This is a genomic window from Rhizobium sp. MHM7A (assembly GCF_005862215.1).
Classification (GTDB): Bacteria; Pseudomonadota; Alphaproteobacteria; order Rhizobiales; family Rhizobiaceae; genus Rhizobium; species Rhizobium bangladeshense.
The window spans coordinates 339,579-385,160 of sequence record NZ_VCHT01000006.1; the positions used below are offsets into that span (position 1 = coordinate 339,579).

At 60.0% G+C, this 45,582-nt stretch carries 35 protein-coding genes and 1 pseudogene (1 of these 36 cut by a window edge); 11 read left to right on the plus strand and 25 right to left on the minus strand.

Annotated features, from left to right (window positions below):
• From FFR93_RS21810 to FFR93_RS21845, 8 genes are all read right to left on the minus strand, one after another.
• A protein-coding gene (locus FFR93_RS21810) for a response regulator (protein ID WP_138394727.1) crosses the window boundary here: on the minus strand, positions 1 to 290 show its 5' portion. Its footprint begins 91 nt before the window's first position; the window shows 290 of its 381 coding nt (coding positions 1-290); its start codon is at positions 288 to 290; the stop codon falls past the left edge of the window.
• 65 nt (positions 291 to 355) lie between these two features.
• The gene (locus tag FFR93_RS21815) at positions 356 to 1,009 is read right to left on the minus strand and encodes a response regulator transcription factor (RefSeq protein WP_138394728.1); all 654 of its coding nucleotides are present in this window, start codon (positions 1,007 to 1,009) and stop codon (positions 356 to 358) included.
• Positions 1,002 to 2,582: an ATP-binding protein gene (locus tag FFR93_RS21820; RefSeq protein WP_138394729.1), complete on the minus strand. Its 1,581-nt coding sequence runs from the start codon at positions 2,580 to 2,582 to the stop codon at positions 1,002 to 1,004. Before FFR93_RS21820 ends, FFR93_RS21815 begins: the two co-directional genes overlap by 8 nt.
• 165 nt (positions 2,583 to 2,747) lie before the next feature.
• Positions 2,748 to 4,349, minus strand: coding sequence for an MFS transporter (locus tag FFR93_RS21825; protein WP_138394730.1), 1,602 nt, complete (start codon positions 4,347 to 4,349; stop codon positions 2,748 to 2,750).
• A complete protein-coding gene (locus FFR93_RS21830; protein WP_281407912.1) occupies positions 4,346 to 5,500 on the minus strand; it encodes an HlyD family secretion protein in 1,155 nt (384 codons plus the stop codon). Before FFR93_RS21830 ends, FFR93_RS21825 begins: the two co-directional genes overlap by 4 nt.
• Before the next feature lie 516 nt (positions 5,501 to 6,016).
• Entirely contained in the window at positions 6,017 to 8,317 is a 2,301-nt protein-coding gene (locus FFR93_RS21835) for an FdhF/YdeP family oxidoreductase (RefSeq protein ID WP_138394731.1), read from the minus strand.
• A gap of 324 nt (positions 8,318 to 8,641) precedes the next feature.
• Complete coding sequence (locus FFR93_RS21840; protein WP_138394732.1) at positions 8,642 to 9,538, minus strand: SDR family oxidoreductase; 897 nt, start codon at positions 9,536 to 9,538, stop codon at positions 8,642 to 8,644.
• Positions 9,539 to 9,582: 44 nt separating this feature from the next.
• Entirely contained in the window at positions 9,583 to 10,320 is a 738-nt protein-coding gene (locus tag FFR93_RS21845) for an SDR family oxidoreductase (protein WP_064708275.1), read from the minus strand.
• Positions 10,321 to 10,441: 121 nt separating this feature from the next.
• Here FFR93_RS21845 and FFR93_RS21850 point away from each other — a divergent pair, with 121 nt between their 5' ends.
• Positions 10,442 to 11,344: a LysR family transcriptional regulator gene (locus FFR93_RS21850; RefSeq protein WP_138394733.1), complete on the plus strand. Its 903-nt coding sequence runs from the start codon at positions 10,442 to 10,444 to the stop codon at positions 11,342 to 11,344.
• A 50-nt stretch (positions 11,345 to 11,394) separates the two neighbouring features.
• On the opposite strand, the gene FFR93_RS21855 is transcribed toward FFR93_RS21850, so the two are convergent.
• Positions 11,395 to 11,868, minus strand: a complete 474-nt coding sequence (locus FFR93_RS21855; RefSeq protein WP_246661357.1) for an alpha/beta hydrolase fold domain-containing protein — start codon at positions 11,866 to 11,868, stop codon at positions 11,395 to 11,397.
• On the opposite strand from FFR93_RS21855, the gene FFR93_RS41575 reads away from it, so the two are divergent.
• A complete protein-coding gene (locus FFR93_RS41575; protein WP_246661356.1) occupies positions 11,836 to 12,366 on the plus strand; it encodes a LuxR C-terminal-related transcriptional regulator in 531 nt (176 codons plus the stop codon). The genes FFR93_RS21855 and FFR93_RS41575 overlap by 33 nt on opposite strands.
• 136 nt (positions 12,367 to 12,502) lie before the next feature.
• Here the strand turns inward: FFR93_RS41575 and FFR93_RS21865 are convergent, their stop codons facing one another.
• From FFR93_RS21865 to FFR93_RS21900, 8 genes are all read right to left on the minus strand, one after another.
• Complete coding sequence (locus tag FFR93_RS21865; RefSeq protein ID WP_138394736.1) at positions 12,503 to 14,605, minus strand: alpha-amylase family protein; 2,103 nt, start codon at positions 14,603 to 14,605, stop codon at positions 12,503 to 12,505.
• A gap of 107 nt (positions 14,606 to 14,712) precedes the next feature.
• On the minus strand, positions 14,713 to 15,588 hold the full coding sequence (locus FFR93_RS21870; protein ID WP_138394737.1) for a 2-hydroxy-3-oxopropionate reductase: 876 nt from the start codon (positions 15,586 to 15,588) through the stop codon (positions 14,713 to 14,715).
• A 7-nt stretch (positions 15,589 to 15,595) separates the two neighbouring features.
• The gene (otnI, locus tag FFR93_RS21875) at positions 15,596 to 16,375 is read right to left on the minus strand and encodes a 2-oxo-tetronate isomerase (protein WP_138394738.1); all 780 of its coding nucleotides are present in this window, start codon (positions 16,373 to 16,375) and stop codon (positions 15,596 to 15,598) included.
• Positions 16,376 to 16,385: 10 nt separating this feature from the next.
• Entirely contained in the window at positions 16,386 to 18,095 is a 1,710-nt protein-coding gene (locus FFR93_RS21880) for an ABC transporter ATP-binding protein (RefSeq protein ID WP_138394739.1), read from the minus strand.
• A 10-nt stretch (positions 18,096 to 18,105) separates the two neighbouring features.
• The gene (locus FFR93_RS21885; RefSeq protein WP_064712406.1) at positions 18,106 to 19,293 is read right to left on the minus strand and encodes an ABC transporter permease; all 1,188 of its coding nucleotides are present in this window, start codon (positions 19,291 to 19,293) and stop codon (positions 18,106 to 18,108) included.
• A 10-nt stretch (positions 19,294 to 19,303) separates the two neighbouring features.
• Positions 19,304 to 20,290, minus strand: a complete 987-nt coding sequence (locus FFR93_RS21890) for an ABC transporter permease (protein WP_064708263.1) — start codon at positions 20,288 to 20,290, stop codon at positions 19,304 to 19,306.
• A 102-nt stretch (positions 20,291 to 20,392) separates the two neighbouring features.
• Complete coding sequence (locus FFR93_RS21895; RefSeq protein WP_138394740.1) at positions 20,393 to 22,501, minus strand: alpha-amylase family protein; 2,109 nt, start codon at positions 22,499 to 22,501, stop codon at positions 20,393 to 20,395.
• An 84-nt stretch (positions 22,502 to 22,585) separates the two neighbouring features.
• On the minus strand, positions 22,586 to 24,511 hold the full coding sequence (locus tag FFR93_RS21900; RefSeq protein ID WP_138394741.1) for an ABC transporter substrate-binding protein: 1,926 nt from the start codon (positions 24,509 to 24,511) through the stop codon (positions 22,586 to 22,588).
• A gap of 182 nt (positions 24,512 to 24,693) precedes the next feature.
• On the opposite strand from FFR93_RS21900, the gene FFR93_RS21905 reads away from it, so the two are divergent.
• Positions 24,694 to 25,722: a LacI family DNA-binding transcriptional regulator gene (locus tag FFR93_RS21905; protein WP_138394742.1), complete on the plus strand. Its 1,029-nt coding sequence runs from the start codon at positions 24,694 to 24,696 to the stop codon at positions 25,720 to 25,722.
• Between the two features lie 222 nt (positions 25,723 to 25,944).
• Here FFR93_RS21905 and FFR93_RS21910 read toward each other — a convergent pair whose 3' ends face one another.
• From FFR93_RS21910 to FFR93_RS21945, 8 genes are all read right to left on the minus strand, one after another.
• The gene (locus tag FFR93_RS21910) at positions 25,945 to 27,237 is read right to left on the minus strand and encodes a mechanosensitive ion channel domain-containing protein (RefSeq protein WP_138394743.1); all 1,293 of its coding nucleotides are present in this window, start codon (positions 27,235 to 27,237) and stop codon (positions 25,945 to 25,947) included.
• Positions 27,238 to 27,960: 723 nt separating this feature from the next.
• A complete protein-coding gene (locus tag FFR93_RS21915; RefSeq protein WP_138394744.1) occupies positions 27,961 to 29,685 on the minus strand; it encodes a glycerol-3-phosphate dehydrogenase/oxidase in 1,725 nt (574 codons plus the stop codon).
• 12 nt (positions 29,686 to 29,697) lie between these two features.
• Positions 29,698 to 31,233 carry an FGGY-family carbohydrate kinase gene (locus FFR93_RS21920; protein ID WP_138394745.1) on the minus strand — a complete coding sequence of 512 codons (1,536 nt, stop codon included), beginning with the start codon at positions 31,231 to 31,233 and terminating at the stop codon, positions 29,698 to 29,700.
• Between the two features lie 36 nt (positions 31,234 to 31,269).
• Entirely contained in the window at positions 31,270 to 32,112 is an 843-nt protein-coding gene (locus tag FFR93_RS21925) for a DeoR/GlpR family DNA-binding transcription regulator (RefSeq protein WP_064708257.1), read from the minus strand.
• A gap of 129 nt (positions 32,113 to 32,241) precedes the next feature.
• Entirely contained in the window at positions 32,242 to 33,189 is a 948-nt protein-coding gene (locus FFR93_RS21930; protein ID WP_138394746.1) for a D-ribose ABC transporter substrate-binding protein, read from the minus strand.
• A 105-nt stretch (positions 33,190 to 33,294) separates the two neighbouring features.
• Positions 33,295 to 34,347: an ABC transporter permease gene (locus tag FFR93_RS21935; protein WP_064708255.1), complete on the minus strand. Its 1,053-nt coding sequence runs from the start codon at positions 34,345 to 34,347 to the stop codon at positions 33,295 to 33,297.
• A 23-nt stretch (positions 34,348 to 34,370) separates the two neighbouring features.
• Positions 34,371 to 35,915: a sugar ABC transporter ATP-binding protein gene (locus tag FFR93_RS21940; RefSeq protein ID WP_138394747.1), complete on the minus strand. Its 1,545-nt coding sequence runs from the start codon at positions 35,913 to 35,915 to the stop codon at positions 34,371 to 34,373.
• Positions 35,912 to 36,568: a DUF2291 domain-containing protein gene (locus FFR93_RS21945; RefSeq protein ID WP_138394748.1), complete on the minus strand. Its 657-nt coding sequence runs from the start codon at positions 36,566 to 36,568 to the stop codon at positions 35,912 to 35,914. Before FFR93_RS21945 ends, FFR93_RS21940 begins: the two co-directional genes overlap by 4 nt.
• 790 nt (positions 36,569 to 37,358) lie before the next feature.
• On the opposite strand from FFR93_RS21945, the gene FFR93_RS21950 reads away from it, so the two are divergent.
• The 8 genes and pseudogenes from FFR93_RS21950 to FFR93_RS21985 all read left to right on the plus strand — a co-directional run bounded on the left by FFR93_RS21950 (position 37,359) and on the right by FFR93_RS21985 (position 45,028).
• Positions 37,359 to 38,930 carry an FGGY-family carbohydrate kinase gene (locus FFR93_RS21950; protein WP_138394749.1) on the plus strand — a complete coding sequence of 524 codons (1,572 nt, stop codon included), beginning with the start codon at positions 37,359 to 37,361 and terminating at the stop codon, positions 38,928 to 38,930.
• A 34-nt stretch (positions 38,931 to 38,964) separates the two neighbouring features.
• Positions 38,965 to 40,476, plus strand: a complete 1,512-nt coding sequence (locus tag FFR93_RS21955; protein WP_138394750.1) for a glycerol-3-phosphate dehydrogenase — start codon at positions 38,965 to 38,967, stop codon at positions 40,474 to 40,476.
• 10 nt (positions 40,477 to 40,486) lie between these two features.
• On the plus strand, positions 40,487 to 41,419 hold the full coding sequence (locus FFR93_RS21960) for a TIM barrel protein (RefSeq protein ID WP_138394751.1): 933 nt from the start codon (positions 40,487 to 40,489) through the stop codon (positions 41,417 to 41,419).
• A gap of 64 nt (positions 41,420 to 41,483) precedes the next feature.
• Positions 41,484 to 42,419: a sugar-binding transcriptional regulator gene (locus FFR93_RS21965; protein WP_138394752.1), complete on the plus strand. Its 936-nt coding sequence runs from the start codon at positions 41,484 to 41,486 to the stop codon at positions 42,417 to 42,419.
• Positions 42,420 to 42,453: 34 nt separating this feature from the next.
• Positions 42,454 to 42,552, plus strand: a pseudogene (locus FFR93_RS42075) (DeoR family transcriptional regulator); the annotation flags it as partial.
• Complete coding sequence (locus FFR93_RS21975) at positions 42,549 to 43,325, plus strand: triose-phosphate isomerase (RefSeq protein WP_138394753.1); 777 nt, start codon at positions 42,549 to 42,551, stop codon at positions 43,323 to 43,325. The pseudogene FFR93_RS42075 and the gene FFR93_RS21975, both read left to right, overlap by 4 nt.
• 17 nt (positions 43,326 to 43,342) lie before the next feature.
• A complete protein-coding gene (locus FFR93_RS21980) occupies positions 43,343 to 43,798 on the plus strand; it encodes an RpiB/LacA/LacB family sugar-phosphate isomerase (protein ID WP_138394754.1) in 456 nt (151 codons plus the stop codon).
• Positions 43,799 to 44,086: 288 nt separating this feature from the next.
• The gene (locus FFR93_RS21985; protein ID WP_138394755.1) at positions 44,087 to 45,028 is read left to right on the plus strand and encodes a fructose bisphosphate aldolase; all 942 of its coding nucleotides are present in this window, start codon (positions 44,087 to 44,089) and stop codon (positions 45,026 to 45,028) included.
• The last annotated feature ends 554 nt before the right edge of the window (positions 45,029 to 45,582 follow it).

Below are 45,582 nucleotides of genomic sequence, written 5' to 3' on the forward strand. Positions count from 1 at the left end.
CCGCTTAGCGCCGCTTTTCGCGTTCGCTCATCATCGTAAGACGTCACGAAGATCATCGGGGGACGATCTCCTTGGCGGTTGAGCTCGGCCAGGAGCTCGGTACCGGTTAGGCCGGGCATTTTGACGTCCACGAGCATGCAATCGATCTCCGATCGCGGCTCGAAATCGAGAAACTCCTCCGCAGAAGAGAATAGGCAGCTATTGTAGCCGAAGTTCTTGATAAGATCATCCATGGCTTCACGGATGGCCTGGTCATCGTCAACGACGGCAATGGTGGGGACAAAGGGCAATGAAGCGGCCTTTTGGTTGTTCTATGCGGCCTTTATGCGCCCATGCCCGCTTGAAAGATACCATACTAAGATACAGTTGGCCTCTCGCGTGCACCCAGCACTTCCGCTTTTCTCACCAGATCGGCAACCGATCGGACTTCCATCTTGCGCATGACGTTGCCGCGATGCAGTTTCACCGTTACCTCGCTTATGCCGAGTTCGAAGGCGATCTGCTTGTTCATCAGCCCCCTGACAACAGCATTCATGACCTCGCGTTCGCGTGGGGTTAGGGTTTCGGCAAGCGAGACGACAGCCGCGCTCTGCGCATTCTGTCGACGCCGCTGCGCGTCGCGTTCCATGGCGGTCGACACGGCGTCCAGAATGTCCTGCTCCTTGAACGGCTTGGTGAGGAAGTCGACGGCGCCTGCCTTCATCGCCCGAACGCTCATCGGAATGTCGCCGAAGCCCGTCATGAAGACGATAGGCATCTTGCTGCCGATGCTCTCGAGCTGCACCTGGAAATCGAGGCCGCTGACTCCAGGCAGCCGAACGTCGAGGAGGATACAGCCGGGCCGGCTCAGATCGGCTTTCTCCAGAAAGGTGGCCGTGCTCTCGAAAGCCTCGATATCGAATTTCATAGAGCGGAACAGATCGGTCAGCGCCTCTCTCATCGACACATCGTCATCAACGATGAAAACCACGGGAGCGGAAGGTTCCTTGGCTTTGCGCATGTCAGGCATATTCCATCTCCGGTCTGATCGGCAGCGACATTTCAAAGACCGCTCCACCATCCGGATGGTTGCCGCCATCAAGCCTTCCGCCGCGAGCCTCAAGGGTCGTGCGGCAGATGGAGAGCCCCATTCCCATGCCTGCCGCCTTCGTCGTGAAGAACGGTGCAAACAGTTTATCCTTTGCATCCGCTGCTATGCCAGGCCCACTGTCGCGCACGGTCACGCGGATATGCTCCCTATCCTGTAGCTCTATGCGCACAGTGATGAAGCGCTCCCGAATGCCAGCGCTGTCCATCGCCTGGATCGCATTGGTGATGAGATTGATCAACACCTGCTGTAGCTCGATCTTCACAGCTCTTAAAGGAGGCGTGTCCTCTCTTTCGACCCGAACTGTCGTGCCGCTTCGTTGAAGTTCGTGCTCCATGAGGATCAGCGTCTCGTCGACGAGGTCGTCAAGCCCAATCGTCTCGACCCGGCCTTTGGATTGGGCCAGCAGGCTTCTCGTATTCTGGATGATGTCGCTGGCACGTTGGCTGTCTCGGATCATCCTTTCGGCGGAGCGGCGTGCAGCCGGAAGGTCGGGGGGCTCCCGGCTAAGCCAGCGAAGCAGTGTCTGCGCATTGACGATGATCGCGCCGAGCGGCTGGTTCAATTCGTGGGCGAGCGAGGCGGACATGGCGCCGACGGCGGCGGCTTTCGACGCTCTCGTCAGTTCTGCCTGCGCATCCGCGAGCGCTTTCGCGGCGAGTTCGCGCTGGGTGACGTCGACCATGCTCACGATGACCCTGTTGAAGGCGGCTGGTTCCTTTGGAAAGCTGATGCTCAGCAGGGCAAGCTTGTCTTCGTTGCTGTCGGTGCGCAATTCGACCTTGTCTTCGAACATGCGATCATCGTTCATGATTGCCTGCATCACGTCCAAAAATTTCTCCTTAGCCGCAATCATCGATGGCTTCAGCTCACCTATCGCGGAGGACTGGGGTCCGAGCAGCTCTCTTGCCGCTTCATTGGATGCGACCACCTTGATGAGGTCGATGCAATGGTCTGTAAAACCCGGCTTTTCGCGCGCGTATTCCTTGATATTGACTACACCTTGCTGCTTCAGGTTCATCAACTTGGCATGAAGCCTCGAATAATCTCTTTCCCACAGGGCTACGCGGGTCCGGTCGAAGATGGAACGATACCGCGCCTCGCTCTCCTTCAGGGCATCATTGATGGAAAGCAGTGTCAGCCGAGCGGACTCGGTTTTCAGCAGCAGCATGGTCGTAACGACCAGCGCAGCAAGGGCGACAATGAGACGGATGGTTGACTGCAGATCGCCATCCTGCCCGTGGGTAACGGCATAAGACAGCAGCGTCATCGCTGCGCATGTCGCGGCAATCGTGAGCAACCCGAGACGGGTGACTGCCTGGGCGGCGAGAAGCATCGTCACCACGTAGATCACCGCAATCGCGCTTTCTAGATCTGTATAGGTGTCGACATAGAATACTGCCGCGGCGAGCGCTGCGGCCAGCACTGGAAATAACAGATGGTGCCTTCCGCTTTGCATCTCGCGAGGGCGAAACATCCTTGACGCGATCGACATTATTCCCCCAAAACGACTTTCCGCGACGGTACCGTTTTCAATGCGAATCCGAACCTGTACTTAGCTTTGGCCTGTTCGCGGCAGCTCGACGGTACCGTGTTTCTAGCGCTTTTGTCTCGCAGAATCAGTTCCCATGATAAGAGCTACAGCTCGAAAGCGCGGCTATCACCGCGGGCGCCGTGACGATTGTTCATGCGTGAAATCTGGGTGCAGCGGCCCAAAAGGCATCGCTCCCATCAGGGACACCAGTGCCAGCCCAGCGACGGCCGACCAGAAGGACAACATGAGGATATCGGCATAGGCCAACACGTAAGCCTGAGCACGGATTTGCGTCGCCACTACCGACAGCACCTCCAGGCCGCTCCGGGCGGAATTATCGAGAAGTGTCGCCACTTTTGCGGTCCATGCGTGCAGTTCAGGCGAGGCGGCAGTGATCCGATGTCCCAGAACGTTCGAATGGAACTGCTCCCTTTGTCGCAGCCGGGTTGTCATAAGGCTCGTTGCCAGCTCAACGCTGCCAAGTCTGATGACCTGGATGTAGGCCGATACCGCTGTCGAGCGCACGGGGTCGGAATTGGCGATGAGGTAAACGACGGTCGAGAAAAAGGCGAACGACTGGCCGGCGGTGTAAAATAGCACAGTAGGCAAGAAATTAGACGGTGACCACACATTGGTCAGTTGCGATCCGAAGAGCGCCCCGACCCCCATCATGGAAAGACCGATGATGATGCAAAGCCTGGCATCAACCCGCCGCTGGAACACGACGGCTACGCCAGTGAATAGAAATACCGGTATGACAGCGGCGATGAAGTAAAGATACGAGATCGCGACCGGCCTCAGACCGCCGACATTCTGCAAGAAGCCAGGAACGGCTATTGAACCGCCGGCGCTGCAAAGGCTGAAACAGATGATGACGGCGTAACCGATACCGATGTTGCGCGAAAGGATGACGCTTGCATGCGCCCAGGGTCGCTCGACAAGGCTTTCGTTGATGAAGAAGCAGGCTGCAAGAACGGCACCGCCCGCCAGAAGTGAGGTTACAACGCCGGACTGGAACCAGTCGAGCCGGTTGCCCTGGTCTAGCCCTATATAAAGCAGCGTCATGGATGATCCCAGCAACAGCATTCCGCCCCAATCGGCCTTTTCGAGCAGGCCAATGTTGGTGTCTTCCTTGGGTGCAGCTACGATCAATAGAAGTGCGATGATCGGAGCAACGATTACATCCTGCCAATAGAGCCATTGCCAGCCAAGGTAGTCGCCGTAAATGCCGACCAGCACGAAACCAAGGCTTTGCGACAGCGGAACTCGCAGCGCGTAAAGGGCGATGCCGATCAGCCAATACTTCGTCGGGAGATTTCGGAAGATTGCCATCAGCGTCGCGGGAATGAACACCCCGAGCAGAAGGCCCCTGCAGGCGTGGAGGATAAAGAGCGACGTGCCGCCGGTGACCTCGGGGATCGTAAAGGAAATGGCCGCATAGGCGAGGGCGGAAGGGATCATTACGCGGCGGATGCCGAACACGGTGACAAGCCAGGCGACTGCCGAGGCGATCAGGATTTGCGGCGCATTGGCGATTGTGCTGAGCCAGGACGCTTCGTCGGCGCCGAGCGAATACGCGCCACGTATATCCGGCAGGCCGACCGCGAAGACTCGCGTGTCGAAACCGACGACGAAGGATGCCAGGAGCAGCGCTGCGACGATGAGATAGGGGCGGCTTGTGGTCCTGCCGCTGGTAAGCGGCCCGAAGACGAGCAAAAGCTGGCTCACCGATCGCCCCCCGCCGGAGTATCGATGGTGACGATGACAGACATTCCCGGCCGCATCTGGCCGATCAGCGGCTGGTCGGCGTCGAAGTCTATTCTGACGGGGATGCGCTGGACGACTTTAGTATAGTTCCCAGTCGCATTGTCGGGCGGCAGGAGCGCGAAGACCGCCCCGCTGGCCGGGGAAAGATCGGCGACCTTGCCGTGCAGCACCTGTCTGGGGAATGTGTCGACGGTGATATCGGCCCTTTGACCCGGCTTCATGCGGGCAAGCTGCGTCTCTTTGAAATTTGCCGTCACATAGACATTCGGCAGGGGAATTTCGGCAACGATGCCGGCGCCCGCACCGACGACATCGCCCTCGTGGACAAGCTTGCGGCCAAGAACACCATCGAAAGGAGCAAGGATACGCGTGTAACTCTGACGGACCTGCGCGGTATCAAGGTTTGCCTGGGCCGCCCTGACCTCGGCCTGCAAAAGCGGCTCCTGCCCCTGTAGTACCTTCAGCTGCGCCTTCTGCTGCTCGATCGCCGCGGCAGTGGAATTCACGGCAGCTTCGGCCTGCAGATAGGCCGCCTGAGCTTGCTGAAGTTCATGCTGGGACGTCGCCTCCCCGAGCTGCTTCTGCCGCTGGAACTCTTGTTCCGTCTGCGTCTGCTGCGCGAGAGCTGAGGCATTTTGCGCTTCTGCTGCGCGCACGACCGCCATCTGCAATTCGATCTGATTGGCGAGATTTGACAGGGAGGCCTGAGCGGAGGCGAGATTGGCGCTAGCCGCTTCGACGGCGGCGTCGTATTCGCGTGGATCGATCTCGGCCAGCACCTGCCCCTTCGTCACTCTTTGATAGTCTGCAACCGGGGTGCTTTTGATCATTCCGCTTATTTGGGCGCTCAAGGTCGAGACATCGGCACTGATAACGGCATCGTCGGTCATCTGACGGTCGGCGCCTGCGGTCCAACTGTTCCAGTCCATCATGGCCCAAGCAACGGCTGCGCTCACGGCTGCGACGGCAACAAGCGGAATGGCAAGACGCCTGAAGGCTCCCGCGGTCACGGGCGAAGCTTCGGAAGCGGTGGAGCGCTTGGCTCGTGCGCCTTCGTCGTCCTCAGGACGCGAGGGAACGGGCATTAAAACCGGATTGGGTTGGCCGTCCATTGTTGCCTCACGTCCTTTCAAGGTTGCGAACACTCAGACGCACAAGTGCGGGTGCTGAGCTGGAAACATTCCCGCTGCAGTACGCGAGCGCCAAGAGAGCGGAAAAGCTCAGCAGCTTGGTGAGCAGAGCCCAGCCGAGATCGGGCATTGCTCCGGCATCGATGCTGCCGGTGGCGCACCGGGCCGGGAGCGCTATAACGGCGGTGAGCATTGCAAGAGACATGCGGCAACCCGGCCATGCAAAGTGCTTGATCGAACCTTTGTACATACCGATATCCCCGCATCTGATCGGTTGCCCGTAGCCTGTATGTGAAACGTTAAACCCGTGGCCGTCCCAGGTGAATCATACCTAGGTGTAGGCGCGGCAGCGGTCAGGTGAAGCGTTTTGGGCGCGCGCCAGGGGCATGGGTCGGAGGCGCGGGGTAGCTGATGCAAAAGAGGCACCGCTCGGTGGCTCTATGAGACCGTGTCTGACTCAGCAGGAGCCGCGCCGGAATCCAGCGACAGAGGCGGTCTCTACCCCTGCCTGCCGGCGGCCGATATTGTGACCGGCACACCCTTATAGGACGGCGTGCCCGAAAGATGGTCGTAGTGGCCGAGCGCCACGACAGCGTTCATCTCCGGGTAATACCCAGCTGCAGAACCACTCGGTATGTCGTAGGCAACCGCGGTAAAGCCTCGCACGACGCTTTGTCTTTCGCCTTGCCCCGCAAGTCCGCATACATCGATACGATCGCCGTCCTTGAGGCCGCGCCTGGCCAGATCATCCCTGTTCATAAAGATGACGTCGCGTCGGCCGAACACGCCGCGATAGCGATCGTCGAGACCGTAGATCGTTGTATTATACTGATCATGGCTGCGGATGGTGGTGAGAACGAGCGCGTCGGGGTTGTCGAGGAGGGGGTCCTCATCGAGACCGGCCGCGACGAGGAAGTTGGCTTTGCCGTTTTCAGTATTCCAGCGCCGAAACGAAGCCGCAACGTCGAGGCGAAAACCGCCGCGCACGCGCACGCGTCTATTGAAATCGCCAAAATAAGGAAAGACCTCCTCTATCTTGTCGCGAATGCGGTCGTAGTCGCCGACAAGCCAGTCCCAATCTATCCCATAGCGGCCGCCAAGCGTTGCCTTAGCAATGCCGGCTATGATCGCCGGTTCCGATTTCAGCATGTCTCCCGGCGGCCTCAGGAAACCCCGCGAAGCGTGAACCATGGACATGGAATCCTCCACCGTCACTGCCTGCGGGCCCGTTGCCTGCATGTCCAGATCGGTGCGGCCGAGGCAAGGCAGGATTATCGATGTCTTCGCGGTGAGGAGATGTGACCGGTTGAGCTTTGTCGCAATGTGGACGACGAGATCGAGCTTGCGCATGGCCTCGTAGGTCACGTCGGGATCGGACATGGCCACTGCGAGATTGCCGCCGAGACACACGAGCGCCTTGGATCTGCCCGCGGCGATAGCCTCAATCGCCTCTACGGCATTATGGCCCTTCTTACCGGGTGGGCGGAACCCGAACGCACGCTCCATCCCGTCAAGCAGCGCCTTGTTCGGAATCTCCGTAATTCCCACCGTCCTGTCGCCTTGCACGTTGGAATGGCCGCGGATCGGCGCGATTCCAGCGCCCCGCTTGCCTATATTGCCGCGCAGCATCAACAGATTGGCGATCTGCTGTACATTGCTGGTGCCCTTGGTGTGCTGCGTTATCCCCATGCCGTAGCAGACGATGACATTCCTGGCATTTACATAAAGCCGGGCAGCGCTTTCGATAGCTTCCCTGGCAAGGCCGCTGATTGCAACGATCCTCTCCCACGGCGTGTTCTCGACATCGGATCGCAGCATCTCGAACCCGGCGGTATGTTCTTCGATGAAGACGCGGTCGAGAAATCCCGGTCCACCGGCGTCCCTGTCCACCGCATCCAATTCGAGCACGGCCTTCATAATGCCCTTGAGCGCTGCCAGGTCGCCGCCGGCGCGGACCTGGTAATAGGCGGATGCGATTGGCGTAGAGGACAACGTCGCCATCTCCACCGGGTCCTGCGGTGCCGCAAATCGTTCCAATGCCCGTTCCTTCAAAGGATTGAATACTACAATCGGAACGCCTCGCCGGGCAGCATTGTGGAGCGTAGTCATCATGCGGGGATGGTTCGTACCGGGATTGTGGCCGAAGCTGAAGATCGCATCCGCGTAATCAAAGTCTTCCAGCGTGACGGTGCCCTTGCCGACTCCGATCGATTTCGGCAGACCGACGCTGGTCGCTTCGTGGCACATATTCGAGCAGTCAGGGAAGTTATTGGTGCCATAGGCGCGCACGAAAAGCTGGTAGAGGAAGGCGGCTTCGTTGGAGGCACGGCCGGAGGTGTAGAATTCCGCCTGATCCGGCCGATCGAGTTTATTCAGCTCCTGCGCAACCAACCTGAAAGCCTCGTCCCATGCGATCGGCTCATAGCGATCGCTGCTGCTGTTGTAGCGCAGGGGGAGGGTCAGGCGGCCGGCATCCTCCAGCTTATGGTCCGTCCAGCCCCAAAGCTCGGAGAGGCTATGCTTGGCGAAGAACTCCGGTCCCGATCGTTTGGCGGTCGACTCCCAGGTAATGGCTTTCGCGCCGTTCTCGCAGAACTCGAAGGATGAAGTGTGCTTAGGATCCGGCCAGGCGCAGCCGGGACAATCGAAACCCTCCGGCTGGTTCGCCTTGAGCAGCGTCATCGTTCCCTGCGCGACGACCCGCTGATCGGCAAGTGTCCGGGCGACGGCTTTTAACGCGTCCCATCCGCCTGCTGGATGATCGTACTGCTCGATGCCTTCCGGACGGTTATCCTTCATATCAGCAGCTCCTCGAGGCTTTTTAGATCTACATCGGGGCAGGCCAAGGCCAACCCTTGGCACAATAGCCGCGACCGCAGCCGGGCGACATTGTACACAGGGATAGGTCGGTGCGGCGGTCGACGCCCGCAAACCGGACCCGTCACCGGCCAGGCGAGGCGGCCATGGAGGACCGCGCGCGGCTGTTTGACGGGGCGCGGTCCTTACGGGTGTCTCATGGTCGGCGGCCCGAACCTGCCACGCAACTGGGTGGCGACCATGGAGTCGGGCACTTTGCATAACGGAGGTCTTCCCGGAATGATGAGCCGGGCAATCGATGCCGTCTCAACTCTGGCGCGGGGCCAAAAGGTCCTTCAGGCCGATGTTCTGGAACATTTCGCGACGGACGCGGTCACCGACGCGGAAAACCTCCTCGGCGCCGTCTTGCGACGGGTCTATGAAGACGCGGTACGGCCGACGCCCAAAGGGAAGATTAACCAGGTCAGCGATTGCTACCGCGACCGCACCGGCGTCTGCGTCAGCCGGCTCGAGCGCGGCGAGGCCCTTCAGCGCCTGATCGGCAACGCCGGCATAGGGGCCGCTCTCATAGGCTGCCGCCACGACCGTGTCGGCTGGCGAGCCGGCATGTGCGAAGTGGTTGGTGCCCTTGGTGAAGGCGCCGGGCACTACGATCGAAGTCTCGATCCCCCAGCGAGCGACCTCGGCCGCATAAGAAACGGCAAGGCTGTCCATCGCGGCCTTGGCCGCGAAATATGGCGCAAGGAAAGGTGGTGTGCCGCCCCGGGCCGAAGAAGATGACACCCAAACCAGCAGCCCACGTCCCTGTTCGCGAAGGTGCGGAAGCGCTGCCCGGTTAACGCGTTGTGTGGACAGCACGTTGATGTCATAGAGTTGTGCATATTGTTCGGGTGTGAACGCCTCTGCCGGGCCGAACACCATATGGCCGGCATTGTGGACGATGACGTCGATGCGACCGGTTTGGGCCACCACCGTCTCTACTCCGGACATCACTGAAGCATCATCGCTGACGTCCAGTTCAACAGTGCGAAGTTCGACACCATGCTCTTTGGCCCAACTATTTACGGCGGCGACTTGAGGCGCATTGCGGCCCCTCGTTTCACGCATCGAGGCATAGACCGTGTGGCCCGCTCTCGCGAGGGACTGGGCGGAGAGCAGGCCGAAGCCGCTTGAGGCGCCAGTAACGAGAATGACTTCCTTCATTGTAATCTCCTGACGATTAGCACGAGACAGGCTGAACGGTTTGTTCAGCACATGCCTCCGTTAGCACGCACGACCTGACCGTTGATCCAGCCGCCCTCTGGGCCAGCGATGAAGGAGACCAAGGGAGCAATGTCGTTGGTCTGGCCGAGGCGCTCCAGCGGGTTAAGCTTCGCGATGCGATCGATGAGTTCCGGGGTTTTGCCCTCCAGAAACAGTTCGGTCGCGACGGGGCCGGGGGCGACGGCGTTCACCGTAATTTCACGGCCGCGCATTTCCTGAGCGAGAACCTGGGTCAAGGCTTCAACAGCCGCCTTGGTAGCCACATAGACGCCGTAGGTCGGCATCCGCATACCGATGACGCTGGTCGAAAGATTGATGATACGGCCGCCCTTGCGCAGGCGCTTTGCCGCCTCACGGCAAACGTTGAACGTGCCCTTGACGTTGATCGCCATGCTCTGGTCGAACGTCGCGTCATCGTACTCGGTGATCTTGGCGAGCTTCAGCACGCCAGCGGAATTGACCACCACGTCAAGACCGCCGTACGCCTGTTCGACGGCATCGAACATGCCGACAACTGCCGCGGGGTCGGCGACATCGGCCTGCACGACGATCACCTCGCCGCCGGCTGCCTTGATCCTGTCGGCCACCCCATGCGCCGGACCTGCGTTTCCGGCGTAGTTCACGACCACCTTGAAGCCATCTGCCGCCAAACGCGACGCGATCTCTGCGCCGATCCCGCGTGACGAACCCGTGATCAGCGCAACCTTGTCATTCTTGCTCATGTTATTCTCCTGTTTTCATGCCGCCGATCGGTCTCGGTGGCTTCAGGAGATATCTAAGAGATTGCCTTCCATTAAAATAATACATAGGTGTCAGTACAAGAATGACGAAAAGTATGGCTCAATGATATTCGACAGTCGTTTGCTCAGCGGTATCGGTGTGGTGTCCGCCGTGGTCGAGGCCGGCAGCTTTGCACGGGCTGGCGAGTCAATGGGGCTGACACAGCCGGCAATTAGCCGCGCCGTCGCGCGGCTGGAGGAACGCGTCGGCATCCGGATCTTCAATCGCACGGCGCGGGCAATCTCGCTGACGGACGAGGGGCGCAGTTTCTACGAAGCGGTTGCTCCTCTTTTGGCCGGGATCGAAGACGCGGCTGTACGAGCGGGCGGAAGTCGCACCTTGGTCCGCGGCCGCCTCCGTATCAATGTGGACGGGACATTCGGTCATCACCTGCTGGCGCCAAGAATAGGCGAGTTTCTCCAAGGGTTTCCCGAGCTGACAGTCGATGTCAGCGTTCGCGATCGCATGGGCGACCTCGTTGGCGATGGCTTCGACATTGCCGTGCGGTTCGGCGAACCTGAAACCTCGTCGTTGAAAGCCAGGCTGCTGCTGCGAACGCGTGTCATGACATGTGCTTCGCCGTCGTACATTGCCCGCTACGGCGAGCCGAAGAAGCCCAGAGACCTCCGATCCGGACACCGCTGCCTTTTGATCCGTAATGATGCGACAGGCCGCCCCTACGAATGGGAATTCCGGCGGGGCGAGCGGGTTGTCCCCGTCCCGGTCACCGGGTCGTTGATTGTCAATGACACCGGGTCTCTGCTCGGTGCATGCCTCGGCGGAGCCGGCGTCGCGCAACTCCTCGAACTCTATGCGAAGGACATCATCGCACAGGGACGTCTAGTGCCGCTCCTGCCGGACTGGTCGGACGAGACATTTCCGCTCTACGCGTATCATCATGCCTCTCACATTGTGCCGGCGAAGGTGCAGGCATTTCTGGAGTTCGTCCGGGAAATAACCGGCTGAAGCCCACCCGCGGGTGGAGGGGCCGACCCCATCGCCAGCCCCTCCAGCAGTTATCGACCGATATGGTTGCGGATGCCGTCCGAAATCTGCTTCAGCGCATCGATGGTGGTCGGCACGTTTCGCAGCGCGTTGAGTGCCACAAAATCGTGGATCGTGCCGCCGAAGCGGACCGCCGAGACTTCTACGCCGGATTGCATGAGGCGATGGGCATATGCTTCGCCCTCGTCCCGCAGCGGATCGTTCTCGGCCGTTACGACAAGCGCTGGCGGCAGGCCCTTCAACTCGTCATAGCTCGCGCGGAGCGGCGATACATAGGGGTTGTCCCGGGTCTTGGCGTCCGGGGCGTAGAGATCCCAGCCATATTTCATGAAGGCGCGCGCAAGGAAGAATCCGCTTGCGAATTCGTGATAAGACGTCGTGTCTACGCTTGCGTCGGTCGCGGGGATCAGCAGCGCCTGGTAGCTGAAGAGCTCCGGAAGAACGCAACCATCGTGCCGATCATACTCATCAGCGGCTTCGGCGATGTGCCGATGACAGTGCGGGGGATGAAGGCTGGCGCGATCACCTTTCTCACGAAGCCATTCGACGAGGCCGCCATGCTCATGGCAATCGACGAGGCCCTGGCGAGCAATAGCGCGCGACGGCAAGAGATGGCGGTGCTCGCGAGCGTCCAGGATCGGTACGAGAGCCTGACGACGCGCGAGCGCCAGGTGTTCGGGCTGGTGACGGCTGGCCTGATGAACAAGCAGATGGCTGGGCGCCTGGAGATCAGTGAAAAATGGCGGAAGTTCTTGGCGTTCGTGAAGACGCTACTCGTTACAACCGAAGGCTCGGGCAAGTGGCCGGCTGAGCGCTTTGGTTTCGAGCTCACTTGGACTCGGGCGCCATTGTCTGCTCTCCTCAACTGCTTGCAATCCGGCTGTCAGGCGCCTCCGGCGCTTTCGTCAGGACTTTGGCGGCAGGGCGCAGTCGTCCAGCAGGATTGGATGGCGAGATCTTCGGCAGTGTCATCATCAACTTAGTCGCGGCGCGCGGAAACGCCTCACCCGCTGTACACCCCGCATCTTGCCTCCGAGCACTACTGTCTTCGCCGCTCTTTGCGACCCAGAAGGAGCCAGGCGCATTATCGCCGCCCTAGCGCGCGCACCCGCCCGCTGACTAGGCGAGCGGCAGGATCAATACGTCCCGAGCCGGCACCTCGACGCTGACTGGATCATAGGCGTATTCCGCCGGCCAGGCGGCCTTGCCGCCGGAGAGCTTTCCTTCGGCAAGGCTGACGGTTGTTGTCTGCGCTTTGCGTGTCGGATTGACCAGCCAGAGAAAGCTCGCCCTCTCGCTCTTATGGATGCGAGCGAAGATCGCTTTGTTCGACAAGGTCACATGCCGCGTCCGGCCGCTCCATTCCACAAGTCCGGCAAAGAAGGCGGCATTGGATCTGCCCTCTGTGCGATAGAGAGCGACCGACGGATTGGTTCCGATCAGCAGGGTGCGGCCCCTGCCATAGCGACTTTCAACGACGGCCAGGCGTCCATCGTCGAAATAGCCGCGACCGGTGCCGCCGGTGAGGCGGTAGGATTGCAACAGACCGCCGCCATCGACGGCTAAATCGCCGAACTTGAAGTGGATGCGGTTGGCGATGTCGGGCATGAATTCGACGTCTTCCTCGCGCACGCCGAAGACCTCATCGAGCCCCAGGTTGGGCTGCACCTGACCGACATGACCGCGGTCGCCGAAGTAGCCCGGGCAGGCTTCGGCAATGAGCGTTCCGCCTTTTTCCACCCAGGTTTTCAGGCGTGCCGCCTGTTCGGCGGTGAACATGATCGGAAAGGGGAAATAGAGGAAGTCGTAAGAGTCGATATCGTCGATATGGACCCAATCCGGCTGCAGCCCCTGTTCGAGGAAGGCGCGATAAGCGCCCCACATGGCTTCGGGATAGGGTTTTTCCCTGCGGTCATAATTCAGCAGGTAATCCCATTCCTGCGTTTCGCGGACGACGAGGATGCCCACCTCGCCACGCACCGGCTTGGCCTCCCAAAGTCCTGCCTGCGCTGGATCGTTGGCCCATTTCGCCATCAGACTCTGCATGTCGGATCGCGGCGTGCGGCTGCCGTCCATGCCATAGGCGCCGAAAGCGCCGAAAAGCGGCCCGTCGAGCAGCGGACGCCAGCGCAGGTTCAGGACGCCGCGAGCGCCGCCGGCAAAGGAAGTCATGCTCCAGATGCGGATGTCCTCGGGCTCGGCCACACGACCGTCTTCCTTGTCGCGGCCGATCACCTGCGGCTGCAGCCAGAGCGGACCGCCCTGACGCTCCGCATGCCAGAAGGGCTTGCCGCGGGCGGCAGCGCGGTTGATATCGACGCCGTACCAGGTCTTCCAGGGCTCGGTGCCCTTGCGGGCCTGAATCCAGGTGAAGCCGTAGATTTCCACCTTGGAAGCCGCGAGCCAGTCATCACAGCCATTGGCCGCCATGTTCGGGATCGAACCCGAGATGCCATGCGCGGCGATGACATTCTTCTGATCGACGGCGCGGATCGTGTCGATACGCCATTGCATCTGGTCATAGAAGTTGTCGCGCTTGAACTGCAGCCAGTCGATGCATTCCGGATAGGGCGCCATATGGACCGGCGGCTCGACATCGTCCCATTCAGCATAGCTGTAGCGATGCCAGGCCTTGGCGAGCACTTTGAGATCGCCGTATTTCTTCTCCAGCCATTTGCGGAAAGCTGCCTTGGCATAGCTGCTGTAATCGACATCGGCGGAATAGTTGCACTCATTCCAGACGTCGTAGCCGTAGATGGCCGGATGATCCTTGTAGCGGGTGGCAAGCGCTGTCAGGAACTTGCCGGCGGCTTCCTTCACCTCAGGGCAGTTCAGCGTCAAAGCGCCAGCGCCGCCGCCATTGTTGGAAAAGCCGCCGGTCGCGGCCGAGACGCCCATGTAAGAGCCGAGCTTGGTGCCGTCGGCATTCACCTGCAGCGCATCGGCATATTTGCGCACCGCCCAGTCCGGCACAGCATGGATGAGTTCGGCAATAACCGTCTTGATGCCGTTTTTGGCGGCGAGATCGAGCTGGCGATCATATTCCTCCCAGTCGTAGACGCCGGGGGCCACTTCGATCGCGCTCCACATGAACCAGTGGCGGAAAATATTGAGGCCGTCTTCGCCCGCCGTTGCGTAATCACGTTCCCAATCGTCGCGCGGCGGATTGGACTTGCGGAAATAGACCGCACCGTAAGGAAATTGGATATCGTTTCTGAGCATTTCCTGTCCTTCTCTATCGATGTCCGGACATGGCTTCGCCTCCCGGAGAAAGGCTCCGGCATGAGGCAATCGAAGATGTCGTCCGGTGAGGTCTAAGCTGTCCTGATCTAGCGCGGTCCTCCGGCGAGGAGTTCGAGCGTGCGGATGAGGGCGGAATGGTCGCGTTCACCGTCACCATTGGCGATCGCGGCATTCATCAGTTGCTGGGTGGCCGCTGTATTCGGAAGCGAAAGATCGAGCGCGCGCGCCGCGTCAACCGCAAGCGTCAAATCCTTGCGGTGCAGGCGGATGCGAAAACCGGGGTCGAAGGTCTCTTTGACCATGCGATCGCCATGGACTTCGAGAATGCGCGAGGCGGCAAAGCCGCCCATGAGGGCTGCGCGCACCTTGGCCGGATCGGCGCCGGCACGCTTGGCGAAAAGCAGGGCTTCGGAGACGGCTTCGATTGTCAGTCCGACGATGATCTGGTTGGCAACCTTGGCGGTCTGGCCATCGCCGACGCCGCCGACCAGGGTAATATTCTTGCCCATCTTTTCGAAGAGCGGCATGGCGCGTTCAAAAGCCGCTTCCTTACCTCCCGCCATGATCGTCAGCGAGGCAGCCTTGGCGCCAACTTCGCCACCGGACACCGGCGCATCGAGATAATCGCAGCCGAGCGCTTCAATGCGCTTGGCGAAGTTCTTGGTGGCGACAGGTGAAATCGAGCTCATATCGATGACGAGCTTGCCGGCCGAAAGGCCCGTCGCCAGCCCGCCTTCTCCGAAGAGCACGGCGTCGACGTCGGGTGTGTCCGGCAGCATCAGGATGATGATGTCGGAGGCTTCGGCAACAGCTTTGGCGCTATGGGCCGCTTTGCCGCCTTTGGTGATGAGATGCTGAGAAGCCTCCTTCACACGGCTCAGATGCAGCATGTGGCCGGCATCGATCAGATGTTCCGCCATTGGGCGGCCCATGATGCCCAGTCCAATAAAACCGATATTCATGTCACGCTCACTTCCGATAGGGGTTCATCCAGCCGAGGCCTTCGCTGGTACCGGCCTTCGGCTTGTATTCGCAGCCGACCCAGCCGTCGTAACCGAGGCGGTCTAGTTCGGAGAGGACGAAGCCGTAATTGATCTCGCCCGTGCCGGGTTCGTTGCGGCCTGGATTGTCGGCAATTTGCACATGGGCGATCCTGTCCTTCAACCTGGTAAAGGTCGGGATCAGGTCGCCCTGCATGATCTGCATGTGGTAGAAATCATACTGGATGTAGAGATTGTCGGAGCCGACCTTTTCGAGGATGCGCTCGGCATGATCGGTGGTCGACAGGAAGAAGCCGGGAATGTCGCGCAGGTTGATCGGCTCGATCAGAAGCTTGATGCCGGCATCGGCGCAACGCTGTGCGGCATATTTCAAATTGTCGACCAGCACCTCTTCCAGCGTTTCCGGATCGGTGCCCCGCGACACCAGCCCGGAAATAACATTGACCTGCTCGCAGGCGAGCGCCTCGGCATAATCGAGGGCCAGCGCCACGCCGGTGCGGAACTCCTCGATGCGATCGGGCAGGCAGGCGATGCCGCGTTCGCCTCCAGCCCAGTCGCCGGAAGGCACGTTGAATAGAGCCTGCTTCAAGCCGCTCGCTTGCAGCGCTTCGGCGACCTTTTGTTTCGGTTCGGCATAGGGGCCGAGATATTCGAGCGCAGCGAATCCGTCTTTGGCGGCAGCGGCGAAGCGGTCGAGAAAGGAAAGGTCCTGGTATAGGAAGGAAAGGTTGGCGGAGAATTTCGGCACTGGAATACCTTCAAGCATTGGCGGGAGCGATGAAACGCTGCCGGTGCAGCATGCGCTTGTCGCGGGGATCGGGATTGGGAACGGCTGAAATCAGGCTCTTGGTATAGGCTTCCTGCGGCGCGGTGCAGATTTGCTCCGCCTCGCCGAGCTCAACGATCTTGCCGCGATGCATGACGGCGACGCGGTCGCAGAAGTAGCGGACGACGGATATGTCGTGGGAAATGAAGATGAAGCTCAGGTTCAGCCGTTGGCGGATATCGAGCAGCAGGTCAAGGATTTGGCTGCGAATGGAGACATCGAGCGCCGAGGTCGCCTCATCGGCAATGATGATGCGCGGGTCGAGTGCAAGGGCACGGGCGATGCCGATACGCTGACGCTGGCCGCCGGAGAAGGCGTGCGGATAGCGCTCCATTCCCATCGGATCCAGGCCGACTAGACGCATGAGTTCAGCCACCCGGTCCTCCAGCGCTTTGCCCTTGGCAAGGCCGTTGACGATCAGCGGGTCGCCGATCACGTCCTTGACGGTCATGCGCGGATTGAGCGAGGCGAACGGATCCTGGAAGACGAGACGGACTTCGCGATGGAAGTTGCGCAACTCCTTCTTCCCGAGCTTGGTGACGTCGATCTCGCTGCCATCCTTGCCGCGATAGAGGACGGTGCCGGTCGTGGGCTCGACCGTACGCAGGATCAGGCGGCCGAGCGTCGTCTTGCCGGAGCCGCTTTCGCCGACAATGCCGAGGTTTTCGCCAGGATAGAGATCGAAATTGGCGTCATCGACGGCGCGCAGCGTGGTGGCTTTGCCGTGCCAGCCGAAGGTCTTGCTGAGGTGGCGCACCGACAGGATCGGCAGTGGCGCCTCCCGAGGAAGGGGAACTGCAGACAGCTTGCCTTCGACATGATGTGTGAGCTTCACCGTCGATGCCAACAATTGCCGGGTATAGGGGTGGGTGGCGGCGTGATAGATTGCATCCACCGGCCCGCGCTCGACGATATGACCGAAGCGCATGACGGCAACGTCGTCGGCCACTTCGGCAACGACGCCCATATCATGGGTGATAAGCAGCATCGCCATGCCGCGCTCGACCTGCAGACGCTTGATGAGGTCGAGGATTTCGGCCTGTGTCGTCACATCGAGAGCGGTCGTCGGCTCGTCGGCGATCAGGATATCGGGGTTGCCGGCGAGCGCCATGGCTATCATCGCGCGCTGGCGCATGCCGCCGGAGAATTCGAACGTGTAGCGGTCCGCCATCCGGTCGGGATTGGGGATTTCGACCTGGCGGAGCAGTTCGACCATGCGCTCACGCGCCGCTTTCTTGTCCAGACTGCTGTGCAGGCGGATAGCCTCGATGATCTGCGAGCCGATGGTGTGCACCGGCGAAAGCGAACTCATCGGCTCCTGGAAGATGAGGCCGATGCGCCGGCCGCGGATATCCCGCATGGCGCGACTGCCGGGTGCAAGCGAGGCGACATCAGTGATCTCGTTGCCGTTGCGCAGCAGGATGCGGCCGCCGACGATGGTGCCCGGTTTGTCTATGATCTGCAGCAAAGAACGGGCCGTAACACTTTTGCCCGAGCCGCTTTCGCCGACGAGGCAGAGCGTCTGGCCGCGTTTCAGCTGAAAGCTGACATTTTCGACAGCATGGAGAATGTGCGTGCGAAGCCGGAAATCGATCGAGAGATCTTCAACCGAGAGAACGACCTCATCAGGAAGTGCGGTCATGGCTTCCTCATCAATTGTCATAGGGATCGGCTGCATCGCGCAGTCCGTCGCCGAAGAAGTTGAAGGACAGGACGGCCACGACGACGGCCAAGGACGGCCAGACCAGCAGCCAGGGCGCGGTCGCGACCGTGCGGATGTTCTGGGCATCCTGCAGCAGCACGCCCCAGCTGACGACGGGTGGCTTCAGCCCGATGCCGAGGAAGGAGAGCGAGGTCTCGGCGACGATCATCGTCGGCACGGCGAGGGTGACGACGGCGAGGATGTGGCTTGTCAGCGAGGGCAGGATGTGGCGGAAGATGAGCCGCGCCTCGCTCGATCCATCCAGGCGGGCGGCCGTGACGAAATCCTCGCTGCGCAGTGCCAGGAATCGTCCCCGCACCTCGCGCGCAAGGCTGGTCCAGCCGAGCAGCGAGACGATGATGGTGATGACGAAATAGACGTTGACGGGCGACCATGTAAGCGGGATCGCCGCCGCAAGGCCGAGCCAGAGTGGGATGGTCGGCATGGCGCTGACGACTTCGATGACCCGCTGGATCAACGTGTCGACCCAGCCGCCGTAGAATCCGGAGATTGAGCCAAGCACGACGCCGAGCACCAGCGACATGGCGACGCCGACGAGGCCGATCGACATCGAAATCCTGGTCCCGTAGACCAGCCGCGAGAAGACGTCGCGCCCCAGGCGATCGGCGCCGAGCAGATACATCGGATCGTTCGGGTTGACCGGGCCGATGAAGTGGCGGTTCATCGGGATCAGTCCCCAGAGCTTGTAGGCAGGCCCCTTCACGAAGAAACCGACCGGCACGACCTTGGTGTCGTCGACGACGAAGGTGCGCCGCAAAGCCACCTTTTCGATCTCCACCTTGTAGCCCTTCACGTGGAAATTGAGTTCCGAGCTGCCGTCCGGCTTGGTGACGAAGAAGCTCAGACCCTGCGGCGGCGCGTAGGTGTATTGCGGCTTGGATGTTGCGGGCAGCGAGGGCGCCAGGAACTCTGCGAAGAGGCCGATGAGATAGAGGAGCAGGATGATGAAACCGGCCACCATCGCCACTTTCTGGCGGACGAGTTTGCCGGCTATCAACCGCCAGGGACCGATAGCAGCCGTTGAGACCGTCTTGCCCTGTTTCAGCGGGCTGATTGAAGGGCCGTCGGCGGCGACATAGAGGGGTCCGGCATGGGTTCCGATGGTTTCATGCGTCATCGCCACCTCCTCAGTTGAACCGAATGCGCGGATCGAGCAGCGCAAGCAAGAGGTCCGACAGGAGCATCCCGACGAGAGTGAGAGCCGAGAGCAGCAGGATGAAGCTGCCGGCGAGATACATGTCCTGTGATACCAGAGCGCGGAAGAGCAGCGGCCCGGCTGTGGGCAGATTGAGGACGATCGCGGTGATCGTCACTCCGGAGACAAGGTGCGGCAGAACCCAGCCAATCGCCGAGACGAAGGGGTTGAGCGCGATGCGCACAGGATATCTCATGATCACCTTATATTCCGGCAATCCCTTGGCACGAGCGGTAATGACGTAGGGCTTGTGCAACTCGTCGGTCAGATTGGCCCGCAGGATGCGAATGAGCGCAGCTGTGCCGGATGCGCCGATGATGATGATCGGGATCCAGAGATGGGCGAGGAAATCGACGACTTTGGCGAGGCTCCACGGCGCTTCTGCATATTCCGGCGAGTTGAGACCGCCGACACTTTGGCCGAGATAGCGATAGGCGATGTACATCAGCGTCAGCGCCAGAATGAAATTCGGTACGGCAAGACCGATAAAGCCGAAGAAGGTGAAGACGTGGTCGCCAACAGAGTGACGGCGCACAGCCGAGTAGATGCCGATCGGCAAGGCGACGATCCAGACGAAAAGCAGGCTCAATAGCGAAATGACCAGCGTCGAGCCCATGCGTGCCCAGATGAGGCCGGATACGGGCTGGTTCCACTCGAAGGACCAGCCGAAATCGCCTCGGCTGACAATACCCCACATCCATTTGAGATACTGGATATAGAAGGGGTCATCGAAGCCGTAGATCTCTTTCAACCGTTCGATCTGCGCGGGATCAACGGCCTGGCCGCTGTCGCTCATCGTCGCGATCATCGACGTCAGGTAGTCGCCCGGCGGCAACTGGATGATCAGGAACGAGATCAGCGACATGCCGATCAGCGTCGGGATCATGTAGAGCACGCGCCTGAAGATATAGGCAAGCATCCGAATCTTCTCCTCCCGTTGAGAGCGCCCTGCCGGGCGCTTCCTTCGGATCTCCGTCCGCCTGCGGCCGTTGGGGCCGAAGGCGCTCCTTGTCGCAACACCTCATTTCCAGGTGAGGTGCAGCACCTCCAGCCGTTCGATGTCAGGCACCTCCACCTGTGCCCGTCCATCCCTCACGCTGAAGTTTGCGGCGCGGTCGGTGACGACAAGCCACGCCTTGGCGATCGACTTGCCCTCAGGAATTTCGACCGAAACCGTCTGGCCCGCCAGAGGGTAATTTTCCCGGATCGGCCCCTTCATCATCATCGGGTTGGTGAGATTGAACAGGCTGAGCGCGATCCCGGCGGCATTTTCGCGCAGCGCCACGTCAACAACGCCCGGACCCTTCACCTCGATGCGCGGTGTCTTGCCGAGTGCCCAGCGGATGGCATTGGCAATCAGCCGTCCATGATCGACGGCAAAGACCTCCCAGAAGATTTCGCCGATATTCCACGGTATATAGACCGTGCGCCCGCCTTTGCCTGTTTCGCGGGCGATGACGGCGGCTCCATCAGGTGCCTTACGCGGATAGACTTCTTCCATCGGCAGATCCGGAAAATCCGGCACATAGAGGAATGGGATCGCGGCATTGCCGGCCGGCTCTGCGTGAATGATGCGGGTGCCACCCATGATGCGCTCGGCACCCTCATAGTTTTGATTGACAGGGTGATCGCCTGAGAGAGCTATATAGGTGTTCTTGACAATGCCGCGCGGGCCGGAGACCAGTTTGGCGCCGAACACATCCGAGAGGCCGAATTCGCTGCGCTTCTTGCCGAATTCATCGCGAAGCGACGTTTCGTAGGACGCAACGACGCTGCCGCCTCGCGCTACATAGGCGCGGATTGCTTCATTTTGGGCATCCGAAAGGCAGGAGGCATTGGCAAGAACGATCAGCTTGAAACGATCGAGATTTTCCTCAGTCAGAACCTGGTCGGAGAGCAGCTCAAAGGGCAGGCGGGCTTCGACAAGCGCATGGTAGAAGCCGAGGTCGTGTTTTTCGGCGCTGTGCCGCTCTTCCGGCGCCCAATGACGGAGTGTCGTTGAAGGATCGATCACGGCGATTTCGGCCGTCGGCTTCATGCTTTCGAGAATAGGCTCGACGGCCGCCTGCAGCGAAAAGGCGTCGGCAACCGGCTCCACCCAGCGTTTGTCCGGCACGACTCCGTTGAACTTCGTGAACCAAGCGTAAAGCCCGTGGGCCGTACCGTCATTGATCCAGAGCTGCATTTCCTCGCCGGAGGTGACGGCATCCTTCCAGCGATATTCCTCCTCGGGGCCGATCGAGGTGATGAGCACGACGGGACGGTCGGGAAAGGTGGCGCGGATGCGCTTGCCGTTGCGGCCGGCAGACCAACCGACTTCCAGACCCTTGCGGCCCTGATGATCGACGACGAGGAAGGGGCAATGTCTGGCGATGACGGAAAGGTCGAATTCCATCAGCGAGGCGCCGCCCATATTGGGGATGAAGCTCGCATGCGGGCGGATCGCTTTGACCGCATCGTCCCACTGGGCGATCATGTCGGTCAGAACCCGGCGGCGCCATTGCACCCAGGCCTGCCAGGCTGGATCCTCGGCGTCGGGCTTCTTCGGCAGAGCGTGACCGAACATATCCTTGAAGCGGCGGGCGCTGTCTTCACTATAGTCGACGCCGTGGCCCTGCCAGCGATTGGCGAAGACGGCGTCGATGTCATATTTGCGGACGATTTCCTTGACCACTTCGGGCATGAAGACGGTGTTGTAATCGCCATAGGCATTGGTGACCCAAACATCCGGATAGGCCCAGTGGCGGCGGGGCGTGCCGTCGGCATTGATCATCACCCATTCCGGATGAGCATTGGCGGCATCGTCATGGATCGCATGTGGATCGACACGGGCCATGACGTGCATGTCGAGCTTTCGGGCGGCATCGACGAGCGCGCCGAAGATGTCCTTATCGCCCAGATATTTGCTCACATAGTGATAGGGGACGGCGCTCGGATAATAGGCGACATAGCCGCCGGCGCTGAGGCATACCGCATTCGATTTGGTGCGCTTGAAGACGTCGATCCAGAAGGCCGGATCATATTTTTCCGGATCGTCCTCCACGAAGGTGAGCTGCGTCCAGCGTGTTGCAGTCTTGAACCAATCCGGGGTGCGCAGCGTGTCGCTGTTCTGTCTTCTGGCGTCGAGCATTGTGTTCATCCAACCGTTGGCAACGAGGGACCGTGACGCCGGCTACAGAGCCGGCGTCTTGAATTCATCGGCTGTTACAGGCCATCAGACCTTGTAGAACTGCTCCGGCATGGTGGGAGCAGGCGTCGGCCAGCCGAACGAGTTCGGCATGGTCCTGGTGATGTTCTTCATATTGTTCTTGACGATGCCGTAGCCATCCGGGGGCAGGGAAATGCCAAAAACGTAGAAATTCTCGGCAGCACCCTGCAGGATCTGCTTCATGATCTCCTGCTGGGCGGCCGGATCGGAAGTCGATTTCAGCTTGTCATAAAGCTCAAGCTGCTTCTTCGTCTCCTCCGGCGGCTCTTCCGCATTGGCGTTGTTGCGGTCGAGATACCAGAGCTGCCAAGCCGGCGCATACATCGCGTTGGAATCCGTCGGCACGTAATAGCGCGGGTCGAGCATTGCGGCGACGCCGCCATTGGCACCGAATTGATGTGCCGTCGCATCGAAATCGCGGCCCTGGCGGACACGGGTTTCCCATAGCGAACGGTCCATCGTGCGCATCTGCGCGTCGATGCCGACCGCCTGGAACATCGGGATGACGAGCTGGAAGAGATCAAGGAAGACGGCACGCGCTTGGTCGATCTCGAAGATTACCGTCAGCCGGCGGCCTTTCTCGTCCAGCCGGAAGTTCTGGTCGTCTCGTTTGGGGATGAGCGTGTCGAGCATGGCATTTGCCTTGTCGACGTCATAGTTCGTGAACTGGGTGGCAAGCTGTTCGTTGTAAAGCGGATCGCTCTGCTTGATCGACGGTTGGGCAGGAGCGCCCTGGCCAACGAGGACAGCATCGATCAGCGACTGGCGATCGAGCGCCATCGACAGCGCAGCGCGGAAGTCCTTGTTGCGGAAGAGCTTACGCTTTGTTTCGTCGTTATGGTTCAGGTTGAAGATGAAGTTCATCACATTGGCTTCAGTCGAAGTCAGCGTGTAGAAATCATATTGTCCCTGCTCTCGCGCATCGTAGAGAACCGACTTATTGTTCGGCGTGGCGATATACTGGTCCATGAGGTCGATCTCGCCCTGCATGGCCTTCAAGAGCAGCACCTGCGGATCGGCGACCATCTGGTAGACGATGCGATCCATATAGGGCAGCTGATTACCCTCGGTATCGACCTTCCAGTAGAAGGGATTGCGCTCCGCGACCGCCCGCTCGGTATTCTCGCCGGGCGCAATGGTGAACATCCAGGCATGCAGGCACGGCTTCTTCGACGAGTTCAGGAAGAAAGCGTTGTCGTCCCGGAAGCCCGAAGCGGTCTGGAAAGCGACGATCCAGCTTTCAAAGCCCTGCTGTTTGGCAAGCTCGTCGGCTTTCGGATTATAGTCGATGTGGAACTTCTCGAGATAGTGCTTGGGACAGCGTGTCGTCTGATCGTTGTTGGCCCAAGCAACCTGCAGCGGAAACATACCGTTAGGTTTCTCGAAGATGACCTTGAAGGTCTGTTCGTCCACGACTTCGAGCTTGGCCGGCTGGCCGCCGCTTTTCCAATGGCCCTGGCCGGTGGCGGCGACGCGCTTGTCGGTCAGGATGGTGTCGTACCAGAATTTCACGTCAGCAGTGGTGTAAGGGTGTCCGTCCGACCATTTCATGCCCTTGCGCAGACGGATGGTATATTCGGTGGAATCTGCGTTGCCGTCGAAGGCTTCGGCGACGTTGAGCGTTACGCCGGACCAATCGGGCTTGTAGCGGAGGAGTGGCTCGTATGCCTGGTAACGGAACAGCATGGAGAGCGAACCACCGCCGACAAGGGCCATGTTCCAGTCGCCGCCATATTTCCCGACGCTTTCGACCGGCTTGATGACGAGGGGATTTTCCGGCAGCCGGTCCTTCAGCGGCGGCAAAGCGCCACTCGAAACCTTCTCCTTCAGAATGTTCGCTTCTTTGTAGTCCACCGCTAGCGCAGGCAGCGCCGGCAAAAACAGAGCGGCCGAGGTCCCGGCCAGAAACGCGCGACGTTTCAGCTTGATCATAGGGTTCTCCTCCAAAATTCTCCCGCTCTTGGATGTGGTTTTGATTATCGGGCGGGATGAGGGGCAGAATACATTTGGATATCGTTAGGTAAAGCGTTATGTTTTGTTAGCGCAAAGTTTTGCTTTCGTAACCAGAAAACGTATAGCGGAAGCGCTACATTCAGGTGTGGACGAGGTGGAGAGTGGGAAGCAGAGGGCGAATTACCTTACAGACGATCGCGCAGGAGGTCGGCCTGTCCAAATATGCCGTCTCACGTTCGCTCGCGGGCAAGAGCGGCGTGAGCGAGGAAACGCGCGCGCTCATTCGCGCAACGGCAGAGCGGCTGGGCTACACGCGTCCAGCCGGCCAGTCTCAGTCAAACGATATCGCCGTCGTGTTCCACGATCTCGATGCCGTCAACAGCGAGCTTTACATGCAGATCCAGAATGGCGTGCAGCGTGAGGCGCACAGACTGGGGATGGCGTTGCGCATTCGCTGGACGCATAGCGCCGGTCAACTCGAGGAATTGGCGCGCTCATGCGCGGGCTTGTTGCTTGTTGGCCCGCATGATCGCGAGGCGCTGACGGCGGCTACGGCGACCGGCATCCCCGTCGTGCGGTTCGGATGGGTCGACCCGCTGGAACAGGCCGATCAGATCACCGGCACCGACCACGAAGCGGGTCAGGCGGTGCTTCAATATCTGATCGGCCTCGGGCATCGCTCGATCGTCTATGTCAGTGGCACGCCCGGCTTCCGCGGCAGGCGTGAACGGTATTATGGGGCGCGTGAGATCGCCGAGCGCCACGAGGGTGTCTCGTTGCAGGTATTGGAGTTCGACGAGCAGAACGGCTTCAGCGCGACCTTCCGGGACTTAAAGAAAAAGGGGGTTCATCCCACGGCCTTTTTCTGCGCCCATGACGGTTTGGCGCTGACGGTCGTTTCCGAGTTGCTGGGGCAGGGATACCGAATTCCCGACGATGTTTCTGTCATCGGCTTCGGTGACTTTTCACCGGCGACCCAGATATCGCCGCCGCTGACAACGGTGAAGATGGAAGGGCAGGAAGCCGGCGCCGTTGGCCTGCGCCTGCTCCTCGAACGTATAGAAAATCCAAGACTGCCCGGAATGCCCGCTCGCCGGGTGATGATTGCCTCGCGCATTGTCGAACGCCGTTCAGCTGGTCCTTGCGCATGCCGCGCTGAAACCTCTGGAACGACGCTGGCGAAGCTCTAGCCGAGCGCCTGCTCTTGCACGCTCCAAATGGTGGCTCGGTACTACTCCGGCGGACAGGCGAGGCTGCCGACGGCCATTGCACAAACAGGTCGGACGGCAAGATGCCGATTGCGACCGCGACGACCACGGCGCAGCAGGCGACAGCATCGTAGAGACCAGCCCCAGATGAACGTAGCCATCGAAACGCGATGGTTCCCCGTTGGCAGGTATTGCTACAATAAATCAGTCTGGTTGTTTGATCTCTATGGGGTTTTTCATGATGATTTCATGATGCGGAAACGGGATAGAGACGCCAGCTTTCTTGAAGGCATCCCACAGTGCCATCAGGACTTGCCCACGGACATTCGTAAGGCCGTTCGCTGGATCCGAAATCCAGAAGCGAAGCCGAAAGTCGAGCGACGAAGCACCAAAGCCGGTCAGCCAGCAGACAGGTGGCTTATACTGGTTAGCGACCCGGGGCACGGTCGATGCCGTCGCAATGGCGATCTTAACGACTTGATGCGGGTCGCTGTCGTAGGACGTCCCGAAGTCAACATCGATTCGTACATAATCACTGGAGAACGACCAGTTGACGACCTGCTGCGATATGAAGTCTTCATTCGGAATGAGGTACTCTTTGCCATCGCGGGTGATGACGGAAACAAACCGCGAGCGCAGGTCACGGATCGACCCGAACGTGTCGCCAAGCGTGATCGTGTCGCCCGGCTTGATCGACTTGTCGACCAAGATGATTATGCCGGATATGAAGTTCGATACTACCTTTTGAAGGCCGAAGCCTATTCCGACTCCGACTGCGCCTGAGAAAATGGTCAGCGCAGTAAGGTCGACGCCGGTCGCCGACAAAGCGATGGCGCCGGCAACGATGATCAGGCTGATCTTGATGAATTTACTGATCAACACCTTGATGGAAGGCGACAGGTCGGCCGACCGCTGAACCCAGTGTGAAAGCATATTGCCAATGAGGACGGCGATCCAGATCAAGGCGATCGCCAGCACGAGGACTTGGAGCACAAGCAGCAGTGAGAGCCTCACCGCACCTAAATTGATCGCGAGCCCGTCAAGAGCAGAGAGAACCGGGCCATCAAGACCGACTGCATAAAGAGCGATGTAGCCCCAGCTGCCGATCGCGACGGCACGCGACAGGGTTGGGTTGCGAATAATCTTGGTCAGGACGGAGATGACGAACCATGCAGCTGCCAATGTCAGAGCCGTGGACACAAGCCAGCGTTGCGAAGGCCACGCGCTCTTGCTCAGCACGACATTGGCGAGCCACAGCCAAGCCACAAGGAAAAGCCACATCATCCGGCGCATAAAGGCAATGATGACCCGGAGCAGGTCGGGATTACCCTTGATCAGGCGCGCCTTTGCCTCCATCGCGGGCTCTGTGCGTGACGCAAGTAAGGACGCAAAGCCGAAGCCGGCCACGATGATCGCTAGCTGAAAGAACGTCCATTCGTTTAGAATGAATGTCGTCAGCCACTGCTCGGCGGTCTCGGTCATCTGCCTGATATTCATGATGATGATCCGATGAATGTCAGCTAGATAAAGCTATCGCGCGAGTTTAGTTCATTTGGACGAAACAAGCACCAGCATTCCTCAGAAGACTCAATGATTTACTATGACTTCAGCCACCGGAGAGATGAGAAACCGCGCGACAAACGGGCGCGGCCATACGCGTAGTTCACGAGGTCATTCGCCGCGGCGATCTTGTCGCCGCGCGATATTGTGCAGCCTGGCTCAAGTCGCGCCGAGGTCGCTTTCCACGGCATCAACACCTCCTGCCAAAAAGCGAAAAGTGTTACCCATGTCTCCGGTACGAAACGTCACCTATCTCTCGGGTCCGGCAGAAGGCTTCCGCTTCAAAGCGTCGCCCCCTTCCCGAGGCGGATGGAAACCTGGTCCGCAAGGATTCGTCCCGTTCCGCTCGCGACAGCGGTGATGGCAAGAGCATTTGCGGCGGCGACCGGGACAGCCATCCTGCCGCGCTCCTCGACCGTCAGCTGACCGCCTTTGGGCGGAGGCCGCATCGATCGCCAGGGCGGTACAGTCGGCTAGCACCGCGGCAGCCTGCACTTGATCCACAGTTCTCCGCATTGACGCTTGATTCAAGGCTCATCGGAATGGCGTTGAGGACGACGCCTCCGCATTTCGTTTCCCGAACAGGCTCTTCGAGAAGCTGTGCCGGTCGCGCGAGCAGATCAGGCTTCTCCTGCAAGAAGCGGTCAGAAGGTGAGCGAATTATCTTTCGTGACACTCGATCTCCACCGTCCCGGCTTTGATTGTCTGATGGTGAAAGGTAGCCAGAAGGGAAATAACCTCGTCGATCTCGCGCTTGACACGCGGCCCGTCCCATCCGAGGGGCTTCGCGGCAACTTCGGCAATGTCCTTGAGGCCCTCCTCAGTCAGCCGTCCCTCGATCGCAATCGTCGAGCGCCTCATGACGATATCTGCAAGGTGGACCACCAGCTCCTTGCGGGCGATCCAGTCAAATTCGCGGAAACTATAGGTCTGCGATCCTGAGATCCTGCGTTCATCCGAATAGTCCGATCTGAATGTCGCCACCGCTTCGGCCGTTGTCCCGTAGCGATCGACCAGTTCCTGCGCTCGCGCGTCGGTGATGCCAGCGGACTTCGCGATGCGGTCGATGAGGATGCGTTTCGCGTTTGCGTCCACCGGATAGGCTTTTCCGCCGCCGATCGGAAGATAGCGGGTCGACTGTTTGCGTGTATGCTGCAGCCGTGAGAGCACCACGTCCGCAACTTCCTCGGCAAAGCCGCGGAATGTCGTCCACTTGCCGCCAATGAGCGACATGATGGCAAATGGCCGCGATTCGTCTGGCTCGATGACCGGGGCGGAATGATCGCGGCTGATCAGGCCGGGTGCAGTCCCGTCAGATGCAGGAAGCGGGCGGATGCCGCTATAGGTATAGACAATCTGGTCGCGATCGAAGCGCAATCCCGGAAGTATCGAACGGAGACTCTGCAGGAAGTAATCTATTTCCGGCTCCTCACAACGCACATTTTCGGGATCGCTGCTCGGGATATCCGTCGAGCCGACGAGTGCCAGTCCTAGATAGCCGTAAACCAAGCAGATGCGGCCGTCATCGGCTTCGAAATAGATCATATGGCCGTTGAGGCTGCGCACCAGTTCCGGATGATCGATGAGGATATGAGAACCCTTTGTGCCACCGATCAGATGCGAGGGCGCGCCGAGGCGTTCGTTGACATGATCGATCCACGGGCCGGCGGCATTGACGACGAGCCTTGGTCGAACCGCAAATTCCGTTCCATCGTGCTTTCGAAAACGCAGGCACCCGTCACGGGCGCTCGTCATTTCCGTGAAGGTTTCCGCCGCACAGAGAGGATTTGCGTCCAGGCCATCCCTGATAAGTTCATAGACGAGGCGTTCGGGCCGGCTGATCTTGGCATCATAATAGATGCCGCCTGCAACAATTGCCGGCGTAATATGGCGGATTTTCTGCCGCGCCTTGCCTTTTAGAAGGAACCGGTGGTGCGGCATGACACGGTCGCGCGAGCCGAAGTAATCATAGAGCGAAAGGCCGATCTTGATGAGCAGGGCGCCGCGGCTGCGCGGTGCCGTCTTGGAACCTGCGAGCGTCCTCAATGCCGCCCAGATGCCACGCGTCCAGGAAAAGATCGGGACGAATGTGGGCAACGCCTCGACGCAATGCGGCGCATTTTGCAAAAGCAGATTGCGCTCAAGAGTCGATTGGGCGACGAGCCCGAATTCGCCCGTTTCAAGATATTTCAATCCGCCATGGATGAGGCGCGACGGCGCGGCACTGGTTCCAGATCCGAAGTCCGCTTTGTCGATGATCATGCAGCCGACGCCTTGCAGCGCAAGCTCGCGGAACAAGCCGGCCCCGTTGATGCCTGCGCCGAGGATGAGGACGTCGATGTTTGTCGCGCCGGTCGTCTGGCTGGCTTGGAGCGGGGAGTTCATGATGCTGTCGTCCTACTGTGCGGGATGGGCCGCGCTTTCGTCCGCAAGGCCGGCGATCTTAGGCCAGAGTGGCTTCATTGTTTCGGCAATCTCGACGAACAGCCGGTAGCGCTTTTCATAGTCGCTGCTGCGACCAGGATCCGGCCGGCAGGTTCCACCGGGCTCCCGCCTGTTCGATGCGCTCTGGAGGTCATGATAGATGCCCGCCCCAACGCCCGCGCAAAGCGCGGCACCCCAGGCGGCCGCCTCATCGGTGCCGGTCACCGTCACCGGCATGGCAAGCACGTCGGCAAACATCTGTACCACGGCAGGGTTGCGCGAGATGCCGCCTGAAAGCCTTGCTTCGGTGAAGGCGAAACCTTCGCGCAATGCATCGACATGAATGCGGTGATTGAAGGCGATGCCCTCGAGCACAGCGCGCAACATGTCGCCGCGATCATGCCAGCCGCCGAGCCCGAAGAAGCTCCCGCTTGCCGATGCGCCGTAGGGTGAACCGTAGAGATAGGGATGGAAGAGGAGGGGTGAGGGCCGTGCCAAAGCTGCGTCGATCTCCGATGCCAGAAGCGCGTGAATCGTTACGCCCTCGGCCTCGCAGCGGGTCCAATCGGCGGCACAGAGCTTTTCGATGAACCATTCGTAATTGGCGCTTGAAGCCGGTGAAATTGACATTGCATTCCAGATACCCGGCGCGATGGCGTTGCGGCAGAACCAGCGCCGGTCGACGCGTGCTTTTGATGTCAGTGTCTCATTGATCGAATAGGTTCCGGCGACAATCGCAACCACGCCCTCGGCATAACCACCCGCACCAAGAGCAGAGGCTACGACATCGTGAAGCCCGGCAGCCACGGGCGTACCCTCGACGAGTCCGGTCAGACGCGCCGCCTCGGCCGTCACCCGCCCGACGATCTCGTCGGAGCGCGCCGCCGGCAGCAGCGCGTCGTACAAGGCATCCAGGCCGAAGAGGTGGAGAGCTTCCTCACTGTAACCTTGCGTCTCAACATCGACAAAGGACGTACTGGCTTCGGTTCGGTCCGTACCGGCAGAGCCGGTAAGGCAAAAACGCAGCCAATCCTTGCAACTCATGATGTGGCCGATGTGCGAAAAGCGCTCCGGCTCATGGTCATGTATAAAGGCGAGAAGCGCCGAGGGCGCGGAGACATGCGGAGCCTGGCCGGTAAGCGTGATTGCCTTCTCTGCAACCCCGTTTGTCGTCCACAGATCAACGATATCGCCGGCGCGGCTGTCGAGCGATACGATACCGTTGCCAAGTGGCCGCAAGCCTCCGTCAACGAGGTAGATCCCGTCGCCATGGGCTGTTGCCGCCACGGCCTGAATATCGCTTGCGGGCCTGCCGCTGAGAGCAATCGCTTCCCGGATCGCTTCGGCCGTTGCGCTCCACAATTCGTGCATGTCCCGCTCCACGAAACGGGGCTTCGGGATGCGCTGGCTCACGCGCCGCCTTGCTACGGAGATGGCCGTACCGTCAACATCGAAGACGACGGCCTTCGTGACGGTCAGTCCGCTATCGATCCCGAGAAGACTCGGCATGCACATTCACCTTTCTATCGCCACCGGACAATCCGGTTACACGCGTCCGCTGCCGGTCCTGGCAACGACGACGTTGATATCTTTTGACCGCATGCGGTCGATCTGGACGGAAGGCGTCCTGTCGTCGACGATGACGACGTCGAATTCATCGAGTGCAGCGAAGCTATGGAGTGCGCGTCGGTCGAATTTAGTATGATCGGCAAGCAGGATCCGCTTGACGGAGCAGTCGAACATGGCGCGTTTGGTGTCGACGGTCTCGGGCGACTGGTGAAGCACGATTCCTTCATTGATGGCGGACATCGAAATGAAGAATACATCAGCCCTCAACGCCCTGATCTCATTGATCGTCATGCGGCCCATGAAGGCGTTACACCAGTTGTAATATTGCCCACCAAGCGCAAGCAGCGTAACATCGTGCATCCCGGTCAGCGCATTCATCAGCGTCAGCGAATTGGTAATGGCGGTGATCGGCACTTTTGACGAGAGATGCGGGGCCATCTGCAGGACGGTCGTAGAATCGTCGAAGAAGATTGCCTGTCCAGGTTCAACGAATTGCATGGCAGCCTCGGCGATCGCCTTTTTCTCTGCCGATTGCCGACTGGAGCGGTAGACGTCACTGGACTCGATCAGATTTGTGGCTGCCGCCGTGACAATGCCGCGTGTCTTCCTGAAGAGTCCGCGGCTGACGAGTTCATCCACGTCGCGATGGGCCGTCATCAGGCTGATACCAAAGCGGTCAGTCAGATCTTCTATGCGCATCGAGCCTTCGCTCATGACGGCCTCGGCAATCATCCGCCGCCGCGCAACCTGGCGCGTCTGGCGGCTGTCGCTGGTCAGCTGATCCAACAGTTCATCGCCCTGATTAATCTTCTGTGTCACGGGTCACCCTTGTCGCTGAATTCTGCCCCAGCTTCGTATAGTGATTGCCATGCCAAGGCAAAGAAGGCGAAAGCGATCTTGTCGGTCCGAAGTGCGGGAGGGCGTCCTGCGGGCGCCCTCCGTCATCAATTACTGTTCCAGCACGAAGGGGCCGGTGTACTTGTCTACATTGTCCTTGGTGATCAGCAAGCAATCGAAGAGCTGCTTCTCACTTTTGGCACCCGTGCTGCCGTTCTTGATGACGCTGTCGGCCTGCTTGACGGCTTCCGCCGAGAAGACTGCAACAGGTTGCAGGACAGTATATTGCAGTTCGCCTGCCTTGATTGCGGCAACCGCGTCCGGAGAGCCGTCGAAGCCGCCGACCTTGACGTTGGCAAGCTTGCCAGCTTCCTTGAGTGCCGCGATGGCGCCGAGCGCCATTTCGTCATTGCCGGAGATCACTCCGGTAATGTCGGGATTGGCCTGGAGCATGGACTGCATCTTGTTGTGACCCTGGGTGCGGTCCCAGTTGGCGACTTCCTTTGCGACCTTCTGGAGATCGGGATACTGGGTCAAAACTGTCTCGTAGCCATTGGAGCGCGTGGCGGCATTATTGTCCGAGGGTGCGCCGAAGAGTTCGGCATACTTGCCCTTGTCGCCGACCGCTTCGACCCACTGTTGCGCGCCGAGCGCGGCACCCTGCGCATTGTTCGAGACGAGCTGCGCCCTGGCAAGGCCTTCCTGGTTGATCTCGGCGTTGACGAGAATGACAGGGATGCCGGCGGCAACGGCCTTCTTCACCGCGCCGATGGAACCGTCGGCGTTGGCCGGATCGAGAATGATGGCGACCGACTTGTTGGTGATGGCGGTGTCGATCAGATTGCTTTCGGTATTCGTGTCGCCCTTGTGCGCGCTGACCGAAGCGGTGTAGCCGAGTTTTTCGGCGGTTGCCTTTGCAACATTGCCTTCGGTCAGCCAGTAGGGGTTGGATGGGTCGTTGACGATGATCGTCATCTGCCCCGCTGCCCAGGCTGAAGTTACGAGAATTGGCGCGACGGCGGCGGCCGCCAGAAGGATGCGCATGCCTTTTTTAAACATAGTCTCTCTCCCATTGTGAGTTCAGGTACTGCCGAAAGCCGGCGGTGCTTTCCACGACTGCAACGGGTTCTTCCGTTGCCGTCGCGGAGAAGTGCTGCTGCGGCATCAGGACGATTTCGTCCGACGCCCGTATTGGATGCTGTTCATCAGGACTGCGAGGACAATAACGGCGCCGGTAAAGACGGTCTGCCAATAGGCCGACACACCGATGATGACGAGACCGTCGGAGAGGAAGCCAATTACGAAGGCGCCGAGCATCGTACCGCGCACAGTTCCGCGCCCGCCGGTCAAGGCGGCGCCCCCGATGACGACGGCTGCGATTGCAGTCAGTTCGTAGGTCGTGCCTGCCGTCGGACCGGCCGAGGTCAGCTGCGACGACAGGACCAGGCCGGCAATTGCAGCGCATACGCCCGAAAGCACGTAGACGATGATCTTCACTCGCTTGACCGGTACGCCCGATAGATCGGCCGCCCGTTCATTGCCGCCGGAGGCATACAGCCAGCGGCCAAACGCGGTGCGGCTGAGAACGATGCCGCAGATGATCGCAAGCACCGCAAGCACGATCACGCCAATCGGAATGCCGGCAAGACGGTTAAAGCCAAGCCAGTCGAAGCCGGTATTGCCGAGTTCGGGGCGACCACCGAGATTGTTGTAGGTCAGGCCGTTGGTCATCAGGAGCGCGATACCGCGGGCGACATAGAGCACACCAAGCGACGCGACGAAGGCCGGGACCTTCAGGTAGGCGACCAGCACGCCATTGACCGCGCCCACGACGGCGCCGAGAATGCAGGTAATGACCACCACGGCCCAGACAGGCGGATAGAGGATGACGCCAAACGAACTCAGCGTCACGCCTTGCATGAGGAAGCCGGCAATGCATCCTGCAAGCCCGAGCGTCGACCCCACCGAAAGATCGATGCCGCCGTTCAGGATCACCAACAACATCCCGATCGCCAGGATGCCGAAGATGGCAACATGCGAGGCCATAGTCAGGAAGTTGCTCAGGCTGAAATAATAAGGAGACAGGAACGAGAAGACCGCGATGATGACGATCAGCGCAAAGAAGGCGCGGCCCTCCAGGATCAACCGCACGAGGTTCGTGTTGCGCTTCTGCCCATGTGACACTGACTTCTTTTCGGTGATGTTCGTGACTGACATGATCAGTGCTCCATATGTCCTGGCTAGTGCGCGACCACGGCTTCGCCCGAGGCGGCCATGATCTTTTCCTTGGTGACGTCAGCGCCGAATTCAGCCGAGATCCGGCCGCGATGCATGACGATGATGCGATGCGCGATGCTCAGGCATTCGTTTACCTCTGAAGTCGAGTAGACGACTGCAAGGCCCTGTCGGGCCCGTTCGGCCAGCAGCTTGAAGACTTCCGCCTTGGCGCCGACGTCGATGCCGCGGCTCGGCTCGTCGAGAAGGATGACTTTCGGGTCAGTCGCCAGCATCTTGCCGATGACTACTTTCTGCTGATTGCCGCCAGACAGCGAGCCAATGGCGGCTTCTCCTCCATCGGTCTTGACTCTGACTTTGCGAATGGAGGCATCGACAAGTTCGCGTTCACGACGGCCTGATGTGAACAGCCCCTTTGTAAAGGCGCCGATGCTGGCGAGTGACAGGTTGGAGCCGACCGTCATTGTCTGCACGAGTCCGTCGCGTTGGCGGTCCTCAGGCACCAGCACGAGGCCGCCTGCAATGCGTCCGGCGATGCTCAAATGTGCGATATCCTGGCCCTCAAGCCGAATCGTTCCGCTGCTTGGGCGCAATCGTCCAGCCACGCATTCCAGGAGTTCGGTGCGCCCGGCCCCCATCAGGCCGTAGATGCAGACGACCTCACCTGCGCGCACCTCGAGCGACAGACGGTCGACCGAATTGAAGGCCGACCCGGAGGGGCCAGGAACAGTCAGATGGTCGATCGATAGCACGGGCTTGCCGATTTCGTAACCGTCGGGCGGACTGCCGAGGTCGAAATTGTCGCCTACCATGTTGCGCACTATCCATTCGAGATCGATGTCCTTGCGTTGCGCGTAGGCCGTCATGATGCCATCGCGCAAGACGACAGCGTGGTCAGTGATCTGCAGCGCTTCTTCAAGGTGATGTGAGATGTAGACGATCGATACGCCACGATCGGTCAGATCTTGGATGACCTTGAACAGCACCTCTACTTCTGCGGCGCTGAGTGCCGAGGTCGGCTCATCCATGATCAGGATCCGCGAATTGACGGAAAGTGCTCTTGCGATTTCGACGATCTGCTGCTGGCCGAGGCGCAGGTCCTCCACCTTGGTCAGAGGATCGATCTCCTCTTCGAGTTCTTCCATCAAAATGCGCGTCTGGCGCTCTTCTTCCGCGAAGTCGACCACGCCGCCCTTGATGATCTCGCGGCCCATGAAGATGTTGTCGCGCACGCTGAGATTGGGCGCGAGACTGAGTTCCTGGTGAATGATCGAGATGCCGCATTCGCGGGCATGGGTCGAAGAGTTGAAGCTGATCGGGTTGCCGTCGAGAATGATCTCGCCGGACGTCGGCTGAACGACCCCGGAAAGGATCTTCATCAGCGTCGATTTGCCCGCCCCATTCTCACCGAACAGGGTGGTGATCTGGCCGCGGTGAATATCAAAATTCACACCCTTTAGAGCATGCACGCTGCCATAGGATTTGGCGACATTGCGGGCGGCCAGGACGACCTCGCCGGGGACCCCGGATGTGGAGCTCAGCTCGCTCATTTGACGTCGACCTTGACTGGCGTTACGAGCCAGTTTTTCGGGTTGATGAGTTTGAAGACGCCGACGACAGTTGCCGTCTTGCCTTCAAGCTGGTCCGGATCAAGACCCGCGAATACGGCCTTCTTCATCTCGCTATTGATGGCCGAGCCGGCATCCTGATACTGAATCTGGTTAGTGAACTGACCAAATTCGATCGTACCAGTAGCATCGCGGAGGTCCGTGCCGTTGACCGCAGGGCCGGTCTGGACACGGACCACCGTCTCGGGGGGCATGCCGTCGATCTTCATTTCGCTGGTATTGGATTTGCGCGCGCCGAACGTGCCGGTCAGAGTGACTGCTATGACCGGGCCGGTGCTTGTCGCGACGCCGTACTTCTCTCCGGCCGCCTTCTTGTCAGCCGCGATCGCTGCTGCCAGATCGATTGCGGCAGTCGCGCGCTTTTCGATATCCGCCTTGATCTTCGGAAACTGCTCAGCGCCGAAGGTCTCCGGCGAGAAGGCCTGCTGCCTTATATCGCTTTCCGAGCCGATCCTGACGACTTTGGTGTCGAGGGCGATCGCGCCGACGACGACGAATGCCGCTGCGGCACCGAGAATGATTTTCAGGCTGCCTTTCCCGGATGCCGATGCTGTTGGGGCGGTTTGTGCACTCATGACTGACGACCTCTGCGGCTCATCGGTTTATCTCGAAGGAGGGAAAGCTGCGGAAGAGGCTCCGGTGGCGGCATCGAGGACGACCCGTCGTCTCAAGCCTCGCAGGGAAATGCCGAAATCGGCCGGGCATCGAAAGCGCGACGACGACAAACAAGCACATCCGAACCTCCTCTTACCGGAACGGCGTCAGTCTCCTCCAATCGCCGGACCGTGATTGCAGCCGGATCAACCAGCCGCGTGATAGATAAATGGTATTTACGCCAAAAATCATGTTATCAATTTCGGTATCTGTCAACTGGGATTTCGTACTTGGGGCGGCCCATGCGTCACGTGGCAGGTCTGGACGGAGGAGATCAAGGGAGGTTCATCACAGGAGAGAGCGTCATGCAGCGGGTGATTTTTTCACCGAGCCGCTGATGAAACACGTTGAAAATAAAGCTGAAATTCAGTCACACCTGTCGGCCGACGCAGGTTGTGCCGTTCATCGGTGCGGGTAGGGCGGGCGTTGAGCAGCCTGATCACGACAGCCATTTTATATGAAAAAAAATTCAGCTTCAGAAAAATCTTACTAGCAAAACGATATCTTTGTGTTATCTATCAATGGGATGTTTTGCGAAGGAGTGAGGACTCGGTCGGTACATCGCCAGGCTGGAGTGCCGACGTTTCTTGCCGCTCTGAGGTTGATCATATGCGCCCGTTGTCGCCCGTGGCGAGCTGGAGGATAGGAACATGACGTCGACCTGCGACCTCGCCCCTCGCGACGCTCGAACATGCCGGTGGGTAATCTGAGATGCAGTCCGGTCAAGAACTCATCATTGGCATCGATGCCGGCACATCGGTCATCAAGGCGGTCGCCTTCGATCTGACCGGCCGTCAGATTGCGGCCGCCTCCGTTCGAAACAAATATGTGAGCGGCGCTGATGGCTCGGCCACGCAATCGCTTGGCCAGACCTGGAAAGATTGCATCGCAGCCCTTCGTGGCCTCGGAGATAAAGTCGAGGATCTTGCAGGACGCACCGCCGCCATTTCCGTGACGGGGCAGGGGGACGGAACGTGGCTCGTCGGTTCCAGCAACCGGCCGGTCGCCGATGCCTGGCTGTGGCTCGATGCACGCGCTGCCCCGACCGTCGTTTCACTTGCCGGCGGACAGGCGAACCGGGCTCGTTTCGAAGAAACCGGCACCGGTCTCAATACTTGCCAGCAAGGCGCCCAGCTCGCCCACATGGACCGGGTGATGCCGGAGCTTCTCGACCTGGCGGAGACGGCGCTGCACTGCAAGGATTGGCTCTATCTCAACTTCACCGGTGTCAGGGCGACCGACCCGTCGGAGGCAAGCTTCACATTCGGCAATTTCCGCACGCGCCGCTATTCGCCTGTTGCCATCGATGCGCTTGGCCTGACGCATCGCCGCGCACTGCTCCCCGACGTCCTCGACGGATCTGAGATAACCCATCCGCTAAGCTCGGAGGCGGCAAATGCCTGCGGGCTTCTTGCCGGCACGCCCGTCAGCCTCGGTTATGTGGACATGGTGATGACGGCGCTCGGCGCAGGTGTGCGAAGCAGTGGTCGCAATGCGGCTTGCTCGACGATCGGCTCGACCGGCGTGCATCTACGCGCCAAACCTGTCGCCGATGTTCATCTCAACCGAGAGGGCACCGGCTATGTCATCGCCCTGCCGATCCCCGGCACAGTGACGCAGGTGCAAACCAATATGGGCTCGACGATCAATATCGACTGGCTGCTGGATATGGCTGGCTATCTGATGGCGGAGGCCGGAAAGCCTGCCAGTCATGCGGACCTTGTCGCGAGGATCGACCGCTGGTTCTTCGAAAGCCAGCCCGGCGCCGTGCTCTACCATCCCTATATTTCGGAGGCCGGAGAGCGCGGCCCCTTCGTCAACGCGCAGGCGCGTGCGGGCTTCTCCGGTCTGTCGGTGCGCCACGGATTTCCCGACCTGGTCCGTGCTGTCGTCGAAGGCCTGGCGCTTGCCACTCGTGACTGCTACGCCGCAATGGGCGACGTGCCGCAAGAGTTGCGCGTCACCGGCGGCGCCGTTCGCTCCAGTGCGCTGCGCCGCTCGCTCAGCGCCTCCGTCAATGCGCCGATTCGTCTGTCTCGCCGCGAAGAGACGGGAGCAGCCGGTGCCGCCATGATGGCAGCCGTTGCGATCGGCGCCTATCCGACCATGGACGACTGCATCGCCGAATGGGTGACGCCACTCCTCGGTGAAGCCGAGCAGCCGGTCGCGGCCGAGGCGGCGCGCTTCGATCTCCTGTTTTCCGCCTATGCCGATATCCGAAAGGCAATGCCCGCCGCCTGGCAGACATTGGCCACAGCCGCGGCAATGCCGCCAGTCACTTAGATCGTCGATGCAGCAGCATCCGAGGGAGGATGACATGACCCAACCCGAAATCCTCGACCTTTTCGTCATCGGCGGCGGCATCAACGGTGCTGGAATCGCCCGTGATGCGGCTGGCCGCGGCCTGAAGGTGGCGCTCTGCGAGAAGGACGACCTGGCGCAGGGCACGTCATCGCGCTCGGGCAAACTCGTCCATGGCGGACTTCGCTATCTGGAATATTACGAGTTTCGTCTCGTGCGCGAGGCGCTGATCGAACGCGAGGTGCTGCTCAATGCCGCCCCGCATATCATCTGGCCGATGCGTTTCGTCCTACCGCACAGCCCCGAAGATCGCCCGGCCTGGCTCGTCAGGCTTGGTCTCTTCCTCTATGACCATCTTGGCGGTCGTAAGAAGCTGCCCGGCACGCGCACGCTCAATCTGTTGCGCGATCCCGAGGGAACGCCAATTCTCGATCAGTTCACCCGTGGATTCGAATATTCCGATTGCTGGGTGGACGATGCCCGTCTCGTCACGTTGAACGCGGTCGGCGCCGCCGAGCAGGGAGCGCTGGTGCTTACCCGCTCGCCGGCGGTCTCGGCGCGCCGCGAAAATGGTCACTGGACGATCACAACGAAGAGTACCAGTAGCGGCGAGGTGCGGACCTTCCGCGCCAAATGTCTCGTCAATTGCGCTGGCCCTTGGGTTACCGACATCATCAACCGTGTTGCCGGCTCCAATTCCAGCCGCAATGTCCGGCTCGTCAAGGGCAGCCACATCATCGTCCCGAAATTCTGGTCGGGTGCCAACGCCTATCTGGTTCAAAACCACGACAAGCGCGTGATCTTCATCAATCCCTACGAGGGCGACAAGGCGTTGATCGGTACGACGGATATCGCCTATGAAGGCCGGGCCGAGGACGCCGCGGCCGACGAGTCGGAGATCGACTATCTCCTGAAGGCGGTCAACCGCTACTTCAAGGAGAAGCTTCGCCGCTCCGACGTGCTGCACAGTTTTTCCGGTGTCCGCCCGCTCTTCGACGACGGCAAGGGCAATCCGTCGGCCGTCACACGAGACTATGTGTTCGACCTGGACGAGACGGGTGGAGCGCCGCTCCTCAATGTTTTCGGCGGAAAGATCACCACCTTCCGCGAACTTGCCGAGCGCGGTCTGCAGCGCCTTCGGCATATCTTTCCGGAAATGGGCGGCGATTGGACACAGAAGGCGCCGCTTCCGGGCGGTGACATGCCCAATGCCGATTACGAAACCTTCGCCAACGGTCTAAGGGACAGCTATCCGTGGATGCCGCGGAAGCTAGTTCATCATTATGGCCGCCTCTACGGTACGCGCACCAGGCAGTTGGTGGCGGGCGCGTCAGATCTGCAGGGGCTTGGCCGCCATTTCGGCGGGCACCTCTATGAGGCTGAGGCGCGGTATCTCGCTGCCGCCGAATGGGCCGAAACCGCCGAGGACATCCTCTATCGCCGGACCAAGCACTACCTGCACCTGAGCGAGGCGGAACAGGCGGCCTTTGCCGATTGGTTTGCCTCATCCCGCCTTGCCGCTGCCTGAGGATCTGCCGATGCCGCTGACGCTCTCGCTCAACACCAATCCCCTGGTGAACCGCTTTGCCGAGCCCGACGACCTGATCGAGACGGTCGCAAGGAAGCTGCGCATCCGCGATCTGCAATTAACGCATGAATTCGTCAATCCGAGCTGGCCAGCACCGGTGATCCGCCGCCTGACCCGGCAGATGGAGGCGTCGCTTCAGCGCACCGGCGTGCGGGTCACCTCGGGAATGACCGGCCCGTATGGCCGCCTCAATCATTTCGGCCATCCCGACCGTGACGTGCGCCGGTACTATATCGACTGGTTCAAGACTTTTGCCGACATTACCGCCGATCTCGGCGGCCGTTCCGTCGGCACTCAGTTTGCGATCTTCACCTATAGGGATTTCGATGACGCCGGTCGCCGCGAGGAACTGATCAAAATCGCCATCGATTGCTGGTGTGAGGTCGCCGAGCACGCGAAGGCTGCCGGACTGTCTTTTATCTTCTGGGAGCCGATGAGCATCGGGCGCGAATTCGGTGAGACGATCGAGGCCTGCATCGCGCTGCAGACACGCCTGTCGGCGGCTGACATGGCCGTGCCGATGTGGATGATGGCCGATATTGACCATGGGGATGTCACCTCCGCCAATCCCTGCGACTATGATCCTTATGCCTGGGCGCGGGCCGTGCCGAAGCTGTCGCCCATCATCCACATCAAGCAGAGCCTGATGGATAAGGGTGGCCATCGACCGTTCACAGCTGCCTTCAACGCCAAAGGCAGGATCCAGCCCGCGCCGCTTCTGGAGGCCTTTGCGGCAGGCGGTGCCGACGACAACGAGATCTGTCTCGAACTCTCTTTCAAGGAGCGCGAACCGAACGATCGCGAAGTGATCGCGCAGATCGCCGAAAGCGTCGCCTTCTGGGCGCCGCATATCGACACGGGTGCGGCGGACTTGAAGATATGACGGCGCGATCTACAAAGGCCAGCTGAATCCAGTGAATCACTTGGTAACAATCGGAGGAGCGGCGATGACGGATGCCGATGAAACGCTTGCCGTGCGGGCCGCCTGGCTCCATTATGCTGGCGGGCTCACTCAGTCGGACGTTGCCCGTCGTCTCGGCATACCATCGGTCAAGGCCCACAGGCTGATAGCGCGCGCCGTCGCCGACGGCGTGGTGAAGGTGACGATCGACGGCGATATTGTCGAATGCGTCGAACTCGAGACACGGCTCGCCGAGCGGTTCGGGTTGCAATATTGCGAAGTGGCACCGGATCTTGGCGAAGAGGGTCTGCCTCTTCGCGCGCTGGGTCATGCTGGTGCGGGTTATCTGAAACGGGAAATCGAGCACGGCGACCACGCGGTCATCGGGCTGGGCCATGGCAGGACGCTTTCGGCTGCCGTTCAATATATGCCGCGGATGAGCGCCAAAAAGACTCAGTTCGTTTCCCTTCTCGGTGGTCTCACGCGGAACTACGGCGCCAATCCCTATGACGTTATGCACCGCATAGCCGAAAAGACGGGCACGCAGGCCTATGTGATGCCGGTTCCATTCTTTGCCAACACGGCCGACGATCTGCAGGTGCTTCGAGCTCAGCGCGGTGTCAAGGAGGTCTTCGACCTCGCCAATGCCGCGGACCTGAAGCTTGTCGGCTTGGGAACAGTGGACGCGGAGGCGCAGCTCGTGCTTTCCGGCATGGTCGAACCGGCGGAAATCGAGGATATTGCATCGGCCGGCGGCGTGGGCGAGATCCTAGGTCATTTCTTCGACGCCAACGGTCAGGTCCTCGACACGGCGCTCACGGCCCGCACGCTCTCAGCATCCTTCCCCCAAACCGCGAAAGAGCGCCTCGTGGCCCTTGCAGGTGGGCTGGGCAAGGTGCCGGCGATCAGGGCGATCCTGCGAAGCAGAAGGTTGCATGGGCTGATCACTGACGAACGAACTGCGCAAGCGCTACTCAGTTGAACCTGGCGGATCGTTTTCTCCCTTGCAACACGGCGCCATTATCACCGACAGCGCGCCTGAGGCAGCTGTCATCAACGAATTCGAGCAGCCGGGCATCAAGCTCACCATCGCTCCGACACAGGAACAGGCATGACCAAGACACGGCAATTCTGGATCGGCACAAGCTGGAAGATGAACAAGACGCTCGCAGAAGCCGAGCAATTCGCCAAGGCCCTCGCGGTTGCTGATGAAGGGCGCGATTCTCGCATCCAGCGCTTCATCATTCCACCTTTCACTGCTGTACGGGAGGTCAAGCGCCTGCTGGCGGAAACTTCCGTCAAGGTTGGCGCGCAGAATATGCACTGGGCCGATCGCGGCGCATGGACCGGCGAGGTGTCGCCCCTAATGCTGAAGGATTGCAGTCTCGACATGGTCGAACTCGGCCACTCGGAGCGGCGTGGGTTCTTCAATGAGACTGACGAGACGGTCGGGCTGAAGACGGAAGCTGCCGTCCGCCATGGGCTGATCCCGCTCATCTGCATCGGCGAGACACTTGCCGATCGTGAGAGCGGCAGGGCGGCCGAGGTACTCGCAGCTCAGGTTCGCGGGGCGTTTGCAAAGCTTGCCGACGAGCAGAAAACGGCCGACATCCTTCTCGCCTACGAGCCCGTTTGGGCAATCGGCGATAAGGGAATCCCTGCGACGGCAGACTATGCCGACGCACGCCAGGCTGAGATCATTGCGGTCGCCGAAGCGATATTAGGGCGCAAAATACCTTGCCTCTATGGCGGGTCGGTCAATCCGCAAAATTGCGAGGAAATGATTTCGTGCCCTCATGTCGACGGGCTCTTCATCGGCCGTTCTGCATGGAACGTCGAGGGCTACCTCGATATCCTTGCAAAATGCGCCGCCAAACTTCCCGCCTAATCCCAAGGAGAAAGACAATGAAACTTGCAATTGCTGGAGACAGCGCCGGCGAAGGCCTCGCAAAGATATTGGCCGATCACCTCAAGGATCGTTTCGACGTCGAAGAAGTGTCCCGCATCAATGACGGCCTCGATCCTTTCTACGCAAATCTCTCGGAGCGCGTCGCATCGGGAGTGATCGATGGTAGCTATGACAAGGCAATCCTAGTCTGCGGCACCGGCATCGGCGTCTGCATCTCGGCCAACAAGGTCCCCGGCATCCGGGCGGCCCTGACGCACGACACTTATTCTGCCGAACGGGCAGCGCTCTCCAACAATGCCCAGATCATCACGATGGGTGCGCGCGTCATCGGGCCTGAGCTTGCCAAGTCTATTGCCGATGCCTTTCTCGCCCAGACCTTCGACGAGAACGGCCGCTCCGCCGGCAATGTCACTGCAATCAACGAACTCGACGCAAAATACAGTGCGCGCTGAGGAAGGTCCTTTCTGCAGGTCCTGGAATAACCTCGATCCTGCGGCCTCGGCCTGCCGCCACCAGTGAGCGGACGGCCGAGAAACACCGATCGATGCAATACAAGGATCGCGGGCAACGCGTCCTGCGGGGATGGTCAAGATATCATCCTGCCGCGCAGGATCAATACCGAGCGCAGGTCGGGCAAGTCTTGAGCCTCTTGCACCGAGCCAGATTTACGTCATTCTGCTTTAAATCTGGTCGAGCAAGTCGCAGATGCGGCGGCATATGACGGCACATGAGGGAAGAAAATGGCACCCAATCAGAAAATGATGTCACAGATGATCGACAAGGACGGGTTCATCGCTGCGCTCGATCAAAGCGGAGGCTCTACTCCGGCTGCGTTGCGTCTCTACGGCATCTCCGATTCCGACTATAATGGCGAAGACGACATGTTCCGCCTGATGCACAAGATGCGCGTGCGTATCATGACTGCGTCCTCTTTTTCGGGAAGCAAGGTGATCGGCGCAATCCTCTTTGAAAAGACCATGGATGGCGATGTCGGCGGGAGGCCGGTCCCTGACTTTCTTTGGGAAGAGCGCAGTGTCGTGCCTTTCCTGAAAATCGACAAGGGTCTGGCGGCCGAAGAAGATGGTGTCCAAGTGATGAAGCCCATGCCCGACCTCGACAGCCTCCTGGCACGCGCTGTGAAGAAGGGGATTTTCGGGACCAAGATGCGGTCGGTGATCGCGCATGCAGATAGGTCTGGCGTCGCTGCTGTCGTCAAGCAGCAGTTTGAGATCGCGCGGCGGATTCTCGACTACGGTCTCGTGCCAATTGTCGAGCCGGAGGTTCTCATCAAGAGTCCCACGAAGCAGGAGGCTGAGACGATCTTGCGCGATGAAATCGCCGATGAGCTCGACAGATATACCTCGGGCGAGAAAGTCATGATCAAGCTTTCTCTTCCGACCGTGGCTAATTTCTACAAACCGTTGATCGACCATAAATCGGTCGCCCGCGTCGTGGCTCTGTCGGGCGGCTATAGCTGCGCCGATGCTTGCGAGAAGCTCAGTCATAACGACGGCATGATCGCGAGCTTCTCCCGCGCGCTGGCGGAGGATCTTCGGGTAACCATGAGCGATGCGGAATTTGATGCAGGCCTCTCAAGAGCGGTAGAGCAGATCTATAATGCCAGTGTGTTCAAGACAGCTGCAACTGCCTCGGGACAGAAGTTGGAAGCGACAGACAACTGACAAAGAACTCTCCGGAGCAAAGCTGCGGAAATTCGTGCGCGCCGATGAGGTAGAACATCTCGCATTAATCGGTTGCACTTGCGCGGACTTTGGGAGAGTTCACGATTGAAGGTGAGCCGCGGCGCATTGTGAGCTTCAGTTCACCGAAAGCATCGAGCGCGCCTTCAACTGTAGCAGAGCATGTCTCGTAAGCTTGACTGCCGGACGGGCTTTCGACCTCACTTTGAGCACATCCCGAGTTTGAAAACGCGGTAGGGCTATTTCGTGGTGGTTGCAACGATCGCCGCGCTTTGCTCTTCCTTTTCCACCGATTCAAAAAGCCGGCTGGATGAAAGCTGCAGTGCGATCGCGAGGTGGCGCTCACTGTCTACTTGCGCGAAAATATGCTAGCCTCTTCTGCAATCCAGGGACGATTGATCGTTGCCCATGATGCAAGCACCAGTAGGAGCGGCGATGGAGAGTGATGTGAAGCAGCGGCAGGACCCGGCTCGAGCGCCGGCCACCGTTGCGTTCATAGATATTGCAGGATTCAGCGCCATCGCGGACGTGTATGG

Excerpts from the sequence above, each read along its gene's own strand:
- FFR93_RS21975 (WP_138394753.1), top strand. The coding sequence starts at position 42,549 with ATGACCAAGACACGGCAATTCTGGATCGGCACAAGCTGGAAGATGAAC.
- FFR93_RS21815 (WP_138394728.1), bottom strand. The coding sequence starts at position 1,009 with ATGCCTGACATGCGCAAAGCCAAGGAACCTTCCGCTCCCGTGGTTTTC.
- FFR93_RS21955 (WP_138394750.1), top strand. The coding sequence starts at position 38,965 with ATGACCCAACCCGAAATCCTCGACCTTTTCGTCATCGGCGGCGGCATC.
- FFR93_RS21850 (WP_138394733.1), top strand. The coding sequence starts at position 10,442 with ATGATATTCGACAGTCGTTTGCTCAGCGGTATCGGTGTGGTGTCCGCC.
- FFR93_RS21910 (WP_138394743.1), bottom strand. The coding sequence starts at position 27,237 with ATGAATATCAGGCAGATGACCGAGACCGCCGAGCAGTGGCTGACGACA.
- FFR93_RS21980 (WP_138394754.1), top strand. The coding sequence starts at position 43,343 with ATGAAACTTGCAATTGCTGGAGACAGCGCCGGCGAAGGCCTCGCAAAG.
- FFR93_RS21930 (WP_138394746.1), bottom strand. The coding sequence starts at position 33,189 with ATGTTTAAAAAAGGCATGCGCATCCTTCTGGCGGCCGCCGCCGTCGCG.
- FFR93_RS21935 (WP_064708255.1), bottom strand. The coding sequence starts at position 34,347 with ATGTCAGTCACGAACATCACCGAAAAGAAGTCAGTGTCACATGGGCAG.
- FFR93_RS21880 (WP_138394739.1), bottom strand. The coding sequence starts at position 18,095 with ATGACCGCACTTCCTGATGAGGTCGTTCTCTCGGTTGAAGATCTCTCG.
- FFR93_RS21985 (WP_138394755.1), top strand. The coding sequence starts at position 44,087 with ATGGCACCCAATCAGAAAATGATGTCACAGATGATCGACAAGGACGGG.
- FFR93_RS21915 (WP_138394744.1), bottom strand. The coding sequence starts at position 29,685 with ATGAACTCCCCGCTCCAAGCCAGCCAGACGACCGGCGCGACAAACATC.
- FFR93_RS21890 (WP_064708263.1), bottom strand. The coding sequence starts at position 20,290 with ATGCTTGCCTATATCTTCAGGCGCGTGCTCTACATGATCCCGACGCTG.
- FFR93_RS21865 (WP_138394736.1), bottom strand. The coding sequence starts at position 14,605 with ATGCTCAGAAACGATATCCAATTTCCTTACGGTGCGGTCTATTTCCGC.
- FFR93_RS21960 (WP_138394751.1), top strand. The coding sequence starts at position 40,487 with ATGCCGCTGACGCTCTCGCTCAACACCAATCCCCTGGTGAACCGCTTT.
- FFR93_RS21840 (WP_138394732.1), bottom strand. The coding sequence starts at position 9,538 with ATGAAGGAAGTCATTCTCGTTACTGGCGCCTCAAGCGGCTTCGGCCTG.
- FFR93_RS21885 (WP_064712406.1), bottom strand. The coding sequence starts at position 19,293 with ATGACGCATGAAACCATCGGAACCCATGCCGGACCCCTCTATGTCGCC.
- FFR93_RS21835 (WP_138394731.1), bottom strand. The coding sequence starts at position 8,317 with ATGAAGGATAACCGTCCGGAAGGCATCGAGCAGTACGATCATCCAGCA.
- FFR93_RS21940 (WP_138394747.1), bottom strand. The coding sequence starts at position 35,915 with ATGAGCGAGCTGAGCTCCACATCCGGGGTCCCCGGCGAGGTCGTCCTG.
- FFR93_RS21950 (WP_138394749.1), top strand. The coding sequence starts at position 37,359 with ATGCAGTCCGGTCAAGAACTCATCATTGGCATCGATGCCGGCACATCG.
- FFR93_RS21895 (WP_138394740.1), bottom strand. The coding sequence starts at position 22,501 with ATGCTCGACGCCAGAAGACAGAACAGCGACACGCTGCGCACCCCGGAT.
- FFR93_RS21830 (WP_281407912.1), bottom strand. The coding sequence starts at position 5,500 with ATGGACGGCCAACCCAATCCGGTTTTAATGCCCGTTCCCTCGCGTCCT.
- FFR93_RS21845 (WP_064708275.1), bottom strand. The coding sequence starts at position 10,320 with ATGAGCAAGAATGACAAGGTTGCGCTGATCACGGGTTCGTCACGCGGG.
- FFR93_RS21945 (WP_138394748.1), bottom strand. The coding sequence starts at position 36,568 with ATGAGTGCACAAACCGCCCCAACAGCATCGGCATCCGGGAAAGGCAGC.
- FFR93_RS21965 (WP_138394752.1), top strand. The coding sequence starts at position 41,484 with ATGACGGATGCCGATGAAACGCTTGCCGTGCGGGCCGCCTGGCTCCAT.
- FFR93_RS21820 (WP_138394729.1), bottom strand. The coding sequence starts at position 2,582 with ATGTCGATCGCGTCAAGGATGTTTCGCCCTCGCGAGATGCAAAGCGGA.
- FFR93_RS21920 (WP_138394745.1), bottom strand. The coding sequence starts at position 31,233 with ATGCCGAGTCTTCTCGGGATCGATAGCGGACTGACCGTCACGAAGGCC.
- FFR93_RS21870 (WP_138394737.1), bottom strand. The coding sequence starts at position 15,588 with ATGAATATCGGTTTTATTGGACTGGGCATCATGGGCCGCCCAATGGCG.
- FFR93_RS21900 (WP_138394741.1), bottom strand. The coding sequence starts at position 24,511 with ATGATCAAGCTGAAACGTCGCGCGTTTCTGGCCGGGACCTCGGCCGCT.